Here is a 57,671-nt window from a genome sequence, read left to right on the forward strand (position 1 = left end):
CTCGTCGGATACCTCACCCCGCATAAGCAGCACGGACAAGAGAGCCACGGTCTCGACACCGCCCGGATCCGCGCCGCGCTCGCCGCCGTGCTGCCCGAGGCCATGGTGCCCGCCCATCTCGTCCTGCTCGACAGCTTCCCGCTCACCCCCAACGGAAAGCTCGACCGCAGGGCGCTGCCCGCACCGGAGGCCGCCCTCGCACAGGCCGACGACTACGTCGCCCCGCGCAACCCGGTCGAAACAGCCCTCGCCGCCATCTGGGCCGAAATCCTCGGCATCCCACGCATCGGCGTCACACAAAACTTCTTCGAAACAGGAGGTGACTCCATCTCCGCGCTCCAGGTCGTGAGCCGGGCGCGGGAGGCCGGGTGGGCGATCCGGCCACGGGATCTGTTCCAGCATCCGAGCCTCGAAGGACTGGCCCGGGTCGCCGCCGCCACCGCGGCCGAGCCGGCGCCAATCGTGACGGAAAGGGTGTTCGGTGAGCTGACCGGCTTGAGTTCAGCCGAGCTCACGACACTCGGCATCGACCCCGCCGTCATGGAAGACGTCTATCCGCTGTCCCCGATGCAGCAGGGCCTGCTGTTCCATGCGCTGGAGGACGATGCGTCGGGTCTCTACGTGAACCAGCTGAGCGTGGGCGTGTCGGGCCTGGACGGGGCTCGGCTGCGGGCGGCCTGGGAGGCGGTGAGCGCGCGCCATGCCGTGTTGCGCACGGGGTTCGTGCGGCGCGGGGTTCCGGTGGGCGTGCCGGGCGGTGCGCTGCAGGTGGTGTTCCGCCAGGCGGAGCTGCCCTTCGTCGAGGAGGACTGGCGGGGGGCCGTTCCCATCGCAGGCGGCCAGGACGAGACGGTGTATGACGAGGAGGCGCGTCTTGCCTCGTCGTGTGAGGCGGAGCGGGCGGAGGGGTTCGACCTGTCGCGGGCCCCGCTTCAGCGGGTGCGGCTGGTGCGGCTGCCGGACGATGCCGAGGGGGCCTCGCGGCATCGCCTGATCTGGACGAGCCATCACCTCCTGCTGGACGGCTGGTCGTCGGCACGGTTCCTGGCGGAGGTGCTGGAGGCGTATCGGGGCGAGGGGGGCTCGTCTTCCGCCTCTGGCACCGCCCTGTCGTCGCCCGGCCTGTACCGGGACTACGTGGCCTGGCTGGCCGGGCGCGACCAGGAGGGCGCGGAGGCGTTCTGGCGCTCCGAGCTCGGGGATCTGGAGAACCCGACCTATCTGGCCGAGGCCTTTGCCGGCGACTCGGATTCTGCCGCGGGCGCTTCCGATCAAGCCGGGGGCGAGGCCGGCCCTGACGACGGCGCGCTGATCGAGCGCACGGTGCTGGTGGAGGGCACGGCCTTCGATCGGCTGCGGGCCTTCGCACGCGCCGAGCGGGTGACGCTGAACACCCTGGTCCAGGGGGCCTGGTCCCTGCTGCTGCGCCGGCTGAGCGGCCAGGAGCGGGTCTGCTTCGGGGCGACGGTGTCGGGGCGCCCGGCGGAGCTGGCCGGCAGCGAGACGATGCTCGGCCTGTTCATCGCGACGCTGCCCGTGCTGGAGGGGACGCCTCCCGATCACACGGTGGGCGCCTGGCTGCGCGGCCTGCAGGAGCGCAATCTCGCCCTGCGCGAGCATGCCCATGTTCCGCTCTCCCGGCTGCAGCGTCTGGCGGGCCAGGCCGGACGGGCCCTGTTCGACACCCTGGTGGTGTTCGAGAACTATCCGGTCGATGCCGCGCTCAAGGGCGAGGCAGGACCGTCCTCTGCATCCTCCTCGACCGACGCTTCCTCTCCTGCGACCGCCCGGTTCGGCGACGTCCGGGTCTCCGAGCGTGCGAACTACCCGGTGATGGTGACGGCATCGGCCGGCGCCGGCCTGCGGCTTCATCTGCAGGTGGACGGGTCCCGGTTCACGCCGGGGCAGGCCGCCCTGATGGCGCAGGGCCTGCAGGACTGGCTCGTCGCGATCTGTGCGGATGGCTCCCGCTCGCTCGGGTCGGTCGCCTCGGCGGGCGACGCGGACCGGATCGCGGCGGCCGTGGCGGCGACGCGGGCAGCGGGGGCGGATGCGATCCCGGCCGCTGGCGGGTCTCTGCCGCTGGTGACGGAGGCGATCGCGGCACGCGCCGCGCGGGCTCCCGATGCGGTGGCTTTGGTGGAGGGCGACGGGTCTCTCCTGAGCTACGGCGAGCTCGAGGCACGGGCCGAGCGTCTGGCGGCGCATCTGCGCGGGCTGGGGGTCGGGGCTGGTTCCGGAGCGCCCGGTGCCGGCGAGAGCCGGGTCGGCCTGGCGCTCGGCCGACGCGCGGGCCTGCTGGTGGGGCTGCTCGCGGTCCTGAAGGCCGGCGGCGCCTACGTGCCGCTCGATCCCGCCTATCCGGCCTCACGGCTCGCCCAGATGGTCGCGGATGCCGGCCTGTCCCTGATCCTGGTCTCGGACGATCGGGAGGACGTCCCGGAGGAGGCCGCCCAGGCGCTGGCCTCGGGCGGAGCCCGCCTGCTGCGGATCGATGACGGCGGTGGCCTCGTAGCGGGCTCCAGCGCGCCCGCCTCGCTGCCGGGCCTGTCCGGCCCATCCGCATCGTCCCTGGCCTATGTGATCTACACCTCCGGCTCCACGGGACTGCCCAAGGGGGTGATGATCCCGCACGCCGCCCTGGCGAACATCCTGTCGAGCATGGCCGCCGCGCCCGGCATGGCAGAGGGCGATGCCGTCCTCGCCCTGACCTCGCTCTCCTTCGACATCGCCGTGCTGGAACTCCTGCTGCCCCTGACCGTGGGCGCCCGGATCGTCCTGGCCGACCGATCGGCCTCGCGCGATCCCGAGCTCCTCTGCGCCCTGGCCGAGAGGCAGGCCGTGAGCGTGATCCAGGCCACCCCCTCGACCTGGCGCATGCTGGCCGGGGCCGGCGTGCTGCAGCGCCTGCCCGGCGGATGCCGGCGCTGGAGCGGCGGCGAGGCGCTGGCCCCGGATCTCGCCCGCATGCTGAGCGCGGACGCCGCCGAGCTGTGGAACCTGTACGGGCCCACCGAGACCACGGTGTGGTCGGCGCTCGCCCGGATCACCCCCGAGGGCGCACCCGGGGACGGCGCCGATGCCGGCGACAATCCCGGCTGGCAGCCGGATCTCGGCGCGGCCGTGGCGCACACCACCCTGCACGTCCTGGATGCCGAGATGCGGCCGGCCGCCCCCGGCGTGACGGGCGAGCTGTATATCGGCGGCATCGGCCTCGCCCGGGGCTATTGGGGAAGGCCCGACCTGACCGCGCAGCGCTTCGTCCCCGATCCCTTCGCGGGTCCAGGCCCAGGCCCGGGCTCAGGCGGCGCCCGCCTGTACCGGACCGGGGACCTCGCCTGCCGCAGCGCCGACGGCCGCCTGTGGTACCGGGGACGTGCCGACGACCAGGTCAAGATCCGCGGCCACAGGATCGAGCCGGGCGAGGTCGAGGCCCGCCTCAGGGCGCTGCCCGGCATCGCCCAGGCCGCCGTGCTCGCACGGCCCGCGCCATCAGGCCTCCAGCTCGTCGGATACCTCACCCCGCACAAGCAGCACGGTCAGGAGGGACACGGCCAAGAAGGGCACGGCCAGGAGAGCCACGGTCTCGACACCGCCCGGATCCGCGCCGCGCTGGCCGCCGTGCTGCCCGAGGCCATGGTGCCCGCCCATCTCGTCGTGCTCGACAGCTTCCCGCTCACCCCCAACGGAAAGCTCGACCGCAGGGCGCTCCCCGCACCGGAGGCAGCCCTCGCACAGGCCGACGACTACGTCGCCCCGCGCAATCCCACCGAGACCGCCCTCGCCGCCATCTGGGCCGAAGTCCTCGGCATCCCCCAGATCGGCGTCACACAAAACTTCTTCGAAACAGGAGGCGACTCCATCTCCGCGCTCCAGGTCGTGAGCCGGGCGCGGGAGGGCGGGTGGGCGATCCGGCCACGGGATCTGTTCCGGCATCCGAGCCTCGAAGGACTGGCCCGGGTCGCCGCCGCCACCGAGGATCAGCCGGCGCCGATCGTGGCGGAAAGGGTGTTCGGCGAGCTGACCGGCCTGAACTCTTCCGAACTCACGGCACTCGGCATCGACCCCGCCGTCATGGAAGACGTCTATCCGCTGTCTCCGATGCAGCAGGGCCTGCTGTTCCATGCGCTCCAGCGGGCTGGCGACGGCGGCGACTACGTCAACCAGGTGGCGGTGACGGTCACCGGGCTCGATGCCGAGCGGATGCGTGGGGCCTGGGAGGCCTTGTCTGCGCGGCACGACATCCTGCGCACGAGCTTCCTGTGGCGGGGGATCGACGGGGCTGCACAACAGGTGGTGCACCATGCCGTGCCGCTCCCCTTCACGGAGGAGGATTGGCGCGGACAGGCCGTCGACGACGAACGGCTTGCGCAGGCTGCCTCGCGCGAGCACGCAAGCGGCTTCGATCCGGCCGAGGCGCCGCTGCAGCGCATCCGGCTGATCCGGCTCGACGCCGCCGCCGACGGACGATCCCGCTATCGGCTGATCTGGACCTATCACCACATCCTGCTCGATGGCTGGAGCACGGCGCGGCTCGTCTCCGAGCTGCTGCAGACTTATGAGGGTCGGACACCGACGTCGCCTCCGCCGCGCTACCGCGATCACATCGCCTGGCTGGCTGGGCGAGACGAGGCGGCATCCGAACGGTTCTGGCGCAAGCGGCTGGAGACGTTCGAGGCACCGACGCGCTTGGCGGATGCGTTCTCGCGCAAGGGCACGGAGGTGCGGCACAACCGCCGCTATTCCCGACTTGGCGAAGCCGAGACGGGACAGCTCAAGGACTTCGCGCGTTCACAAGGCGTCACGCTCAGCACCCTAGTCCAGGCGGCCTGGATCCTGCTGCTGCAGCGCTACACGGGTCAGGCCCGGGTGACCTTCGGTCTTGCCGTCGCGGGCCGTCCGGCCGAGGTGGCCGGAGCGCAGGAGATGATCGGCCTGTTCATCAACACTTTGCCGATCTCGGAGGATCGGCAGCCAGGGCTCACCGTCGGCAACTGGCTGAGACACCTGCAGAGCCGCAGCGTCGACATGCGCGAGCACGAGCAGACTCCGCTTGGCACGATTCAGGGCTTCGCCGGGCTGTCCGGCCAGTCGATGTTCGACTCGATCATGGTCTTCGAAAACTACCCGCTGGAGGAGAACCTGCGGGACCGCGAAGGTCGCTCGATCGCCTTCAGCGATTTCGAATCCGTGGATGTCACCAACTATCCGATGGATCTCAAGGTCACCGCGGAGCGGGTGCTCGAGATCGAATACCTCTACCTCCTCAATCACTTCAGCGATGAGGATGCGGAGCGGATCCGCGAGACGATGGAACATGTCCTGTTCCTGCTCGCGGTCCGTGGCGAGGCCGAGATCGGTTCGCTCTCGCTCGCGACGCCACGCGACATCGCTCTCAAGAACCTTGGCAACGCCAGGGCATTGCCTTGTCCGTCGACGCCCTTCGTGCATGAGGCGATCGCAGAGCAGGCTCGGCGGCGGCCAGATGCCATCGCCCTGGTGGTCGGCGAGCGGCGGCTGAGCTACGCCGAACTCGACGACCGCGCCAACGCTCTGGCGCAGCGGCTAATATCCGAAGGGATCGTGGCCGGCGCCCTCGTCGGGCTCATGGTCGAGCGGCACGAAGAGACCTTCGTGGCGATGCTCGCGGTGCTGAAGCTGGGGGCGGCCTACCTGCCGCTCGATCCGCGCCTTCCGGAGCAGCGGTTGGCCGTGATCACGGCGAGTTCGGGGGTGGGCCACGTGCTGGACCGGACCGGCAGCGTCGCGCTGCCCTCGGCGATCACCCGCGTGACCATCGCGGACACGTCGGGGACGAGCGGCCCGGCAGCCCAGGCCGAGCTTCACGGTGAAAGCCTCGCCTACGTCATCTACACGTCCGGCTCGACGGGAGAGCCGAAGGGCGTCTCCGTCGCGCATGGTGCGCTGTCGATGCATTGCCGCGCGACCGGAGTGCTTTACGAGACGAACGAGGAGACCTGCGAACTGCACGTCATCTCGCTGGCCTTCGACGGTGCGCATGAGCGCTGGCTGACGGTGCTGACCCATGGCGGCCGGCTCGTTGTCAGTGACGAGCATCTCTGGGCGCCCCAGAGAATCGCGGAGGTGCTGCGGGCGGAGGGGGCGACCCATGCCGGCATGTCTCCGGCCTATCTGCAGCAGCTCGCGGAATGGATCGAGGAGGCGGGCGATCCGCCGCCCGTCAAGCTCTACTCCTTCGGCGGCGAGGCGATGCCGAAGGCCGGGTTCGAGCGCGTGGCGCGGGTCCTGAAGCCACAAATCCTGGTCAACGGCTACGGCCCCACCGAGACGGTGGTGACGCCGCTGGTCTGGAAGGTGCCGGCCTCGGCGGCCTGCGCGCAGGCCTATGCGCCGATCGGGTTCCCCGTCGGAGACCGCACGGCTTTGATCCTGGATGCTCATCTCGACATCGTGCCGGCGGGCGTCGCGGGCGAATTGTATGTCGGCGGAGCCGGGCTCGCGCGGGGCTATCACGGCCAGCCCGGTCTCACGGCGGACCGCTTCGTGCCCGATCCGTATGGCGAGCCCGGCAGCCGGCTCTACCGCACCGGCGACCTCGTGCGCTGGGACGAGGACGGCACGGTGGAATATCTCGGACGCATCGACGACCAGGTGAAGATCCGTGGCTTCCGGATCGAACTCGGTGAGGTCGAGGCGCGGACCCGCGCGTTGCGAGCGGTGCGCAATGCGGCGGTGGTCGCGCAGGAGGCGCCCGAAGGCAGCCGCCTGATCGCCTATGTCACGCCATGGGAAGCCGGTGCCGCGCCGGAGGCTCTCGCGGACACGGTCACGGCAGAACTCAAAAAGGTCCTGCCGGACTACATGGTGCCGGCCCGGATCGTGGTGCTCGACCGCCTGCCGCTGACCTCTACCGGCAAGGTCGATCGCCGGGCGCTGCCGGTGCCGGACTGGCAATCGCGCGCATACGTTGCCCCGCGCAGCGAGGCGGAGAAGGCGCTGGCGCGGGTCTGGCAGGAGGTGCTGAAGATCGAGCGCGTCGGCGTCACCGACGACTTCTTCGAGCTGGGCGGCAACTCGCTCCTGAGCCTGCGGGTCATCAGCCGCCTGCGGCGGGAGAGCGCCATCGGCATCGAGATCAAGCTCCGCGACCTCATGAAGAATCCGACCATCCGTGGGCTCCTGCGCGATGCCCCGCGCGAGGAAGAACGCCTGGAGGAGCCGGCATGAGCGGGCCGACGGATCTCGCCGGCGAGCTGCATCCGGATATCGAAGCCCTCCTCGGCATGATCGCAGCGGGTGTCGAGAGTGGCGCACGCACGCCGTTGCCGCAGCTGACGCCGCAGGCGGCGCGGGATGATTTCGATGCCTCCTCGCCGCTCCTCGACCTCGAGGCCGATCCGCTCCCTTTCGAGCGGGCCCTCGAGCTGCCGACGCGCGACGGCGCCATGATCGCGGCCCGGCTCTACGCGCCGCGCGCGCCCTCGACAGAGGCCCCGCTGCCCGTGACGCTGGCGCTGCATAGCGGTGGCTTCGTGGTCGGAAGCCTCGACTCGCATGAATGGCTCTGGCGCAACCTCGCCGAGGGCAGCGGCGGCGCAGTCCTCGCCATCGCGTACCGGCTCGCCCCCGAGCACAGGTTTCCCACCGCGTTCGAGGATGCCTGCGACGCGCTGGCCTGGATCGGCCGCGATGGGCCGGCCCTCGGCCTCGACACCGGACGCGTCGCGCTTTGCGGCGACAGTGCCGGGGGCACGCTCGCGGCGGCGCTCGCGATCGCAGCACGGGACGAGGCGGGGTTGCCGAAGCCCGTCTTCCAGGCGCTCGCCTATCCGGGCCTCGGCTCCCGGCAGGACACCGAGTCCTTTCGCCGCTACGGGCGGGGCTACCTGCTGGAAGCCGAGACGGTGGCCTGGTTCTTCGCGCAGTACCTTCGCGGCGAGGCCGACCGCGACGACTGGCGCTTCGCCCCGCTTGCCGCGCCGGATCTCGCCGGCGTCGCACCGGCGCTGATCGTGCTTCCCGAATTCGATCCGCTCCTCGACGAGGGACGCGCCTACGCCGCGCGGCTGCAGGAGGCTGGGGTTGCCGCCGAGGTCCGGGTGTATCCGGGCATGGTCCACGAGTTCCTGCGCATGGGGAGCATCACCGAAGACGCGTTGACGGCGCAGCAGGAGATTTCGCGAGCCCTGGCCCAGGCATTCGGAAAGGCATCCACGTGAGCGACGAGCATCGTTGTTGCGCTCACTCTAGTGGCGCGCCGCCCTCATTCACCGTCTGCGATCGTTGTCGCCGGCGCCTGCGCCAATAAGGATTCCTGCCACGGGAGAACCACCCATCGATCAAATCGAGCCTTGAACTTTCCGAGATCTTATTTGGAATAATTCAATACTTTGGTTTTGGTCGAAATATCATGTGCTGCGGGCTTGAGCATTCGCCGGGCCCCTTCTAAGTCGCCATTACGAACCGCCCATCTTCTCGCGATCACGCTCGCGCCGTCGGCAGCCCGGCGGTGCGTCGCCCTGGATGGCCCGTATCGAAGGCCCGTCGGAGACCTGAATGTTCGAAGGGGACAATACGGCGAGCGGGCAGGTCGCCACGCTGTTCGCCGCTGGCCATGGTGACCCCGTGACCGTCACCCGGCAGGGAGACAGGCTCGAGGCCGTCGCCGGTGGCCAGTCGCTCGCGTCGTTCCGCTTCGAGACCGGCACTCGTCGCCTGACCCTCCTCGAATCGCGAGGGCAACTCGAGCTCGGCGAGCGCGCGCTCGCTGCGGTGATCGAGGCTTTGATCGGCTGGGAGCCAACCATCGATCGGCTGCATCTCGATCTTCGAGACGATGCGGATCTCGCAGATCGCTCATGCAGCAGCGGGCTTGCCATCCATGACGGTCCCGAACTGAGCGTGTGGCCGGCAATGGCGATGCAGCGCCGTGCCAACTGGCTGAGTGCGCCGAGCCAGGAGCCCTATCCTGCGGACCTGATCCTCACGGAGGGGCGCCGCCATCCGCGCCGGCCGCCCAAGCCCCGTGGTGTCGTCTATGCGCGGCACATCCCGTGGCTCGGCCAGACGGTCTCGTTCCGCGCGCTGACCCTCGACGACGTTCCGCTGTTTAACCGATGGATGAACGATCCGCGCGTCGCCGCCTTCTGGCAGGAGGAAGGCGATCACGAGAAGCACCGCGCCTATCTCTCCGGCCTGATCGCCGACCCGCACATGATCCCGATGATCGGCAGTTTCGACGATCGGCCCTTTGGCTATTTCGAGATCTATTGGGCCAAGGAGAACCGGATCGCCCCGTTCTACGACGTGGACGACTGGGATCGCGGCTGGCACGTCGCCGTCGGCGAAGAGGCGGTCCGCGGGCGGGCCTACATCTCGGCCTGGCTGCCCTCCCTGATGCATTATCTGTTTCTCGACGATCCGCGCACGCAGCGCATCGTCGGCGAGCCGGCGGCCCATCACACGCAGCAGCTCCGCAACCTCGACGTTTCGGGCTTCGCGCGGCTGAAGAACTTCGACTTCCCACACAAGCGCGCAAGCCTCGTCATGCTGCTGCGCGAGCGCTTTTTCGGGGACCGCCTCTGGCAGCCGGCACCCGCTCGTTCCGGATCGGCGGAGACCGCGCGATGATGCACATGAATCCCCCCGATTACGACGTGCTCGGCATCGGATTCGGCCCGTCGAACCTCGCGCTCGCCATCGCGCTCGACGAGGCCAACCGCGTCGACGGCGCGGGCTGCAACTTCCACTTCCTTGAGCGGCAGCCGCGCTTCACCTGGCACGGTGGCATGTTGCTGCCGGGCTCCGACATGCAGATCTCGTTTCTGAAGGATCTGGTCTCGCTGCGCGATCCCACCAGCCCGCTGACCTTCGTGAACTATCTCCACAAGCAGGGGCGGCTCGAAGACTTCGCCAACTGCAAGACGTTCTATCCGAGCCGCGTGGAGTTCAACGACTACCTGCGCTGGGTCGCCGACACCTTCGCCTCGTCATGCTCGTATGGCGAGAACGTCGTCGCCGTGGAGCCGGTCCACGAGGGCAGCACCGTGACCGCCCTGCGCGTCGTCTCGCGCTCGGCCTCCGGTCGCGAGAGCGTGCGCCAGACGCGCGGGCTCGTGGTGGCCGTGGGCGGCGCTCCGCACATCCCGGACCTGTTCAAGCCGCTCGCTGGCGATCCGCGGATGCTGCATTCGAGCCGCTACCTCGACCTGATCGACCAGCGCGGCCTCGACAAGGAGGGCGCGCGGGTCGCCGTGATCGGCGGTGGGCAGTCGGCGGCGGAGATCACCGTCGATCTCCAGTCGCGCTTCCCCCAGGCACGGATCGACCTGATCTTCCGCGGGCACAGCCTCAAGCCCTCGGATTCCTCGCCTTTCGTCAACGAGATCTTCCATCCGTCCTATACGGACTTCGTCTACGATCTGTCGGAAGACGACCGCGAGGCCGTGGTGCGGACCTTCCGCAATACGAACTATGCCGTTGTCGATCCCGACCTGCTCGAGGCTTTGCACAAGATCCTCTATCAGCAGAAGGTCGAGGGCAGCTCTCAGGTCAACCTGCTGCCGCGCAGCCAGATCACGACGGTGACGACCTCCGGCGAAAGCATCGCCGTTGCGACCGAGGATCGCTTTGCGGAGGCCTCGCAGCAGACGCTCTACGACGCCGTCATCCTGGCGACCGGCTACGAACGCAGTCTCCTGCAGCCCTTCCTCGAGCCGATCGTCGACCAGATCGAGCAGCTCAGCGTCGACCGGGCCTATCGCCTCAAGATGCGCGACGGCTTCCTGCCGCGCATCCATCTGCAGGGCTATTCGGAGACCTCGCACGGGTTGAGCGATACGCTGCTCTCGGTGCTTGCGATCCGGTCCCAGGAGATCGCGAGGTCGATCGCCAGCATGTCGCACGACATGTCCCGCCATCGGTACGAATGACCGCCTGGCGAACCTGAGCCGTTCGGACTGCCTTTAGCCGGCGTCGCGAGGCATGGTGCCTTCGCATTCGTCTGTCGGCTCTCCGGTGTTGTGGAGCAAAGCTTCGCGCACTCGCAACAGCGAAGCATGGGCCAGCGGCATCTGACGGTGGTCAGGTTTCCGCGCCGAAATCGCGCCGACGTCGCTCTGCCCGTGTCAGTTCGTCCGAGTTCAGGAAGCCCGTAGCGGCAGCGATCTCGGCCGCGGGCAGGGCGCTCTCGCGGCGCAGCTGGTGGGCACGGTCGAGCCTGAGGTCGAGATAGTGGCGGTGCAGGCTGCGATCCATCAGGTCTCGAAACAGGCGTTCGAGCTGCCGGGTCGAGACGTTTGCCAAACCAGCCAGAACGTCCTTCGACAGTGGCGTCTCCAGGTTGTTCTCCATGGCCGCGAGCACCCTCAGCACGCGGGGGTCGCGCACGCCGAACCGCATCCGCAGATCCATTCTCTGTGGGCTCAGGCCCTCGCGCATCTGGTTATGGAGAAACCAGTCGCTGACGCCCGCAGCCAGTCCCGGCCCGTGGTCGCGTTCGATCAGGTGCAGCATCATGTCGAGCGCCGCGATCCCGCCCGAACAGGTGACGCGCTTCTTCTCGACTTCGAAGAGAGAGCGGACGACGTCGATCCCCGGAAAGTTTTCTTCGAAGGCCGGGACGTGCTCCCAGTGCAAGGTACAGCGCCGCCCATCCAACAGGCCGGCCCGCGCGAGAAGATAGGGGCCGCCCGAGATCCCGCCGACCGTCGCGCCGCCATGCGCGAGCGCGCGTAGCCAGGCGAAGAGGGTGGGGTCGACGAAGGAGGCGGGGTTCCCTCCGGCACAGACGAAGATGCGGTCCGTGCCGCGCTTTTTGGAGCCGACCTCGACGTCGGTGAGGATCTCGATGCCGTTCGAGGCGCGCACCGTGCCGCCACCCGGCGCAGCGTGCCACCACTCATAGAGCGTGCAGCCCGACAGGGTGTTGGCGGCCCGCATCGGCTCGACGGCTGCGCTGTACGCCATCAACGGGAAGTCCGGCACGAGGACGAACCCGACGCTGATCGGAGCAGGAGGGTCGATCCGGCGAGACTTGCGACCGGGCCGTCCACGGCTGGCGTCGGTAGGGGTGCTCATCTTTGCGCGATTTGCCGGAAACCCGTCGTGAATTGCAAGGATGCTCCGATTGGAGGGCGGTATCAACATCAGGACAAGCGATCACGACCGGCGACGGGGATCTCCATGCGCTACTCGCTCTTCAGCGTCCTCGGCCAGGCGCTCCGCGGCCAGAAAGACTGGAAGCCGCAATGGCGCGATGCGGCCCCGCGCACCGAATACGATGTCGTCATCATCGGCGGTGGCGGCCACGGGCTCGCAACGGCCTACTACCTGGCCAAGGAGCACGGCATCACCAACATCGCCGTGCTGGAGAAGAACGTCATCGGTTCCGGCAATGTCGGCCGCAACACGACGATCATCCGCTCGAACTACGGGCTGCCGGGCAACATCCCGTTCTACGAGCACTCGATGAAGCTCTGGGAGGGGCTGGAGCAGGACATCAACTACAACGCGATGGTCAGCCAGCGCGGCGTGCTGAACCTGTTCCACTCCGATGGCCAGCGCGATGCCTATGCACGGCGCGGCAATGCCATGCGGCTCGCCGGCATTGATGCGGAACTGCTCGACCGCGAGCAGGTGAGGGCGATGGTGCCCTTCATCGATTTCGACAATGCCCGCTTCCCCGTGAAGGGCGGCCTCGTCCAGCGCCGCGGCGGCACCGTGCGCCACGATGCGGTGGCCTGGGGCTATGCCCGCGCCGCGGACGAGCGTGGCGTCGACATCGTCCAGAACTGCGCCGTGACCGGCATCGCCCGCGAGAATGGCCGCGTGGTCGGCGTCGAGACCTCGCGCGGCTTCATCCGCGCGAAGAAGATCGGCATCTCGGTGGCCGGCTCGTCCTCGCTGCTCGCTTCGATGGTCGACATGCGGCTGCCGATCGAGAGCCACGTGCTCCAGGCCTTCGTCAGCGAGGGGCTGAAGCCGCTCATCGACTGCGTCATGACTTTCGGCGCCGGCCATTTCTACGTCAGCCAGTCCGACAAGGGCGGCCTCGTCTTCGGCGGCGACATCGACGGCTACAATTCCTACGCCCAGCGCGGAAACCTCGCCACGATCGAGGACGTGATGGAGGGCGGCATGGCCCTCTGGCCGGGCCTCGGACGCGTCCGGCTGCTGCGCCACTGGGGCGGCATCATGGACATGTCGATGGACGGCTCGCCGATCATCGATCGCACCGATATCGGCGGCCTCTATCTCAATGCTGGCTGGTGCTACGGCGGCTTCAAGGCCACCCCCGCGGCAGGCTTCTGCTTCGCGCACACCATCGCCCGCGACGAGCCCCATCCCGTCAGCGCCGCCTACCGCCTCGACCGTTTCGCGACCGGCCATCTCATCGACGAGAAGGGCATGGGCGCGCAGCCGAACCTGCACTGAGGATTCATCCCATGCGCATCCGATGCCCCCATTGCGGCGAGCGTGACAACGGCGAGTTCAGCTATCTCGGCGATGCGACGGTCGTTCGCCCCAACGGCATGAACGCCTCGGCCGAGGCGATGCACGACTACGTCTACCTGCGCGACAATCCGGCCGGCCTGCACCGCGAGCTCTGGTACCACGGCGCCGGCTGCCGAAGCTGGCTCGTCGTGACCCGCGATACCCGCACCCACGAGATCCGCGACGTGTCTTCGGCCCGCGACGTCGCGCTGGCCCGCCATACGGGAGACGCCGCATGACCACGATGACGCTCAAGCGGTCGGACGCGGACGTCGCCGCGGAGATCCCGGATCGCAGCCAGGCCTACCGGGTCGCGAAGGGCGGCCTCGTCGACCGGCGCAAGCTCCTCGATTTCAGCTTCGACGGCACCTCGTACAAGGGCTTCCAGGGCGACACGCTCGCCTCGGCGCTGCTCGCCAACGGCGTCCATCTCGTCGGGCGCTCGTTCAAGTACCACCGCCCGCGCGGCATCCTGTCGGCAGGTTCGGAAGAACCGAATGCGATCGTCGAGCTGCGCACCGGCGCGCGCCGCGAGCCGAATACTCGCGCCACTGTCGCCGAGCTCTATGCCGGCCTCGAGGCGAACAGCCAGAACCGCTGGCCCTCGCTCGCCTTCGATGCGCTCGGCATCAACGCGCTGGCGGCACCGATCTTCGCAGCGGGCTTCTACTACAAGACCTTCATGTGGCCGGCCTCCTTCTGGGAGAAGCTCTACGAGCCCATGATCCGCCGCGCCGCCGGCCTCGGCCGCGCCGCGAACGCGCCCGATCCGGACACCTACGACCGGATGCACGCGCATTGCGACGTACTCGTCATCGGCGGTGGGCCGGCCGGTCTCTCGGCGGCGCTGACTGCGGGGCGCACCGGGGCACGAGTCATCCTCGTCGACGAAGACTTCAAGCTCGGTGGGCGTCTGCTCTCCGAGAACCAGTGGATCGGCTCGCAGGCCGGCGTCGAATGGGCGGCAGCGGCCCTGGACGAGCTGATCAGCCTGCCAGAAGTGCGCATCCTGACGCGCACGACGCTGTTCGGGGTCTACGATCACGGCTCCTACGGCGCCGTCGAGCGCGTGAGCGACCATCTCGCGGTGCCGGGTGCTCATGCACCGCGCCAGCGTCTGTGGCGGATCACCGCCAAGCGCGCGGTTCTCGCTGCCGGCGCGATCGAGCGCCCGCATGTCTTCGGCGGCAACGACCGGCCCGGTGTCATGCTGGCCGGCGCGGTGCGCGCCTACGTCAATCGCTACGGGGTCCTGCCGGGACGCAAGATCGCCGTCGTCACGTCGAGCGACGATGGCTGGCGGACGGTCACCGATGTACTCGCCGCCGGCGGTCAGATCGCGGCCGTGATCGACACACGGCGCTCGGTGCCGCAGGAAGTGCGTCGCGCGGCCGAGAGCGCGGGCGCCACCATCATCACCGACGGCTATGTCGCGGGCACCCGCGGTCATCTCCGGTTGAAGGCGATCGAGGTCGTCGACTCCTATGGCGGCGCGCAGACCATTGCCTGCGACTGCCTCGCAATGGCCAATGGCTGGAACCCGATCGTCCATCTCGACTCACACCTGTCGCGCAAGCCGGTCTGGAACGAGGACATCCACGCTTTCGTCCCGGCAGCAATGCCTCTGGGCATGGTCGCTGCGGGCGCGGCCGCGGGCAGCCTGACCCTGGCGCAATGCCTCGCGACGGGCGCGGATGTCGCCGCGGACGCCGCGAAGGAATGCGGCTTCGAGCGGAAGCTCTATCCCGTCCCGAGCACCGAGGCGGAGAGCGCGGCCCATACGCCCCTCTGGCGGTCGCCTCGCATCAAGGGCAAGGCCTTCGTCGATTTCCAGAACGACGTGGCCGCCACGGACGTCGAACTCGCTCATCGCGAGGGCTTCCGGGCCGTGGAGCACCTGAAGCGCTACACGACGCTCGGCATGGCGACTGACCAGGGCAAGACCTCGAACCTCGCCGGCCTCTCGATCATGGCCGAGTTGACCGGCCAGGCGATCCCGAGCGTCGGCACCACGGTGTTCCGGCCACCCTTCACGCCGGTGGCGCTCGGTGCGCTTGCCGGCCACCACCGCGGCAAGGAGTTCCGGGCGACCCGGCATGTGCCCTCCCATGCCTGGTGCGAGGAAAACGGCGCGGTCTTCGTCGAGACCGGCCTGTGGATGCGCCCGGCCTACTTCCCGCGCGCCGGGGAGAAGGACTGGCTCGAGAGTGTCAACCGCGAGGTGAACACGGTCCGCTCGAAGGTCGGAATCTGCGACGTGACGACCCTCGGCAAGATCGACATCCAGGGGCGCGACGCGCTCGCCTACCTCGAAAAGTTCACGGCCAATCCGTTCGGCAGCCTGCCGGTGGGCAAGGCGCGCTACGCGATCCTGCTGCGCGAGGACGGGATCATCCTCGATGACGGCACCATCGCCCGCATGGGCGAGAACCACTACGTGATGACCGCCTCCACCGCGAACGCGGCGAAGGTGATGCAGCACATGGAGTTCTGCCGTCAGTGGCTCTGGCCCGAATTCGACGTGCAGATCGCCTCGATCAGCGAGCAATGGGCGCAATATGCGGTCGCCGGCCCGAAGGCCCGCGACACGCTTCGCGGCGTCGTGGACCCCGAATTCGACATCTCCAACGAGGCTTTCCCCTTCCTCGCCAGCGCGAACATCACCGTCGGCGGCGGGATCCCGGCGCGGCTGTTCCGGATCTCCTTCTCGGGTGAGCTCGCCTACGAGATCGCCGTGCCGGCCGCCTATGGCGACGCCCTCTGGCGAGCGATCATGCAGAGCGGTACGCCACACGGCATCACGCCCTACGGGTCGGAGGCGCTGTCCGTCATGCGCATCGAGAAGGGACACGCGGCCGGCGCCGAGATCAACGGCATGACGACGGCCGCCGATATCGGCCTCGGCGGCATGCTCGCCAAGAAGAAGGACTATATCGGCCGCCTGATGAAGGACCGCCCCGGTCTGACGGAGCCGGACCGGCCGACGCTCGTCGGTGTCCGTCCCGTCGACACCTCCAAGCGCCTGAGGGCCGGCACGCACATCATCGCGCTCGACGCCACGCCGAGCCTCGAGGCCGATCAGGGCTTCCTGAGTTCCGTCGCCTACTCGCCGAGCAACGGCCACTGGATCGGCATCGGCTTCATCAGCCGCGGTCCGCAGCGGATCGGCGAGCGCGTGCGCGCCTACGATCCCGTGCGCAACGAGGATTTCGAAGTCGAGATCTGTTCGGCGGTCTTCGTCGATCCCGAGGGGAGCAGGATGCATGTCTGAGGCAAGCGCGAACGTGTGGGCTCCCCGCAGCGCCTGGGCCGGTTACGCGAAGCCCGGCCGTCACGGACGCAGCCAAGGCGAGGCTGGCGTCCGGCTGACCCTGCGCGACGGCATCGCCCTGGCGACGGTCATTGCCGCCGATGGACAGACGGATGCCCTGCGGGCGCTCGTATCCGAGCGGTACGGCTGGACGTTGCCCGAGCCCGGCAAGTCTCAGGTGTCGCGTGAGCGAGGGCTGGTCTGGTCTGCTCCGGGCCAGTGGCTGGCCGTCGCAGAGACGCGCGATGCCCTACGGGAGTTGCCGGATGTGTTCCGCGGCATTGCGGCCGTGACCGATCAGAGCGACGGCCGCGCGGTCGTGCGGGTGTCAGGGCCGAATGCCCGGACGTTGCTTGAGAAGGGAGTCGCGGTCGATCTGCACCCACGCGCGTTCCAGGCTGGGCGGACGGCAGTGACCAGCATCTCCCATATCGGTGCCCAACTCTGGCAGCTGGACGACGCGCCGACCTACGACGTGGCAGTCGCCCGCAGCTTCGCCGGGAGCTTCTGGTCCTGGCTGACCGAGGCCGCCGCCGAGTTCGGCTACGAGGTCGAGCAGGGATCGGCTCACTGATTACCGGACCCATTTCGATCCGAGCGGCCGAATCCGCGCGCTGAGGCAATTTTCGATGGCGCAGATCAGCAAGTTTCCCGCCTCCCAGGCCGCACGGAAGAAGCCGGCACGCAGGGCCGACGCCGAAGTGCCGCAGCTGGTGGCTGCCGCGAATCCGGGACTCGATCTCGCGACGGGATCGAGTGCCCCGCAGGAAAGCGCCAAATCGCTGGAGAAGGCGATCGGATCTCAGGTCCGAATGCTCCGGCGAGCTCAGGATCTGTCGGCAGCCGAGCTTGGAAGTGCGTCCGGGGTCTCCCTCGGAATGATCTCCAAGATCGAGAACGGACAGATCTCGCCTTCGCTCTCGACCATCAGCGCCATCGCCGGTGCGCTCAACGTCCCGTTCTCGTCTCTGTTTTCTTCGTTCGAAGAGAAGCGTGACTGCTCACACGTGAAGAGCGGGCAGGGGCTCATCATCGAGCGCCGCGGCACCAAGGTCGGTCACATCTATGAGCTGCTCGGAGCGGCGCTCGGCGGCGACATCGTCGTCGAGCCCTACCTCATCGATCTGACCGACGATGCGGTGCCCTATGCGAGCTTCCGCCATGCCGGGATCGAGTTCATCTACATGCTGAGTGGCGAGATCATCTATCGCCACTCGAACCACGATTATCGCTTGCTACCCGGCGACTCGCTGATGTTCGATTCGGCCGGCCTTCACGGTCCGGTCCAGATCATCCGGTCGCCTATCAAGTACATCGCCGTAATCATCTATCCGCGGCAAGCGAGCTGAGCGCTCATCAATCGTCCGACCTTCGAGACGAGCGCTGCAGACCATGCGCCCATCACGAAAAAGGCTTCGCCGAACGGTGTCGGCGAAGCCTTGAGTCCATGGGAGAAATCATGATCCAAAGCGACCCGCACCGACGCCTCGATCACTTAAGGAAACTATCATTCCTGAAGAGAAACACAAGCACGAAAGTGCATAGGTCGCGCGAAGAAGCCGCTTGAGAACCGATGCCGGTTCTGTAAGGCCGCCGCCCGACGAGATCTCAAACCCGTGGATATGAGATGATCGCCAGATAGGTCATCGGCTTCTTGAGCAGCTTGGCCGGTCCGTGCAGAGCCTCGGCATCGAACATGAGCGAGTCGCCGGGAACCAGGTGATATTCCTGGTCGGCGTGGCGGTAGAGAACCTCGCCTGCCAGCATGTAGATGAACTCGATGCCGCCATGCCGGAAACCCGTGTAGGGCTCCGCCGCATCCTCGAGGGTGATGAGGTAGGGCTCGACGATCAGTTCTCCGCGAAGACCCGCACCGAGCAACTCGTAGATGTGGCCCACCTTCGTGCCGCGTCGTTCGATCACGACGCCCTGGCCCTTCTTCACGTAGGAGCAATCACGCCGCTCCTCGAAGGCCGAGAACAGGGCCGTAATCGGGACGTTCAGCGCATTGGCTACCGAGTTGATCGAGGCGAGGGAAGGGGAGATCTGTCCGTTCTCCATCTTCGAGATCATGCCCGGCGAGATGCCGGCAGCGGCCCCGAGATCGGCGACGGACAATTCACGCTCGCGTCGAAGTGCGCGGATCTGATGGCCCAGCGCCTTCTCCAGATTCCGTTTGTCTTCGACCGGCGCGTTGGAGGCCGTGTTCAGGACGCGCTCTTGTGGGGATCGGCTCGGCACGCGACTCTTCATCTGGGGGAAACCACTGGTCTGATCCTCACACTGAGGTGCATCGCTGCGCGGCGTGTCAATGCGTGCGCCGCAACGAACAACCGGCGCGCCTTCGGATCCATCCTTGGCACTCATCGCTGATCGCCCAAGCCGTTCTCATGCGGCACGAGCTTTCAGGAGGGCAACCTCCAGCGGCATGCGCAAATAACTGCATGATAAGTGCAAATGGTGGCGCGAGGTCGCCTGGAAACGACGCGTGCCCGCGAGCTCGGCAACGACTGATACAATATTCGTCATCCGCCTATAGATCTCGCAAAACGGAAGGTTTTGCTGCAGAGCAGCATGATTTCCTCGGTTGACATCCGTTTTCCCTTAGAGAAAATATCATTCGCAAAGAGAAGGTCGCGAAGCCGCTTCAAGCAGGATGTTGCTGCATTTCGCGGGCTTGGCAATGTCTCCGGTGTAATCGGGCGACTTGGGTTGCGTTGCGCCGAGGCTCACACCTGTCGACTTCGTCGAGCAGCCGACGGAGGCCCGCATTCCTAGGACGCCCGGTCAAGCGTCGCGCCTTCGGAAATGAGCGGCATGTTGGATCACCGCATTAGCGCCTGAACGTTCTCTGCCTGGCACCGAATTTCGCACCAGGAAATTTTATTGATCCTCAGTTGACGCTTGTCGTGGAGTGTGCGAGCAATATCCGGCGCTCCCGATTTAAGAGGAACTTGCGATGTGCGGTATTGTCGGGTTGTTTCTAAAGAATCCAAAGCTTGAACCGCAGCTCGGCAAGCTTTTGTCGGACATGCTTGAGACGATGACTGATCGCGGGCCGGACAGCGCGGGTATCGCTGTCTATGGCTCGGACGCCGAGGGCGTGAAGCTCACGCTGCGTGGCCCGGATCAGGCAACCCTTGGCGAAACCATCTCGCAGCTCGAGAAAGTCTTCGACCGCTCCTTCGCCAAGACCGCGCGCGACACGCATACCGTGCTGTCCGTCCCCGCCGAGCGCGAAACGAAGATCCGCGCATGGCTCAAGGAGAATGCTCCCGGCATCGACGTGGTCAGCGCCGGCAAGCGCATGGAGATCTACAAGGAGGTCGGCCTACCGGCTTCCGTCGCCGAGCGCTTCGATCTCGCCGGCATGTCCGGCAGCCACGGCATCGGCCACACCCGCATGGCCACCGAAAGCGCCGTCGTCACCAATGGTGCGCATCCGTTCTCGACGGGCCTCGACGAGTGCCTCGTCCATAACGGCTCGCTGTCGAACCACAACGGCATGCGTCGCAAGCTGCAGCGTGAGGGCCTGACCTTCAAGACGCAGAACGATACCGAGGTCGCCGCCGGCTACCTGTCCTGGCGGATGCGCGAGGGCGCCTCGCTGAAGGAAGCGCTGGAGTCGAGCCTCACCGATCTCGACGGCTTCTTCACCTTCGTCGTCGGCACCGAAAATGGTTTCGCCGTCGTGCGCGATCCGATCGCCTGCAAGCCGGCCGTCATGGCCGAGACGGACGACTACGTCGCCTTCGGCTCCGAGTACCGCGCCCTCGTCGGCCTTCCGGGCATCGAGAGCGCGCGCGTCTTCGAGCCGGAGCCTGCCAAGGTCTATGCGTGGGAGCGCCACTGATGCCGATATTCGACCTGAACAGCAGCCCCCTGCGTGACCTGAACCAGGCCCTGCACGCGCTGCGGTCCGACACCAACGAGACTCACTGGACGGTCAATCATCCCGATGGCCGTCACGCCATCGCCGCCGGCCTCGATGCGCCCATCACCGTCGAGATCGAAGGGATCGTCGGATACTACTGCGCCGGCATGAACAAGCAGGCCAGCGTCCTCGTGAACGGGAATGCGGGTGTTGGCGTCGCCGAGAACATGATCTCCGGCTTCGTGCATGTCCGCGGCGATGCCAGCCAGTCGGCCGGCGCCACCGCCCATGGCGGTCTCCTCCTCATCGACGGCAATGCCGGTGCCCGCTGCGGCATCTCGATGAAGGGCATCGACATCGTCGTGAAGAAGTCGATCGGCCACATGTCGGCCTTCATGGCGCAGGCGGGCTCGCTTGTGGTTCTCGGCGATGCCGGCGAGGCGCTGGGCGACTCCCTGTACGAGGCCAAGCTGTTCGTGCGCGGCTCCGTCGCCAGTCTCGGCGCCGATTGCGTCGAGAAGCCGATGAAGGACGAGCATCGCGAGCTGCTCTACGCCAAGCTGAAGAATGCCGGCCTCGCCGGTGAAGTCGATCCCTCGGACTTCAAGCGCTACGGCTCGGCCCGCACCCTCTACCACTTCCACGTCGACAACGCCGGAGCCTACTGATGGCCGATCATAAGGATCCGCGCGGCACCCCGCGCACCAAGCCCCGCTTCTCCGCGACCTACACGCCCGACGTGATGTCCGAGATCCGCCGCGCCGCGGCGACGGGCATCTACGACATCCGCGGCGCCGGCGCGAAGCGTGCCCTGCCGCATTTCGACGACCTGCTCTTTCTCGGCGCCTCGATCAGCCGCTACCCTCTTGAAGGCTACCGCGAAAAATGCGGCACCGAGGTCATCCTCGGCTCGCGCTTCGCGAAGAAGCCGATCAAGCTGAAGACCCCGGTGACGATCGCGGGCATGAGCTTCGGCTCGCTCTCGGCCAACGCCAAGGAGGCTCTGGGCCGCGGCGCGACCATCGCTGGCACCTCGACCACCACGGGCGACGGCGGCATGACGCCGGAGGAGCGCGGCCACTCGAAGACGCTGGTCTACCAATACCTGCCGTCACGCTACGGCATGAACCCGGACGATCTGCGCAAGGCGGATGCGATCGAGGTGGTGATCGGCCAGGGCGCCAAGCCCGGCGGTGGCGGCATGCTCCTCGGCCAGAAGATCACCGAGCGTGTTGCCGGCATGCGCTGCCTGCCGCCGGGCGTCGACCAGCGTTCGGCCTGTCGTCACCCCGACTGGACCGGCCCCGACGATCTCGAGATCAAGATCGGCGAGCTGCGTGAGGTCACGGATTGGGAGAAGCCGATCTACGTGAAGGTCGGTGCCTCGCGGCCCTATTACGACACGGCGCTTGCCGTGAAGTCCGGTGCAGACGTCGTGGTTCTCGACGGCATGCAGGGCGGCACCGCGGCGACTCAGGACGTGTTTATCGAGCATGTCGGCATCCCGACGCTCGCCGCGATCCGTCCGGCCGTCCAGGCGCTTCAGGATCTCGGCATGCACCGGAAGGTACAGCTCATCGTCTCGGGCGGCATCCGCTCGGGTGCCGATGTCGCCAAGGCGCTTGCACTCGGCGCCGATGCCGTGGCGATCGGCACGGCCGCCCTGATCGCGCTCGGCGACAACGACCCCCGCTGGGAGGCCGAGTACCAGGCTCTCGGGACCACGGCCGGTGCCTATGACGACTGGCACGAGGGCAAGGATCCGGCCGGCATCACCACCCAGGATCCGGAGCTGTCGAAGCGCCTCGATCCGGAGCTCGCCGGGCGGCGTCTGGCCAACTTCCTCGCCGTGATGACGCTGGAAGCCCAGACCATCGCCCGCGCCGCCGGCAAGAGCCACCTGCACAACCTCGAGCCGGAGGATCTGGTGGCCCTGACCATCGAAGCCGCGGCGATGGCCCAGGTTCCGCTGGCCGGCACCAACTGGGTTCCGGGCAAGACCGGTCTCTAGACAAATCGAGGGTCGCCCTGCCAAGGGGCGACCCTTTTTGTTTTGCCGACCACAAGAATTCAGCAGCCCTTGGGAGGGTATAGCGATGGCTACCGATCTCGAAATCACCGCCAAAGAGCGCGGGATCAAATACTTCCTCGTTTCCTACACCGATCTGTTCGGCACCCAGCGCGCCAAGCTCGTGCCGGCTTCCAAAATCAAGACCTGTTGCGAGGATGGAGCGGGCTTCGCGGGCTTCGCCACCTGGCTCGACATGAGCCCGGCCGATTCCGACCTGCTCGCGGTGCCCGATCCCGATGGCCTGATCCAGCTGCCCTGGAAGCCCGAGGTGGGCTGGCTGCCCGCCGACCTCTACATGGACGGCAAGCCGGTCGAGCAGGGCCCGCGCAACATTCTGAAGCGCCTGATGAAGGAGGCCGCACGGGACGGCTACCAGATGAAGACCGGCGTCGAGCCGGAGTTCTTCCTGATCACGCCATGCGGGAGCGAACCGGCCGACATGGCCGACAAGCAGATGAAGCCCTGCTACGACCAGTCAGCCCTGATGCGCCGCTACGACGTCATCGCCGAGATCTGCGATGCCATGATCGCGCTCGGCTGGAACCCGTACCAGAACGACCATGAGGATGCGAACGGCCAGTTCGAGATGAACTGGGACTACGACGACGCGCTCGTCACCGCCGATCGTCACGCCTTCTTCAAGTACATGACCCGCTCGATCGCCGAGAAGCACGGCTTCCGCGCGACCTTCATGCCCAAGCCATTCCTGGACCTGACCGGCTCGGGCTGCCATGCGCACGTTTCGCTTTGGCGGGACGGCGAGAACGTCTTCAAGGACAAGTCGGACGAGATCGGCCTTTCGCGGATCGGCTACCACTTCATCGGCGGCCTCATCCATTCGGCCGACGCGCTCGCGGCCATCACCAACCCGACGGTGAATTCCTACAAGCGCATCAACGCCCCGCGCACGACCTCCGGTGCGACCTGGGCGCCGAACACGGTCACCTATACGGGCAATAACCGGACGCACATGGTCCGTGTGCCGGGCGGCGGCCGCTTCGAGTTCCGTCTCCCGGACGGCGCAGTGAACCCCTACCTGCTGCAGGCCGGCATCTTGGCCGCCGGGCTCGACGGGATGCGACAGGAGCGTGATCCCGGCAAGCGCCTCGACATCAACATGTACACCGACGGCCACAGCCTCGAGGGCGTGAAGCGGCTGCCGCTGAACATGCTCGATGCGATGCGCGCCCTCGAGAACAGCAGCGTCCTCAACGAGGCCTTCGGTTCCTTCGTGCCGAGCTACCTCAAGCTCAAGCAGGACGAGTGGAACGGCTATTGCGGCCACCTCACCGAGTGGGAGCGGGACAACACCCTCGATTGCTGAGAAGCCGAACCTCGTCGGGCGGCACGGCCGCCCGGCGGAAAGACCAGGTGAGGGGAGGATCGTCCATGAGCAACCGCATCGTGCTGCGCGCCGGCGAGGCCCTCGTCGCAGGCGGCGCCCCGAACACGGCAGCCGAGCCCGAGGTGATCATCGGCGAGCTCGACGGCCCGGTCGGCACCGCCCTCGCCACCCTGACCGGCGACCAGGTCGTCGGCCATTCCCGCGTCTTCGCGCTCCTGAACACTGACATCATGGTCCGCCCGGTGACGCTCTGTGTCTCCAAGGTCAGCGTCACCGAGAGCAAGTACACGTCGATCCTGATGGGCACGGTGCAGTACGCCATCGCCAACGGCGTGCTCGACGCGGTGCGCGCCGGGTATATCCCGAAGCACAAGGCCAACGATCTCGGCATCATCTGCTCGGTCTGGCTGAGCCCCGGCGTCATCGAGGCCGAGACCGTCGATCACAAGTCGATGTTCGAGATCCAGCGCAAGGGCATGTGCGAGGCGATCCGCAAGGCCATGACCAACGAGCCCTCGATCGACTGGCTCCTCGAGAACCAGGACAAGATCGTCCACAAATACTACCAGATGGGTCTCGACGGTAAGATCTAGCCTTCCGTCGCGCCTGCAGCCGCGCGGCTAGCCGCGAAAGCGGTGTTCACGCCTCGAGCAACCAACCAGGCTCCTGCGCCCAGACACTCATCACCAGACGAGAAGCGCCGCAGCAAAGCCATTGTTGCGGCGTTTTCGATTGCGGTCTTAAGACTTGGTTAAATTGTCCCCGCCGACCGCAACTGCGATCGTTGCACGATTGATACATCGTTACTCGAAAGTCCTGTTTGAGCCGACGGCGGCGAAATTTTCCGTTTGAGCTTGAATATTTCTCATTAGGATACTGCCGAGGTTGCGGCGGTTCGTGACGACTCAGCCGCGACATGACGTTGGGATGGGCCGCGCCGAGTGGCCGCAAAAAGAAGCAGGGGGCTCGGTTCGACATGGCATTCAAGACGACGCTGCGCGCCACGACGGCCGTGCTCGCCCTTCTGGCCACGGGGTCAGCCTATGCTGCCGACATGTCGTCCGCCGCGCCGGCGCCCGTCCCGGCCGCACCCGAGCATTGCAAGGCGACGATCTCGACGCCGGCTTACGGCCCGACCATCAAGGCGAACCCCAACCCGAGCTGCTTCGCATCACCCATCGGCGACATCTATGTCGGCGGCGCGGTCACGGGTGTGGCCTACAACTTTTCGCCTCCCTTCAACCCGGGCTCGGCAACGTTCCCGCTTCCCTTCAACACAGGTCGTGACGAGCAGAATCGGGTAGATTTCACCAACCTGATGGCCACCATCCAGAAGCCCGATGGTCCGTTCCAATTCTACGTTCAGGCCGGTCTGTATTCCTTCCCGCTGCTCGGCTTCCCGCTCTACTCTTCATTCGACCAGAACTCGTTGTTCTTCGGGCCGGTGCCGATCGCTTACGGCAAGTACCAGATCAACGACGAGTGGTCGGTCCAAGCCGGTCGGATGTTCGGCAATATCGGTTCCGAGGGATTGTTTACCTACCAGCGCATGAACATCTCGGGTGGCCTGCTGTTCAACCAGGAAATCTTCCTGAACCAGGGCGTGCAGGTCAACTATTCGAGCGGTCCGTGGAACGCTTCGGTTGCGGTGACCGACGGCTTCTTCTCCGGTGAGCTGAACTGGGTCACGGGTCTAGTCACCTACAAGATCGACGACAACAACACGATCGGCATCAACGGCGGCACCCACTTCAACAAGTTCAACAGCCTCATGCGGGGCTCGAAATTCCAGTACGCGACCCCGAACACGCTGCAGAACAGCAGCATCGTCAGCGTGAACTACACCTACGCGAACGGTCCTTGGACGATCACGCCCTACGCCCAGTACACCAGCGTCGAGCGTGATCTGAGCATCGGCAATCCTGGCGCCGAGACCTACGGTGGCGCGGTGCTCGCGGCGTACAGCTTCACCGATTGGTTCTCGCTCGCCGGCCGCGTCGAATACATCGGCCAGAACGGCAGCCGGATCAGCCCATTTGGCGTCAATAACCTGCTCTACGGCGCAGGCAGCTCGGCGGTCTCCTACACGGTCACGCCGACCTTCAACTTTGACCGCTTCTTCGTCCGCGGCGAGTACTCGCACGTCGATCTCTACGACATCCAGCGCAGCGACCTGGCGAACGGTCTGCTGGGTACAGGCTTCGGCCGCACCGGCGACCGAAAGAGCCAGGACCGCTTTATGGTCGAGGCCGGCTTTACGTTCTGAGCCGGACGACGCTCCGAGCAATCACGGCCCCGGCGCGAACGCAGCTCGCCCAAGCCCTAGCGCATCGAACACCTCTGCAAATCCCCCGTGGCCAGCCACGGGGGATTTTTGTTTGACTAGGCAAATCCTGACATCAGACCAATATTCGAGATCCGCCATGGGCGGTCCTGACGGATCAGCGTCCTGAACGCAGTTGGACCCCGACGAACTCCCGCAAAATTTTGCACGAAGACGCACGGCACGAGCGTTTGCGTGTTGACACACCCGCGCTGAAGGCAGAATATTTCCTCCAAAGAACACAGCATTCCTTCAAGGAATAGCTGACAGGGAAGGAAGGACGCCACGATGCATCGGGATCCCCGCATCGACGCGATGTTCAATCGCGACCGAACAGCCGCCGGCTTCGCAGTCTTCGTCGTCTGGCTCGTCTACGGCTTTACTTTCTGGATGATGCGAGACTCGTTCTCGCAGAACGGCATCCTGCCGATCATGGCGGGTCTAGGCCTCGTCGTCGTCTTCCTGAATTCCGCTGCCATCGTAGCGATGATCAAACACTACAGCGAAGACAGGGATTCGATCTACGGCACCGACGTCTACTATCTCGATCGCGCACGGGAAGCACGGCGCGCAAAGGGAGCTGTCTGATGAAGAAGCCCTACGAACCGCCCCAGCAACCCATCGGCGGCCAGATCTTCGACGCCATTCTGATGTTGGTTCTCGTCTTCATCACACTTTACCTTCCGCTTTGGCTCAAGCTGGCCGGCAGCGGCACGTCGACGAAGGACTACACGAATCCAACTTGGCAGGACCTCGGCCAGAACGCCACGATGGTCGAGCAATGGACCAAGCTGGGGTTCACCCCCGAGAAGGCCGCCCCGATTATCGGCACCAGGTTCGACTACGACTTCAACATCACCGCCCTGATCATAACCTTCGCAATTATCGTCGGATATTTTGTGTTCATGTTCGTCTACTCGAACAAGGAATACAAAGAGGTCATCGCCGAGAAGTTCTCTCGCTCGGACTCAGCGCGATAGCGCCACCGCTGCCCGCTTCGCCGGCTGGCGTCTTCCTCAGTCTCTTACGAGGAGTTCTTCCGTGGTCTTATTCATGAATTGGGGCGCCTGGGCGATCGCCTGCGCTCTCGCGGTCTGGATGTTGTTCGATCTCGTGAAGACAGATCGAAGCTTCGACGAAGAATACCTGCTGTCGTCCGCCGAAGGCGACATCGTGGACAGCGACGTTGGCGAATCGGCTGCGAGGACGGAATGAACGAGATGAAAGCTCCGGTCGTCGAGCTGTCCGAGCCAACGACGCTTCACCCATCCGTCCGCGATACGACGGGTTCGAAGAAGATCGCGCTTCTGCGCGTCCTCGGCCCTGGCCACGTTTGGGCACTCGGGGTCGGCATCGTCCTCGTCGGCGAGTTCATGGGATGGAACTTCGCCGTGGGGAAGGGCGGACCGGTCGCGGCCCTCACGGCCTGCTGGCTCGCCGGCATCCTCTATACCTGCGTCGCGATGATCGATTCCGAGATCACCTCGACCGTCGCCGCCGCCGGCGGACAATACGCGCAGGCCAAGCACATCATCGGGCCGCTCGCCGCCTTCAATGTCGGCCTCTACCTCGTGATGGCCTACACGATGCTCGAAGTCTCGAACGCCATCGTCACCGGCGATCTGATCGAGGCTTTCGCCACGAATGCAGGCCTCGAAGGCGCCATCGACAAGCGCGCGTTCATGGTGCTGACCGTGGTGGCGCTGGCCTTCCTGAACTATCGCGGCGTGCTCGCGACCCTGACGCTCAACCTCGTCATCACCGCAGCGGCCTTTGCTGCCATCGTGGTGCTGTTCGTGGCTGCGCAGCCATGGTCGCCCGGAGTGGTCCTGAAGCACGGCGATCTGCTCGGCGGCTTGCCTTACGGCTCGCTCGGCATTCTCGCGGCGATGCATTTCGGCCTGTGGTTCTATCTTGGTATCGAGGGAACGACGCAGGCCGCAGAGGAAGTGCGCTCGCCGGCCCGCGCCCTCCCGCTCGGCACGATGGCCGGGATGATGACACTACTCATCGCGGCGACCATCACCTGGTACGTCTGCACCGGCTTGATGCCCTGGGAGTATCTCGGCCAAGCCGTCACGCCGCTCTACGATGCGGCCCGCCTGACCGGAAACCGCTGGCTCGAGACGGCCCTCTTCCTCGGAACGCTGTTCGCCACCATCGCCTCGGCCAATGGCTGCATCAACGACGCCTCGCGCGCCTGGTTCGCCATGGGCCGCGACCGGTACATGCCGGTCTGGTTCGGCGCAGTGCATCCGACCTATCGGACGCCCTACCGCGCGATTGTCTTTTTCGCGCCGATCGCCATCGTCTTCGCGATCTCGACGCCGCTCGACCAGACCATCACCCTGTCGATCCTGTCAGGTCTGCTCGGCTATACTCTGATGGCTCTGTCGATCATCCTGTTCCGTCGCAAATGGCCACTCGGCTCGATCCCGCGGGGCTACGTCCACCCGCTGCATCCGCTGCCGGCGCTGATCCTGCTGACGCTGTGCACGACGACCTACGTGGCCGTATTCCTCGGCTACGGCACGCAGCTCATGGCGATGATGGCCTTCTATATCTTCGCCTCGGTCTGGTTCGTGCTCCACCGGTACAAGTATGTTCGGCGCGGCGACCAGTTCACGATGCCCTGGCCGAAGCCTCAAGGGTACTAGGAGTGACGTGTTCTACCTCGCGGCATGCGTGATCCTGGCGACGGCAGCTTTGCTCTGCCGTCGTCATTCTGCGCGCGTCGCGAGCGAACGCCGGACTATGCTCGACTCCTTCCTCCCGTTCTTTGATACGCCACCTGATCGCGGGATCGACCGCGCCGGTTTCGCCACCCTGACGGGACGTTACCGGGCCTGCCCGATCCACCTTTCTCTGCTGGCCGACTCGCTTGCCTTTCGTCGGCTGCCGCAGCTCTGGTGCCGGATCGAAGTCAGGGTACCTCTCGGAGGAACTGAGACCCTCAGCATCGTCCGCCGGTCGACCAACGTGGAGTTCTACTCCCCCGCTTCTGATCTGCCGGCCCGCCACGAGGTGCCGGCGACATGGCCGCAAGACACCCTGATACGCGGCAGCGAACTGTCACGCTCTTTGTTGGACCAGCTGGCCATCCAGGCCGGCACGCTATTCGCCGATCCTCGGCTCAAGGAAATTCTCGTCACACCCCGAGGCTTGCGGATCTCGATCCAGGCCTGCGAGGGCGACCGTGGCGCCTACCTGCTCATGCGAGGAAACCGCTTCGCCTACGAGCAGATCGCTCCGCGGAGCCTCCTCGAAACGCTCGATGCCGCAGTCGATCTATCGGCGGCTCTCCAGCACCAGGAACCATGCGATGCGCGTCTTTCGGTCGACCCCTGATCCGCTCCTCGTCCTCGCAACGGCGATCTTCCTGCCCGGCATGGGACATGTCCTGACGGGGCGAGCCAACCGCGGCTTGGGCTTCGCGCTATTCACGGTCCTCGGCGCCTGGCTGACCACTCACTTCGCCGCGCCGGATGCCAGCATGATCGGCCGGCATGCCGCGGGGCTCTTCGTGTGGGCGCTTTCGGTTCCGGACGCCTATCGCGGCGCGAAGCTGCGCGCGGCTCAAGCGGTCTGACGCATCAAACCCATTCGACGATCCAGTACCCGGCTCTCGACGTCCATTCTCGCCGGTTGGGTACCGCCGGGTCAGACGAGGCTGGCCGGAAGCGCCTCGACCGGAGTCTCCTGCCGCTCCTTGCGCGCGATGGCATGGGCCGCAGAATTCCGGCGCTTCGAGCCGACCAAGGTGACGAGGAAGCGCGCGACCGGCCGCTCGAACAGCCGGTAGCAGAGCCACGAGGCCAGAATCGCCAGGAATGTGATGACGAGGTTGGCCACGAGCGATGTCCCGATGACCCGATGGCCGAGGGTGACCGCGAACCCATGCAGCAGGTAGAGCGAGTAGGAGGCATCGCCTCCGGCCTCGACCGGCTTCATGACCGGCCAGGCTCCAGCCCGCTCGATGGCCAGGGCCCCGCAGACCACCAGCGCAGCTGGCAGCCCCCAAGTGAGCAGGCGGAAGGACGAGTCGAATGCCGAGAACCATCCGACGAGGGCGAAGCCGGCCAGTCCGAGCGCCATCATGGCAGAGCCCTTGCCGAGACCGGCCGGCCTGGCGAACGTCGCGAAGGCGAATCCCGCGAGAAATTCGAGCAGGATCGGATCGGTCCAGATCTGCAGCGGCGCGGCATGAGGGCGGAAGGCCAAGCCGCAGGCCACCAGGACGAACAGAGCCACGGCGGTGAACGCGATCGGCGCGCGCAGCACGAGGCCGAAAGCGAAGACGAAATAGAACAGCATCTCGTAGTTCAGAGTCCATCCCTGGACCAGCAACGGCCAGATCGTGGTCTCTCCGCTGAAGAACGGGATGAACAGCAGCGATTTCAGAAGCCGCACGCCATCGAAGGTGAAGTGCGAGAACAGGCCGCCCAGCGCGAGCACACACATGGCGAGCGTCGCCGCCCAATACAGCGGCACGATCCGCGCCAGCCGCTTCACGATGAAGGTTTTCGGGCTCTCGGAGACCCCGACCGTCCCCATGATGAAACCGGAGATGACGAAGAACACGTCGACCCCGGCTGCGCCGATCGTGAAATGGCCATCGCTGAGGTGAAAGATCACGACAGCAATGGCCGCCAGAAACCGCAGACTCTGGATTGATCGATAGTGCGCCATGGTTCCGAGGATAGCTCGACACGGCGGAGCAGGGAGCGCCAAATCGGGATTCTTCGGCCCCTAGGCAGATCGATCTGCAAGTAACCTTAACAACCCGAAGGCAGGATGCCGGAGCAGCTCTGCCGACGGCCGAGGCGCCGGCCATCAGACGGGAGCCAGAAACAGCCTCGCAGCGGCAATTGCCCCGTCGACGCGGATCGTGCCGGCCACGGCAGCCGCCCGGGCCTGCGTTTCGGGTGACAGGACCTTTGCGAGCGCGACCGAAAGACCATCGAAGCTCGGTATGGACGCTCCGTCGCTCTCGCCGATGCCAAGCTGTGCGACCCGGCTGCCCCAATACGGCTGGTCCGCCACCTGGGGCACGATCACCTGAGGAGCGCCGGCCCGAGCGGCCGTCGTCGTCGTCCCTGCACCGCCATGGTGCACGACGGCCGCGACCCGACGGAAAAGCGCCTGCTGATTGACCTCGCCGACCACGAAACCGTCGTCCCGATCGTCGATCAGGTCCAGCTCGGCCCAACCACGGGCGAGAACCACGCGCCGGCCCTGCGCACGGCACGCCTCGACGGCCAAGCGAGAGGCCGCCTTCAATGCCTGCATGGGCATGCTGCCGAAACCGACATAGACCGGGGCCGCCCCGGCCTCCAGGAACGCAACGAGTTCAGCGGGGAGGGGCCGCTCATCCGGTAGGATCCAAGCGCCGGTCTGCACGACGTCGCAAAGATCCGTCGGCTGCCACGGGCCGAGGATCGGGTCCGCCGCCAGCCACGGGCGACGGGTGATGACCGGGTCACGAACATTCTCGAGCGGCTCAAGGCCGATCCGCCTGCGGAGCGCATTGATGCCCTCTCCGAACAGAGCAGTCCGGGTCTGGATGTCGTGCTGCCACAGCACTCGGTTGTCGCTCGCACCGGGCGGATGGGGATGGGTCGGATACTCGTGAGGTGGGTGGTGCTCGGACGGCAGGAACCGCGGGCAACAGGTGACGCAGGCGAAGCGGAGACCGCGCTGCGCGGCCACGGCCTGCGCGGCGGCGACGGACGGGAACAGCCCTGTCGCCAGGATCGCGTCGCAGCCCTCGGCCGCCGCGGCCATGACGTCGAACTGCGTGACCACGATCTCCTTGGCGGTCTCGATGATCTCCTCGGCGCGCCGGGCCGGATCGGTCGCCGGCTGCTTCTTCAACTTCGTGACCCATTCACGCAGCGGCGCAAAACCTGGCATCGGCGCCCCGCCGGCCCGCGCCAGCACGTCCCTGAATTCGTCATCCGGTGGCGCGCAGACGCGAACCTCGGCGCCGAGTTTCCGCAGCGCGGCCGCAAGCCCCGCGATCGGCTCGACATCCCCGCGGGACCCATAGGTCGACAACAACACCCGCATTCGGCGACTCCCCCGTCATCTGTGGGGAGCCTTCATGCGACAGGTCTGGGGGCTCGCCGCAAGCCCCCGGTGCGCCATATGTACTGACTAGGCAGGACGCGGTCGACGGCTCAGTCAGGGGCACGACGGCACTGGACGTCCTAAGCCGACCCATCCCCCCTCATTGCGAGCATAGCGAAGCACTCCAGAGCAAACACCCGCCAGCGTTGGAGAATTGGCCCCGGATTGTTTTGACTTCGCCTTGCAATGACGGCGAGCAGCCTTGCTACGCCGGACCAGCCAGCCCTACCTCGCCGAGGTTGTCGCTGAAGGTCGGCGAGTAGCCCATGCCGTCGTATTTCGACGAGCTAACCGCGTTCACCGCGCCATCACGGTTGAGTGAGTGCCAGTAGTCGAGCGAGGCGACGAGGCGAACTCAGGCACCCTCGAAACGCAGGAAGGTCACGGCCGTCTCGCCGTAGTCTCGCCGCTCCAACTGCGAGAGGCCGGGAAGTGGCCCGAGCTGGACCGAGGCAGATTCCTCGACCAGCACCAGGGCTTCCGGCTCCAGCCAGCCGCCTTCCACGGCGGCAGCCAGCGCCTTCGGGGCGAGGCCGCGGCCGTAGGGAGGGTCGCAGAAGATCAGCGAGAAGCGGCCGATCGCCTGGGCGAGACCGAGTTTGGTGGCGTCCCGGCGATAGAGCCGGGTGACGCCCTCGAGACCGAGCGCTTCGATATTCTCGCGGATCAGGCCGCGCGCCTCCGCGCCCTCGTCGACGAGAAGCGCGTAGGCCGCGCCACGCGACAAGGCCTCGAAGCTGAAGGCACCCGTTCCAGCGAAGAGATCCAAAACGCGAGCATCTTCAACCGGATCGCCGTAGGCGTGAAGAAGGACGTTGAACAACGCCTCGCGCAGCCGGTCCGAGGTCGGCCGGATGGCATCACTGCGCGGTCCGCGCAGGGTCCGCCCGCTGAGGGTTCCGCCTACGATCCTCACCGGGCGCCTCGGGCGTGCTCACGGTGCCCCTCGGCGGGGCGGCACCGGCTCATTTTCCAGCGCGCGGCGGCCGACCGCCGCCACCGCCACGAGAGCCGCCGGGCTTACCACCGAACCCGCCCGGCCGACCGCCGGGCTTGCCGCCCTTGAAGCCGCCACCGGGACGGCCACCAGCCTTGAAGCCACCGCCGCCCGGGCGATCACCGCCTCCGGCCTTGAAGCCGCGGCCGCCTGCGGGCTTGTCTGCGCGGGCACCACCGCCGGGGGGGCGCTCGGCTCGGCCGGCACCGGGTCGACCCGTGCCGTCCCGCGGCCCAGACCTGTGTGCACGCTGATCATGTTCACGATAGGCACGCGGGTCATCGCCACGACCTGCGGCATCGTCTTGTCGGCTGCGACCCGTGGAGCGTGGCCGCAAACCGTCGCGGAATCCGCCCGGACGCTCGCCGGACTGCGGCCGATCCCGCGGCGGACCGCGGCGCTCGCCGCGATCCTCGAAGCGGTCGCCGCGCGGCGCCGAGTCGCCATCCCGACGGGGCGGGCGCGCGTCGGAACGGGGGCCGCGGCGGTCGTCGGAGCCCTGGGGGCGCTCTTCCGCCGTGCGGAAGCGGACGCGGCGATGCGGCTCGGGGGCGGGTTGCTCCGGGCTCGGCTGCAGGCGCTCGACCAGGACGCGGCGGTCGCCCGACTTGATGGCGCCGACGCGCTCGCGGCCGCGCTCGGCCGCCGCCTCGCGGGAGATCCGCGGATCGCTGCCCCGGCGCGGGATCTTGGTGCCGTGGGGACGCTCGGCGCCGTCGTCGGCGCGCCAGATCGACTGGCGTGGGCCGGCGCTCATGCCGCCGGTGGGGACGCGGGCCGGTGCGGCCGGGCGGGAGGGACTGCGGCTCGGGCGGCCGTCACCGCCGCGCGGGGCAGGCCGCGAGGAGGCGGAGGCCGGCTTGCGGGGCTTGGCGGACGGATCGCGCTGGGAGTCCGCAGCGGGCTTCTTCGGCTTACCGAAGGGCGCGATCGGCTCCCGGGTCGGGCTCTCGAAATCGACGCCGGCCTGCTCGGCGAGCGTCTTGCCGAGCTGCTCCTTCAGGACCTTGGTGCGAATCTCCTCGACCAGTCCGACCTCGAGGTCGCCGAGCTGGAAGGGGCCGAAGGAGAGCCGGATCAGCCGGTTCACCGAAAGGCCGAGATGCTCGAGGATGCGCTTGACCTCGCGGTTCTTGCCCTCGCGCAGGCCCAGCGTCAGCCAGACGTTGTCGCTCTGCGCCCGGTCGAGGCTCGCCTCCACGGGCCCGTATTCCATGCCGTCGATGGTGACGCCCTTGCGGAGCTTGTCGAGCTCCGGCTGGGTGATCTCGCCGAAGGCGCGCACGCGGTACTTGCGCAGCCAGCCGGTATCGGGATGGGCGATGACCTTGGCGAGGCCGCCATCGTTGGTGAGGAGCAGCAGCCCTTCGGTGTTGATGTCGAGCCGGCCGACGGCGACGACGCGCGGCAGATCCTCCGGCAGCCCGTCGAACACCGTCTGGCGCCCTTCCGGGTCACGTGCGGTGGTGACGACGCCCCGCGGCTTGTGCAGGACCCAGAGCCGCGTGCGCTCGCGGGCCGGCAGCGGCTCGCCGTCGACGGTGATCCGATCCTTGTCGGTCACGTTGATCGCGGGCGAGGTCAGGACCTTGCCGTTCAGGTTGACCCGGCCGGCCTCGATCATCGCCTCGGCGTCGCGGCGCGACGCGAGGCCGGCGCGGGCGATCGCCTTGGCGATCCGCTCGCCCTCGAAGGTTTCGGGAATGGCATCCTCGCCGCGCGGAGCTTCGGCCCCACGGGTCTCGTCGTCTGAAGTGTCGCTCATGGCGGCTGCCATAACAGAGCGCGCGCCGCGTTACGAGACGCCAACGGCCCGGTCGGCGACACCACGGCGATGAGCCTGCTGCATGGGGCGCGTCACCAGGGCGACCCGAACGCGAAAAAGGCGGCCGAAGCCGCCTTTTCCGTCGTCTCGCAATGTCGCTCCGTCAGAGCCGCGGGGCGCGTCCCCGCACGGCTCCCATGACGGCGGAGATCAGGAACAGCGCGATCGCCACGAAGCAGATGATCTTGGCCGCTTCCATCGCAGTACCGGCGACACCGCCGAAACCGAGAACCGCCGCGATCAGTGCGATGACGAGAAATGTGACTGCCCAACCGAGCATTGTCGTCTCCTGCAAGCTTCCGGGGATTAAATTGCCAAGCTGCGTAAAACGTTCCGCAGCATCGTCGATTTTCCCTTAGACGCTGCGCTTAACCGCGTCTGCACCGCTTTTGACGGCATCCTTGGCGTGACCGGCAGCCTTCTGGGCATCACCCTTCAGCTCCTGCGCCTTGCCTTCGGCCTGAAGCTTCTTGTTGTCAGTAGCCTCGCCGATCTTCTGCTTGATATTACCTGCAGCCTCGTTTCCGAGACCTTTGATCTTGTCAGTTGTGCTGCTCATTGCAAACTCTCTCATTCATCGACAGCCAAGCCGTCTTCGTGAGAGCAACGGCGCCCGGCGCCGCAATGTTCCGTGCTTTAACATATTTGCTGCGATAGCCGGCTCGGAAGGCGGCCGGGAACCAGCACAAACGCATCGTCAGGTCACGCCGCCGATTTCGCCCTCGCCATGAACAGCATCTCGTTGATCTCGCTCAGCGGGCGCGGCGGGCTGAACAGATAGCCCTGGATCTCCTGGGCACCCTCGGCACGGACGGTCGCGAGCTGATCTTCCGTCTCGACGCCCTCGACCAGGGTCGTGATGCCGAGGCTCGTGCCGAGGCCGACGATGGCGCGGATGATCGCACCGGCATCCGAGCGGCCGACGGAGTCGCGCACGAAGGAACGGTCGATCTTGATCTTGTCGAAGGGAAAGCGGCGCAGATAGCTGATCGACGAATAGCCGGTGCCGAAATCGTCCATCGAGATGCGCACACCGAGGCGGCGCAGGGTGTGAAGCGTCTCGAGATTGGCTTCCGTGTCGTCGAGCAGCACGCTCTCGGTGATCTCGAGCTCGAGCCGCGTGGCCTTGAGGCCGCTCACGGCCAGAGCCATCAGGACCGTCTGCGCGAAGGTGCGATTGCGGAGCTGGATCGCCGAGACGTTGACGGCGACGCTGATGTCGTCGGGCAGGGTGGCGGCGTCGCGGCAGGCCTGGTTGAGCACCCAATCGCCAAGCGGCACGATGAGTCCCGTCTCCTCAGCGAGCGGGATGAAGACGGCGGGGCTGATCAGGCCGCGCTCGGGATGGCGCCAGCGTACCAGAGCCTCGACGCCCTTGATCCGATTGCGGTCGAGATCGACGAGCGGCTGATAATGCACCTCGAAGCGGCCGAAGGTGAGCGCCTCGCGCAGTTCCCGCTCCAGCAGGGTGCGCTCGCGGGCGGTCTCGTCCATCTGCGGCTCGAACAGACAATGAGCGCCGCGGCCAGCGGCCTTGGCCTCGTACAGCGCCATGTCGGCATTCTTGAGCAGCCGCTCGATGTCGTGGCCCTCGCCATCGGCGAAGGCGATGCCGATGCTCATGCCGATCTCGATGGTGAGTCCGTTCAGCTCGTAGGGCTCGCTGACCACCGCGATCAGACGCTCGGCCAGGCCGACCGCGCCGGCCCGATCGTCGACACGGTGCAGCACCGCGAACTCGTCGCCGCCGAGCCGGGCGACCACGTCGCGGCTGCGGACATGGCTGCGCAGACGATCGGCGACGGCGCGAAGAAGGCAGTCGCCCAGGGCGTGGCCGTAGCTGTCGTTGACGGGTTTGAACCGGTCGAGATCGAGGCAGAGCACTGCGAGCGTCCGGCCGTCGCCGGTCTGGCCCATCATCTCGATGCCGATCTCGCGCACGGAGGAGCGGTTCGGCAGGTCGGTGAGGGCGTCGTGGCGCGCCATGTGGATGATGCGGGCCTCGTTGCGGCGCCGCTCCGTCACGTCCTCGAACGTCGCGACCCAGCCGCCACCGGCCATCGTGCGATGCGTCGCAGAGACGACGCGGCCGTCGGCCAGCTCGCGCAGGACGGACCTGGCATTCTCGCCGGTGAGCGAGGTGCGGGTGCCCTCGCTGACCGAATCCACGGTGGCGCCGGACTTGTAGCGCTTCAGCGAGACGAGAAGCTCGATGATCTCGCGCTGGGTCATGCCGATGCTGATGGCACCGTCGTCGAGGCCGAAGATCTCGAGGTAGCGGCGGTTCCAGACCACGAGGCGGGCCTGCGCATCGAACATGCACAGGCCCTGCGTCATGTTCTCCAAAGCCGCGTCGAAGCGTCGGTTCTGCTCGATGAGTTGCGCGTTCGCGCTCTGGATCTGGGTGTGCGCGGCGGCGAGCGCGCGGCGGGTGCGGTGTTGATCGCTGACATCGCTCCCCACGCCGCGATAACCGAGGAAGCTGCCGTCGGGCGCAAAGAGCGGGCGACCGCTGATCTCATACCAGCGCGGCGTCCCGTCGGGGTGCCGAAACGCATAGACTCGATTGCGAAACGGCCGCCTCGCGGTCATCGCATCCGAAACCGCTCGCAAGCTGTAGACTTGATCGTCCAAGCCCTCGTCGTCGACGGCGAAGGCGTCACGGGTCCGGCCGATCATGGCGGAAGCAGGCAGACCCAGGAAGCGCTCGGCCTCGGCCGAAATATGCGTGAAGCGTCCGTCCTGGTCGGTCTCCCAGAGCCAGTCGGATGAGATCTGCGCGACTTCGTCGAGAGCGTGCAAAGGCATGGAACATCCGCGAATGACAACGCAATCTGCGATAGAACAGTTAAGAAAAAATCTTGCACAAGTAGTGAGCAGATTGCACTTCAAATCATCGATCCGCCTTCATCCGAGCCAACAGACGATCATCTCCGAAGCAAAGGCGGTCACTCGAACGAAGCTCGACAGGTCAAAGTCGGAACGACATTTTGCAGGAATGCCGGAGGCGATCACAACATGACCGAAGATGTCGCGACAAATCTGTTTCCCAATTTCGAAGCGTTGTGGATCGACACGCCGTCCGGCCGCTGGTTCGCCCGGGCAGGCGGCCCCGTGGATGCGCCACCGCTGCTTCTGCTGCACGGCTTCCCGCAGACGCACGCCATGTGGAACCCGATCGCCGGAAAGCTCGCCGAGCATCGCCGGGTGATCTGCCTCGATCTGCGGGGATATGGCTGGACGGACGCGCCGAGGGGCGAGCCGGACCACTCGACTTACGCCAAGCGCACCATCGGCAAGGACATCATCGCGCTGATGGAGCAGATTGGCCACGTCCATTTCGCCATCGCAGGCCATGACCGCGGCGCCCGCGTCGCCTACCGCCTCGCCCTCGACCATCCCCAACGCGTCGAGCGGCTCGCCCTGCTCGACATCGTGCCGACCGCCATCCAGTGGCAGCGGATCGAGGCGAAGCCCGGCAGCAACCCGCACTGGTCTTTCCTCGCCAAGCCCGCGCCGGAGCCGGAGCGCACGATCGGCCAGGATCCGGACGGCTATTTCGAAGGCCTGCTGACGCAGTGGAATGCGGCGCATGACCTCTCGGTCTTCGCTCCGGCCGCGCTGGAGCTCTACCGGCAGAGCTGGAACGTGCCCGAGCGCATCCACGCCATGTGCGAGGATTACCGCGCAGGCGGCCCCGACGGTCCGGACCGGGCGGCCGACAAAGCCGACCTCGCGGCCAACAAGACGCTGGCCATGCCGGTGCTCGTCTTCGCGAGCCAGCATTATCTCGACAAGAACAAGCCGGAGCCCGCGCTCACCGTCTGGCAGCAGACCTTCGCGCCGAAGGCCACCGGCCTGTCGCTCGATTGCGGGCACTTCGTCGTCGAGGAGAAGCCGGCGGAGGTGCTGGCGGCGCTGCGGGAGTTTCTGCTCCGCTGACGGCTCAATCCCGTCGAGCCTGGAAAAAATCCTTGAGCAGCGCCGCCGCCTCCGCCTCGCGAAGCCCCCCATAGACATCCGGAGCGTGGTGGCAGGTCGGCTGATTGAAGACGCGCGGCCCGCGTTCGACGCCACCGCCCTTCGGGTCGGAGGCGCCGTAATAGAGCCGGCGGATGCGGGCGAAGGAGATCGCGCCCGCGCACATCGGGCAGGGTTCGAGGGTCACGTAGAGGTCGCAGCCCGTCAGCCGTTCGTCGCCGAGGGCGGCGCAGGCCGCGCGGATCGCCAGGATCTCGGCATGGGCCGTGGGATCATGCAGCGCGCGCGGCCGGTTGCCGGCGACCGCCAGCACGACGCCATCGCGGACCACGGCCGCGCCGACCGGCACCTCGCCGAGCGCAGCGGCCTCGCGGGCGGCGTCGAAGGCGAGGTCGAGCGGGTCCGCGCTCACCGTCGCCTCAGATGCCGTGGCCTTCGACCTCGCGGGTCACCGCGCGACGGCCGATATCGCTGCGGCAGAACCCCTCGGGCCAATCGATCCGGGCGATGGCGGCATAGGCGCGGGCCTGGGCCTCGAGCACGCTGCTGCCGGTGGCGGTGACGGCGAGCACGCGCCCGCCATCGGCGACGAGCCGGTCGCCCTCACGGCGGGTGCCAGCATGGAAGACGATGACGTCGTCCGCCCCGGCCTCGGCAACGCCGCGGATCTGCGAGCCGCGCACGACGGTCCCGGGATAGCCGGCAGCCGCCATCACCACGGTGAGCGCAGCGAGACCGTCGTCGAACCCGATCGAAACGGCGGAGAGATCGCCGTCACAGGCTGCGATCAGCGCGGGCACGAGGTCGCCGGTGAGGCGCGGCATCAGCACCTGCGCCTCCGGATCGCCGAAGCGGGTATTGTACTCGATGAGCCGCGGGCCATCCGCCGTCAGCATCAGCCCGGCATAGAGGATGCCGGTGAAGGGCGTGCCGCGCTCGGCCATGCCGCGCAGCGTCGGGGCGATGATGCGCTCCATCACCTCCGCCTCGAGCGCCGGCGTGACGATCGTCGCGGGCGAATAGGCGCCCATGCCGCCGGTATTCGGCCCACGGTCGCCGTCGAAGGCGCGCTTGTGGTCCTGGGCGGTCCCGATCGGAACGGCGCGGGTGCCGTCGCACAGCGCGAAGAAGCTCGCCTCCTCGCCGAACATGCATTCTTCGATGACGAGGGCGGCACCCGGCGCGTCGAGGACGTTGCGCACGGCAGCCTCCGCCTCGCGCAGGCTCTCGGCGACGACGACGCCCTTGCCGGCCGCCAGGCCATCCGCCTTCACGACGATCGGTGCGCCATGCTCGCGCAGATAGGCCAGCGCCGGCTCGACCTCGGTGAAGCGGGCAAAGCCGGCGGTCGGGATGCCGTATTCGGCGCAGAGCTCCTTGGTGAAGCCCTTGGATCCCTCGAGCTGCGCGGCGGCGCGGGTCGGCCCGAAGGCGCGGATGCCGGCGGCCTGGAGATCGTCGACGAGCCCGGCGACGAGGGGCACTTCCGGCCCGACCACGACGAGGCCGATCGTCTCGCTGCGGCAGAACTCCACGACCGCCGCATGGTCGGTGACCTTGAGGTCGGGCAGGTTGGTGCCGTGCGCGGCGGTGCCGGGATTGCCGGGCGCCGTGAACAGGCGGTCGCAGAGCGGGGATTTCGAGATCGCCCAGGCGAGCGCGTGCTCGCGCCCGCCGGAGCCGATGAGCAGGATGTTCATGCCCCTCCCATCGTCGAAAACGGCGGGCGGGGCAAAGCCTGATTGCGCCGGGACGGGCCTCCGTCCACGGCAGAGCCGGGTCTCGGGTCAGGCCTTCGGCTTGTTGACGAGGGCCGGCTCGGCACTGTTGCGCTCCGGAAAGAGCTGCTGGAACGCGCGCAGCTTCGGGGCATCGTTGACGACGATGTATCCGGCATCCGGGTTCAGGGCCATGTAGTCCTGGTGGTAGTCCTCGGCCGCGTAGAAGGTCGCGCCGGGCTCGATCTTGGTGGCGATCGGCCGCGAGAACGCCTTGGCCGCATCGAGTTGGGCGATGTAGGCCTTGGCGACCTTGGCCTGGTCGGCATCGGCCGGGAAGATCGCGGAGCGGTACTGCGTGCCGCTATCCGGCCCCTGGCGGTTCACCTCAGTCGGGTCGAGCGCCACGGAGAAGAAGATCTGCAGGAGCTGGTCGTAGCGGACCTGCGACGGATCGTAGGTGATCTTCACCGACTCGGCATGGCCGGAGCGGCCGCGCCCGACCGTATTATAGTTGGCGGTCTCGCGGCTGCCGCCGGCATATCCGGAGACGGCCTGCTTCACGCCCTTCACGTGCTGGAAGACGCCCTGGATACCCCAGAAGCAGCCGCCGGCCAGCGTCGCGGTCTGCAGCTTTCCGGGGGCCTCGCTGGACTTCATCGCGGCATCGGGCAGGCGCTGGCCGGCCTCTTCCGCATAGGCCATGCCATGCGGCAGCGAGACCGTGGCGAGCAGGCCGCCCGTCGCGCCGATGGCGAGGGTCCAGCCGAGGGCGGCGGATCGCAGGAACTTGGAGACGATCATCGGGATCTCCTGGGAAATGAGGGACGAGACGGCTCAGGCCGCCTGGAAGGTCATCGCCACGCCGTTCATGCAGTAGCGCAGGCCGGTCGGGCGCGGGCCGTCGTCGAAGACGTGGCCGAGATGGCCGCCGCAGCGGCTGCAATGCACCTCGGTGCGGGTCATGCCGTAGGCGCGGTCGCTGCTCTCGCCGACGGCGCCGGCCAGCGGCTGGTAGAAGCTCGGCCAGCCCGTGCCGCTGTCGAACTTGGTCTGCGAGGCAAACAGCTTCTGGTCGCAGCCGGCGCAGGAGAAGGTGCCGGCGCGCTTCTCGTGGTCGAGCGGGCTGGTGCCTGCGCGCTCGGTGCCCTGCTTGCGCAGAACGTTATAGGCGGCCGGATCGAGCTGCTTGCGCCATTCCTCGTCGCTCTTCTCGACGGCGAAGGCGAGGGCGGGTTTCGAGGCGCTCAGCCCGGCGAACAGGCTGGCGAGCGAGGCTCCGGCGAAAAGAGTCTGGCGGCGGTTCATGGGCGCTGCTCCCGAATGGAGGACGTATCGTCTCCCCATTCGTACGGACGGCGCGCAGGTTACGTTTCGGCATCGGCCTGCGACGCGCCGCCTCGGGGATCTCTTGCAGCATAGAAGGTGGCAATCTTGGCAAGAAGCGCGGGCCCGAGGGGCACCAGGTCGCAGCCCCGGCCGTCAGTGCGAGGGCGATCCTATTCGCCCTGAGCGGCGGGATAGGCGGCCCTGGTCACCAGCCGATGATGGATCATCCCGGCCGCGACGATCACCACGGCACCGAGCAGGACCGGCATCAGCAGGAATGGCCAGGATGCACCGGCCAGGATCACGACGATCGGGTCGGCACCGGCCGGCGGATGCGTGGTGCGACTCAGGAGCATCGCGGCAATCGCGATGCCGACCCCGATCCCGAAGGCCAGGGGCGTTGGCCCGAGCAGGGTGAGGCTCGCAAGGCCGATGGCCGACGAGATCAGATGGCCGCCGATGACGTTGCGCGGCTGGGCGAGCGGGCTCTGAGGCAGGCCGAAGACCAGGACGCAACTCGCCCCGAAGGGTGCGATGAGCAACGACACGTCGAACCGGATCGTCGCCTCGGAGAGCAGGTAGATGACGAGAAAACCGCCGAGTCCCGCGAGCACGGCGGGCAGCGCGCCGAGTACGATCTTCCTGAATTCGAAGGGACCGGCTTCGGCCTCGCGGGCTGTCCGCGCGGACATCTGGCTGTTCATGGGCTGTCGATCTCATCTCCAGTCGCGAACGACTGATTTCGGACAGCGGAACGGGCAGCGGCGCTCGGCCGCCGCCCGTCGGATGCATGGGGAGATCGAGGCGCCGGTCGCCTTACTTCTTCACGCTGTAGGAGTGAGCGCCCACGCCGGCGAGCTTGCCGCCCTCGACGATGAGGTACTCGTTCCGGATCGGCCGCTTCTCGAAGTAGCACTCCAGGATCTCGCGGGTGCCGGCCGCGTAGCGGGCCTGGGCCGAGAGCGACGTGCCTGAGATGTGCGGGGTCATGCCGTGATGCGGCATCTTCCGCCACGGATGGTCCTCCGGGGCCGGCTGCGGGAACCAGACGTCGCCGGCATAGCCCGCGAGCTGGCCGCTCTCGAGAGCGCGGACGATGGCGTCGCGGTCGGCAAGCTTTCCGCGGGCTGTGTTCACGAGGTAGGCGCCCCGCTTGAACAGCTTGAGCGTCTCGTCATTGATCATGTGCTCCGTCTCGGGGTGGAGCGGGCAGTTCAGCGTGACGACGTCACAGACGCCGTACATCTCCTCGCGGCTCGCATGCCAGGTCAGGCCGAGCTCTCGCTCGACAGATTCCGGCAGCCGGTGACGGTCGGTGTAGTGCAGGTGCATGTCGAAGGGCTTGAGGCGCTTGAGCACCGCGAGGCCGATGCGGCCGGCGGCCACCGTGCCGACATGCATGCCCTCGATGTCGTAGGAACGCGCGACGCAATCGGCGATGTTCCAGCCACCCTTCATCACCCACTGGTAGGAGGGGATGTAGTTGCGCACGAGGCCGAGGATCATCATCACCACGTGCTCGGCGACACTGATCGAGTTGCAGAAGGTCACCTCGGCAACGGTGATGTCGTGCTTGATCGCCGCATCGAGATCGGTGTGGTCGGAGCCAATGCCGGCGGTGACGATGATCTTGAGATTCTTGGCTTTCTCGATCCGCTCGGCGGTCATGTAGGCCGGCCAGAACGGCTGCGAGATCACGATCTCGGCGTCGTGCAGGTGCTGGTCGAGTACGGAATCGGAGCCTTCCTTGGACGAGGTCACGACCAGCTCGTGGCCGAGGCTTTCCAGGTACTTGCGCAGGCCGAGTTCGCCGGAGACGCTGCCGAGCAGGGTGCCGGGCTGGAAGTCGATCGCCTTCGGGGTCGGCAGCGTCTGGCCGTCGGAATAGCGCTCGATCTTCGGCAGATCGTCGCGAGCATAGGTCTTCGGGTACCCGTCAACCGGGTTGTCGTAGAGGACGAGGACGATCTTGGCCATGTGGAATCCCTTTGTGCGACAACAAAGGGGACGTCGCCCAGCCGAACGAACGGAATGAATCCGATTGGAAATATTCCAATGATACTGAGCGTTTCCCCACTCGAGACCCCACTACTGATCGTCTTGACTGCGATCCGACGGTCCGAGCGGATGTAGACTGAGAAATCCTTTGACGGTCATCAAACGAAAAACTTGCATCGTCTGATCGACCGCATCGATCAGACGGCTCCCACCAGCCCGTCCGTCGGGGTCAGTCAGAGGCAGGACGATCCGAACAGTTCGGCGGCCGAACCCGTGTGACCATCCGCTCCGAAATCGGCGCGCAGCACCACGCGCAGCAGCGCGGAGGCCATCGGCGGCAGCGGCTCCCGGTCCGAGAGGACGAGCCCGACCGCCTGCCGGTGCGCCGGCTCGACCAGATCGCGCATGGCGAGGTCATCAGTTCCGCCAAACAATTGCCTGAAGCCGTGGGGCACGATCGCCGCGAAGCCTCCGGCGCGCAGATGGGCGCAGATCCCGAGGAAGGAGTTGCTGACCACCGCCGGGCGCAGCTTGAGCGCCAGGCTCTCCGCGAGATTGTCGAGGATGCGCCGGTTCTGCATGTCGGGGCTGAGCAGGCAGAGCGTCTGGGTGACCGCCTCGGCCCAGGTCACGGTCTCGCGGGCGGCGAGCGGATGGTCGGCGCGCATCGCCAGGATGTAGCGCTCGTGATAGAGCGGCACGCGGCGGACGCGCTCCAGCGGCTCGTTCTCCAGATAGGTCAGGCCGGCTTCGAGCTCGAAATCGTCGAGCCCCTTCTGGATGTCGCGCGAGGACAGCGAGCGGATCTCGATCAGCGCCTCCGGATGCGCCTTGCGGAACAGCGTCGACAGTGCGCCCACGGCGCCCATCGCGGCCGGGACGACGCCGAGTCGCAGCGTGCCGCTGAGGCCCGCACGCAGGCCGGAAAGATCGTCGCGCAGGCCGTCATAATCGGCGAGGATCTGCCGGGCCCAGGCGAGCAGATGCTCACCCTCGACGGTCAGCCCGACGAAACGCTGGTTGCGCACTACCAGGGGGACCTGGAGGTCCTCCTCCAGCTTGCGGAGCGCCGCCGAGAGCGTCGATTGCGTGACGTTGCAGGCATCGGCGGCCCGCGCAAAGTGCTGCTCCCGCGCCAGCGTCACGAAGAAGGAGAGGTGCCGCACGAGCATGGGATCGCCGAGAGAAGCCGCGGACGAGCCCGCTATTCCTTCTCAGATATAGCGCCGAAGCAGGGCTTTCAGTCCACCAGCGCGGAATAGGTCAGCACCCGCAATTCACGCCGGACGGGCAGGGCGGAGGAGGGGATGAGCTGCGCGAACAGCACCACGGCGAGATCCTCGGCCGGGTCGATCCAGAACGAGGTGCTGGCGAGCCCGCCCCAGGCCACCTCGCCCGGTGTGCCGATGATCTGCGCGCGGGCCGGATCGAGCATCACGGAAAAACCGAGTCCGAAGCCGATGCCCGTGTAGGAGGATTCCGAGAAGCGCGGCTGGCCCATCGCCGCCATGTCGCCGTTCAGGTGGTTGGTGGTCATCAGCTCGACCGTCTTTCGGCCGAGCAGCCGCACGCCGTCGAGTTCGCCCTTGTTCAGGATGAAGCGGCAGAAGCGCAGATAGTCGGCCGCCGTGCCGACGAGGCCGCCGCCCCCCGAGGCCACCGGCGGGGGCTTGAGGAAGCGGCTGCCCTCGGCATCGTCGTAGATCTTGAGCCTGCCCGTTCGGTCGAAGACGTAGTTGGCCGCGAAGCGCTCGCGCTTGTCGTCGGGCACGAAGAAGTCGGTGTCGTTCATGCCGAGCGGCTTCAGCACGCGCTCACGCAGATAATCCGAAAACTCCATGCCGGAGAGCACGGCGACCAGGTGGCCGAGCACGTCCGTGGAGACGGAGTAGTTCCACTCGGCACCCGGCTCGGCAAGCAAGGGCTGGCGCGCCACGCGCTCGACGAGGTCGGCCAGCGAATGGTCCGAGGTCTGGAAGTCGATGCCGGCGACCCGGTAGAGCGCGTCGACCAAAGTGGCCTCCATGAAGCCATAGGTCAGGCCGGAGGTGTGGGTGAGCAGGTCGCGGATCGTGATCTGGCGCTGGGCCGGCACGGTGTCGAGCTTCACCCGGTTTCCACCGACCGCGACGCGCATCTCGGCGAATTCCGGCAGGTATCGGCTCAGCGGGTCGTCGAGCTGAAACCGGCCCTCCTCGTAAAGCATCATCACCGCCACAGAGGTCAGCGGCTTGGTCATCGAGTAGATGCGGGCGATGGTGTCGGGGCCGAACGGGCGGTCGCGGGCGATGTCGGCCTTGCCGTGCGCGCGGAAGAAGGCCGTCTGGCCGCGGCGCAGCAGGCTCACCGAGAGGCCAGCGAGCTTCCCCTCATCGACGTAGCATCGCATCCAGGCGTCGACACGCTCCAGGCGCTGCGGGCACAGGCCGAGATCGCGGAGATCGGCGTCGGTCATGCGTTCTCGGTCCTCAACGGCATTATCCCCAACGCGCCGTCATTCCGTGGCTCGCAGAATGCGAGAACCCGGAATCCAGAGCCGCCGACGGAGCCAGGATAAGCGCCTGCGCTTCTGGATTCCGGGTTTCGCTCCGCAGCCCCGGAATGATGGAGAGCGGTGAGGCGGTCACAATAGCTCGCGTACATGCTTCCCGTGGCGGTCGAAGTAGAACGGGATCGGCCGGAATGGCTTGAAGTCGAGCCGGGCAGCTTCTTCGAGATCGTCGAGCACGGCGCGGGTGATGCGCGGCAGGTCGAGCCCTCGCGCATCGTCGATAGCGACCCACGCGATCTCGGTCAGCTCCGCATCGGGACCGACGATACCGGCGCGCTCGGCTGCCACCGCCTTACGGTCGGCGACGAAGAAGCGGGTGTCGTAGCGGCGCGGGCGCTTCGGGGGCGTGATGGCGCGGGCGAGCAGGTGCAGGGCCTCGAGATCCGGCATCACGCCTTCCTCGGCGAACACGCCCCAGGGGCCGTCCGGCGTCGATTCCGGTGGCCCGTATTCGCGGGTACCGACAACGAGGCCCGTCTCCTCGTAGGTCTCGCGGATCGCGGCGAGCGCCAGGCTGCGGCCAAGCATCGCCGACCGGCCGGCGACACGCGCGGCGAGCGCATCCTCGCTGCGCTGGGGCAGGGCGCCGGCCACCGTCATGCGCCGGTCGACCGCCTCGACCCGGCCGCCGGGGAACACGTACTTGCCGGCGAGAAAGACCAAGCCGCCATGCCGCTTGCCCATCAGCACGCGGGGCTTCTTTCTCGAACGGTCGACGAGGATGAGCGTCGCGGCATCGCGCGGCCTGAGTGCCGGCGCCGCGCGGCTCGGCCGCTCAGACGCGTCCGGCATCGGCGGAGGGGGCAGGGTGGCCTGATCCAACGCGGGTCTCCTCGGCTCCGGGCCTCGGGGGTGGCGACGTGCCGAAGCCGTGCATCCGCGTCGCGTATTGCAGCCCGATCACGGCGCCCTTGACGGGTTGCAGGAGCGCCGCCGCCAGCCCGAGCGTCAGCCCGGGCCACAGCGTCACCGAGACCCAAAGCGGCACGTCGTAGCCCATCTCGAAGGTGAGGATCAGGTAGCCGACGATGTGCCCGACCAGGAAGATCACGATGTAGGGCGGGAAGTCGTCGGCCCGATGCCCGTCGAGCTGCATCCCGCAGGCCTCGCAATGTGGCCGCACCTTGAGGAAGCGGCCGAACATCTTGCCCTCGCCGCAATGCGGACAGCGGCAGACGAAGCCGAGCAGCATGGCCGGGATCAGCCGCGTGCGTGCGACGACGGGGGCTCCGGCCGGCTCCGCGGGGTTCGGATCGATAGCGTGGGTCGTCTCGATCGGCATGGCGCCGTCCTACACCACACGTCTCAGCCGCGCGAGCCGCGGTGGCGCCGGTCGGTGTTGCGGCCGGCAGTAGCCGGCTTCCCGCGCTTGGAGGTCGATTTCGGCGGCCCATAGCTCGTCGTCTTCGACTTGGCCTTGTGGAATTTCGGCCGACCGCCGGGTCCCTTCCGGCCGGAGCCGGAGCGGCCCTCGGATAGGATCTCGAAGCGGAGCGCCCCTGCCACGGCCGCGGCCTCGACGAGTTTCACCTCGACATTGTCGCCGAGGCGGAAGGTCTCGCCGGTGCGGTCGCCGACGAGCGCATGCCGGGTCTCGTCGTGACGATAGAAATCCGCCCCGATGGTGGCGGCCGGCACGAAGCCGTCGGCTCCGGTGTCGTCGAGCTTCACGAACAGGCCTGCGCGGGTCACGCCGGAGATTCGTCCCGTGAACGTCGCGCCGACGCGATCGGCCAGGTGGTGCGCGATCAGCCGGTCGATGGTCTCGCGCTCGGCCGCCATGGCGCGGCGCTCGGCGCCGGAGATCTGCTCGCCGATGGCCTCGAGCATGCCGACGGTCGTGTCGGAGGGCAGGCCGTCCGAGCCGAGCTTCCCGGCCGAAATCAGGGCGCGGTGCACGATCAGGTCGGCATAGCGCCGGATCGGCGAGGTGAAATGCGCGTAGCGGCGCAGGTTCAGCCCGAAATGCCCGAGATTCTGGCTCGAATAGACGGCTTGCGCCTGCGAGCGCAGGATCACCTCGTTGATGAAGATCGAATGCTCGGTCTCGGCCACCGAGAGCAGGATGCGGTTGAACAGGGCGGGCTTGAGCACGCCGTCCTTCGGCAGCTTGATGCCGATCGAGGCGAGCACCTCGCCGAGCGCCCGCATCTTTTCGAGCGCTGGCTCGTCATGCACGCGGTAGATCAGCGGGGACTTCGCCGCCTCCAGCGTTTCTGCGGCGGCGACGTTGGCCTGGATCATGAACTCTTCGATCAGCCGGTGCGCCTCCAGCCGCTCCGGCACGATGACCCGGTCGACCGCGCCGTCGGGCTTCAGCAGCACCTTCCTCTCGGGCAGGTCGAGGGCGAGAGGGCCCCTGGCGTCGCGGGCGGCCTTCATCGCCTCGTAGGCCGCGTAAAGTGGGCGCAGGACGGGCTCCAGCAAGGGCGCGGTCTTGTCGTCCGGCCGCCCCTCGATGGCGGCCTGGGCCTGCGCGTAGGCGAGCTTGGCGCGTGAGCGCATCATCACGCGATGGAAGCTGTGCCGTCGCTTCACGCCGCCGGCATCGATCACCATGCGCACGGCTAGTGCCGGGCGATCCTCGTCCTCGCGGAGCGAGCAGAGATCGTTCGAGATCCGCTCGGGCAGCATCGGCACGACCCGGTCCGGGAAGTAGACCGAGTTGCCGCGTAAGAGCGCCTCGCGGTCCAGCGCCGAGCCCGGCCGGACATAGGCGGCCACATCCGCGATGGCGACGGTGACGATGAAGCCACCCTCGTTCTTCGGATCCGGATCGGGCTCCGCCATCACGGCGTCGTCGTGGTCCTTGGCGTCCGGCGGGTCGATGGTCAGCAGCGGCTGATCGCGCCAATCCTCGCGGCCCTTGAGACCGACCTCCTTCACCGCATCGGCCTCTGCCTGCGTCTCCTTGGCGAAGACGTGCGGGATGTTGTGGAGATGCAGCGCGATCAGGCTCACCGCCTTCTCGGAGCCGAGCGAGCCGAGACGGTCACGCACGCGGCCCCGCGGCAGGCCGAAGCGGGTCTCGCGCTCGACGGAGACGCTGACAAGATCGCCGTCGCGTGCCTCGCCCTCCTCGCCGGGCGGGATCTCGATCTCGCGGCCCTGGGAGCGCTTCTCCACCGGGATCAGGCGGCCACCCTCGCGTCCGGCACGGTAGACGCCGATCACCTCGGCCTTGTTCTTGCCGATCACCTTGATGACACGGCCGGTGTAGCGCGTCGCCGATCCGGCCTCCGGCTCGACCCGGATCAGCGCCCGGTCGCCGAGACCCGGGGCAGGGCGGTTCGACTTGCGGCCGGCCCGCGGCATCTGGAGGGTGATGCGCGGCGTCTCGCCCTCGCCGTCCCACTGCGCCGGCCGGGCGACGAGTTCACCGTCGCGATCCCGCGAAAAGATGTCGGCCAACACGACGGGCGGCAGCCGGCCGGCCTTCGCGAAGCCGCCACGGCCGCGCTCGATCGCGCCGTCTTCCTCGATCTCCTTGAGAAGGGCCTTCAGGCCGATGCGATCGGCGCCCTTGATGTCGAAGGCCTTGGCGATCTCGCGCTTGCCGATCTTCTCGGTCGAGTCCGCGATGAAGGCGAGGATGGTTTCGCGCGAGGGCAGGGCGCCGGCAGCCGGTGCGGGTTTGGTGCGTCTGGTCAAGAAGGAAGGCTCGCTGCGCCGGGCTCACGGCGCCGGCGCTCGATCGGACGGGGCCGGACGAACCGGCGGTTGTCCCGAACATGGCCCCGGCAAGCCCCCGGGGCAACGCCCGTCTCCGAGGGGGCAGGGGATCAATAGGGCGTGCCGTCGGCGCGCTTGGCCTTCAGCGCCTCGGCGTACCAGGTGAGTTCGTCCAGGAACTTGCCCGCGGCCTTGCCGAGCCACTCCTCGGACGGCTGACCGTCCTCGCTCAAGGCCTTGTGGATGCGTGGGATCGGCAGAAGCGAGGGGATGCTCGGCGTGCCGAGTTCCGCCAGCATGGCCCGCAACTGCATCGCGGCGCGCACGCCGCCGAACTGGCCGGCCGAGTAGCAGACGATTCCCGAAGGCCGCCAGAAATACTCCTCGAGGAAGTGATCGAGCGTGTTCGACAGGGCCGGCGGGATCGAGTGATTGTACTCGCCCGACACCACCACGAAGGCGTCGGCGCGGCGAAGCAACGTCGCGAGGTCTTCGAGAACCTTCGGCGCCTGCCCCTTGGGATGTTCCTTGTACATCTTGTCGAGCAGCGGGAGGTTGAGCTCCGCGGGATCGACGAGCGGCGCGTCGTGACCGCGCGCCGTGAGCTGGCTGATCAGGAATCGGGCGGCACGAATGCCTTGGCGGTCCGAACGGACGGAACCGAGGATGACGGGGACGACGAGGGACATGCTGCCTCCGGAGCGATCGGCAGGCTCGATATAGGGCGCCGCCTTCGGGAATGACGGGCCAGGAGCCCCCGTACATCCCGCCTCGTTACGCGACGCTGCGCTGCTGATCCCCCTGACTCTGCGGTACGGTCTCGGCTCCGACGCCGGACAGCGCCTCGATCTCCTCATGCGGCAGCGGTTTCTGGAACAGGTAGCCCTGCATGAACCGGCAGCCGGCCGAGCGCAGCAGAAGCATCTGATCAGCAGTTTCGACACCCTCGACGACGCAGGAGAAGCCGAGATTGCGCGCCAGATCGATGATGGCGCGGATGATGTTGAGCGAGGCTTGGTCCTCGCAGATGCCGGTCACGAAGCTGCGGTCGATCTTCAGCCTGGTGATCGGCAGCTTGTGCACGTAGCTCAGGCTCGAATAGCCGGTACCGAAATCGTCGAGGGCGATGTGGACCCCGAGCGCCTTCAGCTCGGTGAGCGCATCACGTGCGTCGACGAGGTCGCGCATCAGGCCGGTCTCGGTCAGTTCGAACATGATCCGATCCGGCGCGACGCCGCTCTCCCGAACGATGTTCTTGATATCCGCCCGGCAGGCGCTCGATGCGATGTCGTGCGCCGAGAGATTGAACGACAGGCTCATCTCCACGGGCCACGCGGCCATGTCGGCGAGCGCTTTTCGCAGCAGCGCCCGCGTCACGTCGCGGATCAGGCCGCTTCGCTCAGCGACGACGATGAAGTCGCCCGGCGATACCTGTCCGATGGTCGGGCTGGTCCAGCGGGCGAGCGCCTCGTAGGCGTCGACGCGCTGCTCCACGACATCCATGATCGGCTGGTAGACGAGGCTGAATTCGGTTTCGAGATCCGCGCTGCGCAGGGCCTGCTCGATCACGGCGTGGCTGCGCAGCTGCGCCTCGTGCTCCAGGGCAAAGCAGATCGCCGTGCCCCGGCTGACTTCCTTTGCGTGGTAGAGCGCATGGTCGGCACGCTCGACCAGCATCTCCGAGGAGGAAGCGGCATCGGGAAAGCGAGCGAACCCGACCGACGCGCCGATCTGTGCAGTCACCTCACGGAGCGCGTAAGGCCGGCGCAGCGACGCGCAGATCTCCCGTCCGATCGCGTCGGGGTCCTGTGTTCCCTCGACGATGATCCCGAACTCGTCGCCGCCGAGCCGCGCGGCCCAGCCCTTCCCTGTGAGGATCGCCGCGAGACGCGTGCCGACCTCGATCAGAACCTCGTCGCCAGCGGCATGGCCGAAGCTGTCGTTGACCGGCTTGAAGCCGTCGAGATCGACCAGGCCGACCGCGAAGGTCGTGCCGGCAGTGCCCGCCTCGGCGATCGTCTGGTCGAGCCTGGCGAAGAAGGAGCGGCGGTTCGGCAGGCCGGTGAGCGGGTCGGTATGTGCGAGATCGTGGTTCTCGGCGATCAGCGCGGTCAGCCGGCAGAAATCGCCGTAACCCATTTTCTGCAGGAAGATCATCGCGCTGATGACGCCGGCGAAGTTCAGCGCCGTCACGACGAGCAGCACCTCTCCAGTGCTGATGAAGTAGAGCGTCAGGGGCAGAGCGGCGATGCCGACCGTCGTCGCAGCCGAGCTGAGATGCAGCAGGCAGGTCAGGCAGACGATCATGGTGATGGTCAGGAAGAACAGCACCTGCATCTGGCTGGCGACGTCGCCGTAGCGGGTCAGCAGCACGGCCCAGAGCGAGAACCCCGCGCCGAGCGCCGAGCCGAACAGGTGCGTTCCCCGCAAGCGCCTGAACGCTGCCTCGCCCTCGAGAGGCCGATGCAGGGTCCTCACCCAGACGAAGATTCGCGCCGCAGCGAGCCCGAGCATGGCGACGAGCGGCGGAATCGTGAGGCCATGGGGTGCAATGCCGTAATGCGTGTAGGCCACCGCGACGGCGTTCACGGACAAGGTGATCAGAAGCAGCGGGACTTGGCGCGAGAGGGCGCGAACCTGAGCGGCCGCCAAGGCCGCATCGGAATGCGGAACCGCGAATAACCGCGACAGGAAGGTCAATCGGATCATGAGCGCCGAGCCGGTCGCGAGAAATCGCCGGTCGGGCCATCACAATCAGCCAAGTCCTAACGTTTCGGTACTGGCGAATGAACGCAGTTCACATCAACGGCAGCCGGCATCGCAAATAAGAAAGGGGCCGGATCGCTCCGGCCCCCCTCTTCGTCCTGACGTCGTCGATCGCTCAGAGCGAGTAGTATTGAACGAACTCGATCGGGTGCGGGGTCATCTCGTAGCGCAGCACCTCGGTCATCTTCAGCTCGATGAACGAGTCGATCTGGTCGTCCGAGAACACGCCGCCCTGCTTGAGGAAGGCACGGTCCTTGTCGAGGCTCTGCAGGGCCTCGCGGAGCGAGCCGCACACCGTCGGGATCTTCTTCAGCTCCTTCGGCGGCAGGTCGTAGAGATCCTTGTCCATGGCCGGACCCGGATCGATCTTGTTCATGATGCCGTCGAGGCCGGCCATCAGCAGCGCCGAGAAGGCGAGGTAGGGATTCGCCATCGGATCGGGGAAGCGGACCTCGACGCGCTTGGCCTTCGGGTTCGTCGTCCACGGGATACGGCAGGAGGCCGAGCGGTTGCGCGCCGAGTAGGCGAGCAGCACGGGAGCCTCGTAGCCCGGCACCAGGCGCTTGTAGGAGTTGGTCGACGGGTTAGTGAAGGCGTTGAGCGCCTTGGCGTGCTTGATGATGCCGCCGATGTACCAGAGGCACTCCTGCGAGAGGTCGGCGTACTTGTTGCCCGCGAAGAGCGGCTTGCCGCCCTTCCAGATCGACTGGTGCACGTGCATGCCCGAGCCGTTGTCGCCGTAGACGGGCTTCGGCATGAAGGTCGCCGACTTGCCGTAGCTCTGCGCCACGTTGTGGATGCAGTACTTGTAGACCTGCATGTGGTCGGCGAGCAGCGTCAGCGTGTCGAACTTCATGCCGAGCTCGTGCTGAGCCGAGGCCACCTCGTGGTGGTGCTTCTCGACCTTCACGCCCATGGACTGCATGGCGGCCAGCATCTCGCCGCGCATGTCCTGCGCCGAATCCTGCGGGGGAACCGGGAAGTAGCCGCCCTTGGTCTGGATGCGGTGGCCGAGGTTGCCGCCCTCGTAATCGGTGAAGCCGTTCGACGGCAGTTCGGTCGAATCGAGCTCGAAGCCGGTGCGGTAGGGATCGGCGCCGAACTTGACGTCGTCGAACACGAAGAACTCGGCCTCGGGGCCGACGAAGATCGTGTCGCCGATGCCGGTCGACTTCAGGTAAGCCTCGGCGAGCTTGGCGGTCGAGCGCGGATCACGCGAGTAGGGCGCGCCGGTCGACGGCTCGAGCACGTCGCAGACGATCGACATCGTCGAGGCGGAGAAGAACGGATCCATGGTGGCGGTGACCGGATCCGGCATCAGCAGCATGTCCGACTCGTTGATCGCCTTCCAGCCGGCGATTGAGGAGCCGTCGAACATCGTGCCTTCGGAGAACAGCTCCTCGTCGACGAGCGAGACGTCGAAAGTGACGTGCTGCCACTTGCCCCGCGGATCGGTGAAGCGAAGGTCGACGTATCTGACGTCGTTGTCCTTTATCGCCTTCAGGACTTCGGCTGCGTTCTTCATCGTCGGCGTTCTCCTCGGGAAGGGAGCGTAGGCAAGGGAGCGTGATCGCCTCGTTCGACGGAGTGTCCGGGATCGCGGCGGATGGCCGATCTCACCGGGCCTGCTCATGGCGACGAGGCAGACGATCGATAGATCGTCGGGCGTGTGCCCGACGGCCCCAGGTGTCGTGCGCCCTCCCGTCGCGCACGTTGGCCGGGCGCACTGATATCCCCCGATCGCATCCGTTGCCAGACGGCCATGCAGGGGAATTTGCCGCTTTTTCAGGCAATTCCCGGGGCAATCCGTTCTCAGGGCGCGGGCAATGGCTATACGGCCGCGCTTTCTTCGGGCATCGGATGCCCGTTCGCGCGCCAACCAGGGCAGCCTGGAGGCGCTCGCGGCTGGCACACGAAATGCAAGCGCTCGGGCGGCCGTAGACAGTCCGGCACCGCCGGGCGTCCTCAGACCGAGCAAAATCGGCGAACGAGAGATCAGGGATGACGAAATACAAGCTCGAGTACATATGGCTCGACGGCTATGAGCCGGTGCCGAACCTGCGCGGCAAAACGCAGATCAAGGCTTTCGACAGCTTCCCGACGCTCGAGCAGCTCCCGATCTGGGGCTTCGACGGCTCATCGACCAAGCAGGCTGAAGGCGGCAGCTCCGACTGCATGCTGAAGCCGATCCGTCATTTCCCCGACCCGGCCCGCAAGGACGGCGTTCTGGTGCTCTGCGAAGTCATGATGCCGGATGGCGTCACCCCGCACGTGAGCAACAAGCGCGCGACCATCCTCGACGACGAGGGTGCATGGTTCGGCTTCGAGCAGGAATACTTCTTCTACAAGGACGGTCGTCCGCTCGGCTTCCCGGCCCAGGGCTACCCGCCGCCGCAGGGTCCGTATTACTGCGGCGCCGGCTTCTCGGCCGTCGGTTCGGTCGCGCGCAAGATCGTCGACGAGCATCTCGACCTCTGCCTCGAGGCCGGCATCAACCACGAGGGCATCAACGCCGAGGTCGCCAAGGGCCAGTGGGAATTCCAGATCTTCGGCAAGGGCTCCAAGCGGGCGGCCGACGAGATGTGGATGGCCCGCTACCTCCTGCAGCGCCTCTGCGAGAAGTACGAGATCGACGTCGAGTATCACTGCAAGCCGCTCGGCGATACCGACTGGAATGGCTCGGGCATGCACGCCAACTTCTCGACCGAGTACATGCGCACCACGGGTGGCAAGCCGTATTTCGAGAAGCTGATGGCGGCTTTCGACAAGAACCTGATGGACCACATCGCCGTCTACGGCCCGGACAACGACAAGCGTCTGACCGGCAAGCACGAGACCGCGCCGTGGAACAAGTTCTCCTACGGCGTGGCCGACCGCGGCGCTTCGATCCGCGTGCCACACTCCTTCGTGAAGAACGACTACAAGGGCTACCTGGAAGACCGCCGCCCCAACAGCCAAGGCGACCCCTACCAGATCGCCTCGCAGATCCTGAAGACCATTGCTGAGGCGGAAGCCGGCACCGGGTCTTCGCTCAGCGAGGCCGAAGCCGCAGCCTGATCCCAGCGGGATCTCCCGAAATCCAGCGGCGCGGACCCCAGGGTCCGCGCCGTTTTCGTTGGTCATTCCCCGAAGATCGACCAGCCCATGCGCTTGGTCAGCCGCTCCAGGGCGATCCTGCCGAGATGCGAGTTGCCGGCAGCATCGAGGCCCGGCGACCAGACCGCGATCGAGGCGGTGCCCGGAGCGATGGCGAGGATGCCCCCGCCGACGCCACTCTTGCCCGGCAGGCCGACGCGATAGGCGAAGTCGCCCGAGCCGTCGTAATGGCCGCAGGTGAGCATGATCGCGTTGATGCGGCGCGCGCGCTCGGGAGAGATCACCAGCAGTCCCGTCGAGGGGTTGCGTCCGCTATGGGCGAGGTAGCGGCCGGCCATGGCGAGCTGCCGGCACGACATGGCGATGGCGCAGTGGTGGAAATAGACGCCGAGCGTGTAGTCGACCGGGTTGTCCAACACCCCGTAGGACTTCATGAAATTGGCGAGCGCGACGTTGCGGAAGCCCGTGCGCTTCTCCGACGCCGCCACCGCCTCGTCGATGGTGATCGACGAATCCTCGGCCAGGAATTGCAGAAAGCGCAGGATCTCGCCGAGTGCCTCGCGCGGCTCGTGGCCGGAGAGGATCGCATCCGTGACCGCGATGGCGCCCGCATTGATGAAGGGGTTGCGGGGGACGCCCTTCTCCAGTTCCAGCTGGACGATCGAGTTGAACGGGTTGCCCGAGGGCTCGCGGCCGACGCGCTTCCACAGCCGGTCGCCGATCTTGCCCAGCGCCAGCGTCAGCGTGAACACCTTGGTGATGCTCTGCACCGAGAACGGCGTATCGCTGTCGCCGGCAGCCGCGAACTGACCATCCGCGCCGATCACGGCGATGCCGAAGGCCTGCCGATCGGCACGGGCGAGCTCGGGAATGTAGGTGGCGACCTCGCCGCGATCCGGCCGCAGCCGCATCTCCTCTGCGATCTCGCTCACGACGTCGTTGAGATGGGGCAGGGGACGGCTCGCAGTCGGGTCGGAGGGGGCGAGAAAGGGGCGCTCAGGCGCGCCCGAAGCTCGCAGCCGGCAAGGCGCCGTCGTCGTGCAGCATGCGTGCCGCCGCCTCGAAACCGGCCCAGGCCGCGAAGGCGAGACGGCTGCCGGTGCTGACCCGGCGCACGCCGAGCGCGGCGAGATCGGCGATGCGCATCTCCGGCGAGAGCAGGAGGACGTTCACGGGCTTCGGCGCGACGGCCTGGACGATCTCGCGGATC

48 protein-coding genes (1 of these 48 running past the window's edge) are annotated in these 57,671 nt (G+C 67.0%); 23 read left to right on the forward strand and 25 right to left on the reverse strand.

The window, feature by feature from the left end; genetic code table 11:
- Positions 1-102 precede the first annotated feature (102 nt).
- From HCU64_RS17865 to HCU64_RS17880, 4 genes are all read left to right on the forward strand, one after another.
- On the forward strand, positions 103-7,209 hold the full coding sequence (locus HCU64_RS17865) for a non-ribosomal peptide synthetase (RefSeq protein ID WP_233385519.1): 7,107 nt from the start codon (positions 103-105) through the stop codon (positions 7,207-7,209).
- Positions 7,206-8,201: an alpha/beta hydrolase gene (locus tag HCU64_RS17870; protein ID WP_233385520.1), complete on the forward strand. Its 996-nt coding sequence runs from the start codon at positions 7,206-7,208 to the stop codon at positions 8,199-8,201. Before HCU64_RS17865 ends, HCU64_RS17870 begins: the two co-directional genes overlap by 4 nt.
- 337 nt (positions 8,202-8,538) lie before the next feature.
- Positions 8,539-9,612: a GNAT family N-acetyltransferase gene (locus HCU64_RS17875; RefSeq protein ID WP_233385521.1), complete on the forward strand. Its 1,074-nt coding sequence runs from the start codon at positions 8,539-8,541 to the stop codon at positions 9,610-9,612.
- Positions 9,613-9,617: 5 nt separating this feature from the next.
- A complete protein-coding gene (locus HCU64_RS17880) occupies positions 9,618-10,913 on the forward strand; it encodes a lysine N(6)-hydroxylase/L-ornithine N(5)-oxygenase family protein (protein ID WP_233385522.1) in 1,296 nt (431 codons plus the stop codon).
- A gap of 151 nt (positions 10,914-11,064) precedes the next feature.
- Here HCU64_RS17880 and HCU64_RS17885 read toward each other — a convergent pair whose 3' ends face one another.
- A complete protein-coding gene (locus HCU64_RS17885; protein ID WP_233385523.1) occupies positions 11,065-12,060 on the reverse strand; it encodes a GlxA family transcriptional regulator in 996 nt (331 codons plus the stop codon).
- A 105-nt stretch (positions 12,061-12,165) separates the two neighbouring features.
- Here HCU64_RS17885 and HCU64_RS17890 point away from each other — a divergent pair, with 105 nt between their 5' ends.
- From HCU64_RS17890 to HCU64_RS17910, 5 genes are read left to right on the forward strand one after another with little or no spacing between them, the layout of a single operon-like run.
- A complete protein-coding gene (locus HCU64_RS17890; protein WP_233385524.1) occupies positions 12,166-13,416 on the forward strand; it encodes a sarcosine oxidase subunit beta family protein in 1,251 nt (416 codons plus the stop codon).
- A gap of 11 nt (positions 13,417-13,427) precedes the next feature.
- Positions 13,428-13,715: a sarcosine oxidase subunit delta gene (locus HCU64_RS17895; RefSeq protein WP_233385525.1), complete on the forward strand. Its 288-nt coding sequence runs from the start codon at positions 13,428-13,430 to the stop codon at positions 13,713-13,715.
- Complete coding sequence (locus HCU64_RS17900; protein ID WP_233385526.1) at positions 13,712-16,747, forward strand: sarcosine oxidase subunit alpha family protein; 3,036 nt, start codon at positions 13,712-13,714, stop codon at positions 16,745-16,747. The genes HCU64_RS17895 and HCU64_RS17900 overlap by 4 nt, the downstream gene beginning before the upstream one ends.
- The gene (locus tag HCU64_RS17905; RefSeq protein ID WP_233385527.1) at positions 16,740-17,360 is read left to right on the forward strand and encodes a sarcosine oxidase subunit gamma; all 621 of its coding nucleotides are present in this window, start codon (positions 16,740-16,742) and stop codon (positions 17,358-17,360) included. The genes HCU64_RS17900 and HCU64_RS17905 overlap by 8 nt, the downstream gene beginning before the upstream one ends.
- A 55-nt stretch (positions 17,361-17,415) precedes the next feature.
- Complete coding sequence (locus HCU64_RS17910; RefSeq protein ID WP_233385528.1) at positions 17,416-18,135, forward strand: helix-turn-helix domain-containing protein; 720 nt, start codon at positions 17,416-17,418, stop codon at positions 18,133-18,135.
- A gap of 259 nt (positions 18,136-18,394) precedes the next feature.
- Here HCU64_RS17910 and HCU64_RS17915 read toward each other — a convergent pair whose 3' ends face one another.
- Positions 18,395-19,039 carry a helix-turn-helix domain-containing protein gene (locus tag HCU64_RS17915; protein WP_233385530.1) on the reverse strand — a complete coding sequence of 215 codons (645 nt, stop codon included), beginning with the start codon at positions 19,037-19,039 and terminating at the stop codon, positions 18,395-18,397.
- 706 nt (positions 19,040-19,745) lie between these two features.
- On the opposite strand from HCU64_RS17915, the gene HCU64_RS17920 reads away from it, so the two are divergent.
- From HCU64_RS17920 to HCU64_RS17975, 12 genes are all read left to right on the forward strand, one after another.
- Positions 19,746-20,639: a class II glutamine amidotransferase gene (locus tag HCU64_RS17920; protein ID WP_233385532.1), complete on the forward strand. Its 894-nt coding sequence runs from the start codon at positions 19,746-19,748 to the stop codon at positions 20,637-20,639.
- Positions 20,639-21,328, forward strand: coding sequence for a protein glxC (locus tag HCU64_RS17925; RefSeq protein ID WP_233385534.1), 690 nt, complete (start codon positions 20,639-20,641; stop codon positions 21,326-21,328). Before HCU64_RS17920 ends, HCU64_RS17925 begins: the two co-directional genes overlap by 1 nt.
- The gene (locus HCU64_RS17930; RefSeq protein WP_233385536.1) at positions 21,328-22,671 is read left to right on the forward strand and encodes an FMN-binding glutamate synthase family protein; all 1,344 of its coding nucleotides are present in this window, start codon (positions 21,328-21,330) and stop codon (positions 22,669-22,671) included. The genes HCU64_RS17925 and HCU64_RS17930 overlap by 1 nt, the downstream gene beginning before the upstream one ends.
- Positions 22,672-22,756: 85 nt before the next feature.
- On the forward strand, positions 22,757-24,055 hold the full coding sequence (gene glnT / locus HCU64_RS17935) for a type III glutamate--ammonia ligase (RefSeq protein WP_233385537.1): 1,299 nt from the start codon (positions 22,757-22,759) through the stop codon (positions 24,053-24,055).
- Positions 24,056-24,120: 65 nt separating this feature from the next.
- Positions 24,121-24,669 (forward strand): formaldehyde-activating enzyme, encoded by a 549-nt coding sequence (locus HCU64_RS17940; RefSeq protein WP_233385538.1) that lies wholly within the window; start codon positions 24,121-24,123, stop codon positions 24,667-24,669.
- A 383-nt stretch (positions 24,670-25,052) separates the two neighbouring features.
- On the forward strand, positions 25,053-26,342 hold the full coding sequence (locus HCU64_RS17945; protein WP_233385539.1) for an outer membrane beta-barrel protein: 1,290 nt from the start codon (positions 25,053-25,055) through the stop codon (positions 26,340-26,342).
- Between the two features lie 345 nt (positions 26,343-26,687).
- On the forward strand, positions 26,688-26,987 hold the full coding sequence (locus HCU64_RS17950; RefSeq protein ID WP_233385540.1) for a hypothetical protein: 300 nt from the start codon (positions 26,688-26,690) through the stop codon (positions 26,985-26,987).
- A complete protein-coding gene (locus HCU64_RS17955) occupies positions 26,987-27,379 on the forward strand; it encodes a hypothetical protein (protein WP_233385541.1) in 393 nt (130 codons plus the stop codon). Before HCU64_RS17950 ends, HCU64_RS17955 begins: the two co-directional genes overlap by 1 nt.
- A gap of 61 nt (positions 27,380-27,440) precedes the next feature.
- The gene (locus HCU64_RS17960; protein ID WP_233385542.1) at positions 27,441-27,614 is read left to right on the forward strand and encodes a hypothetical protein; all 174 of its coding nucleotides are present in this window, start codon (positions 27,441-27,443) and stop codon (positions 27,612-27,614) included.
- Positions 27,611-29,056 carry an APC family permease gene (locus HCU64_RS17965; RefSeq protein ID WP_233385543.1) on the forward strand — a complete coding sequence of 482 codons (1,446 nt, stop codon included), beginning with the start codon at positions 27,611-27,613 and terminating at the stop codon, positions 29,054-29,056. Before HCU64_RS17960 ends, HCU64_RS17965 begins: the two co-directional genes overlap by 4 nt.
- A 7-nt stretch (positions 29,057-29,063) precedes the next feature.
- A complete protein-coding gene (locus HCU64_RS17970) occupies positions 29,064-29,747 on the forward strand; it encodes a hypothetical protein (protein WP_233385544.1) in 684 nt (227 codons plus the stop codon).
- Positions 29,722-29,988 carry a hypothetical protein gene (locus HCU64_RS17975; protein WP_233385545.1) on the forward strand — a complete coding sequence of 89 codons (267 nt, stop codon included), beginning with the start codon at positions 29,722-29,724 and terminating at the stop codon, positions 29,986-29,988. Before HCU64_RS17970 ends, HCU64_RS17975 begins: the two co-directional genes overlap by 26 nt.
- A 71-nt stretch (positions 29,989-30,059) precedes the next feature.
- Here the strand turns inward: HCU64_RS17975 and HCU64_RS17980 are convergent, their stop codons facing one another.
- The 7 genes from HCU64_RS17980 to HCU64_RS18010 form a co-directional block, all read right to left on the reverse strand.
- The gene (locus HCU64_RS17980; protein WP_267922481.1) at positions 30,060-31,088 is read right to left on the reverse strand and encodes an acyltransferase family protein; all 1,029 of its coding nucleotides are present in this window, start codon (positions 31,086-31,088) and stop codon (positions 30,060-30,062) included.
- Positions 31,089-31,232: 144 nt separating this feature from the next.
- Complete coding sequence (locus HCU64_RS17985) at positions 31,233-32,468, reverse strand: glycosyltransferase (protein ID WP_233385547.1); 1,236 nt, start codon at positions 32,466-32,468, stop codon at positions 31,233-31,235.
- A 415-nt stretch (positions 32,469-32,883) separates the two neighbouring features.
- Positions 32,884-33,444 (reverse strand): 16S rRNA (guanine(966)-N(2))-methyltransferase RsmD, encoded by a 561-nt coding sequence (rsmD, locus tag HCU64_RS17990; protein ID WP_233385548.1) that lies wholly within the window; start codon positions 33,442-33,444, stop codon positions 32,884-32,886.
- 49 nt (positions 33,445-33,493) lie between these two features.
- A complete protein-coding gene (locus HCU64_RS17995) occupies positions 33,494-35,290 on the reverse strand; it encodes a pseudouridine synthase (protein ID WP_233385550.1) in 1,797 nt (598 codons plus the stop codon).
- A 163-nt stretch (positions 35,291-35,453) separates the two neighbouring features.
- Complete coding sequence (locus tag HCU64_RS18000; protein ID WP_233385551.1) at positions 35,454-35,630, reverse strand: DUF1328 domain-containing protein; 177 nt, start codon at positions 35,628-35,630, stop codon at positions 35,454-35,456.
- A gap of 75 nt (positions 35,631-35,705) precedes the next feature.
- Positions 35,706-35,909: a CsbD family protein gene (locus HCU64_RS18005; RefSeq protein WP_233385552.1), complete on the reverse strand. Its 204-nt coding sequence runs from the start codon at positions 35,907-35,909 to the stop codon at positions 35,706-35,708.
- Positions 35,910-36,052: 143 nt separating this feature from the next.
- Positions 36,053-38,158 carry a sensor domain-containing protein gene (locus HCU64_RS18010; protein WP_233385553.1) on the reverse strand — a complete coding sequence of 702 codons (2,106 nt, stop codon included), beginning with the start codon at positions 38,156-38,158 and terminating at the stop codon, positions 36,053-36,055.
- 210 nt (positions 38,159-38,368) lie between these two features.
- On the opposite strand from HCU64_RS18010, the gene HCU64_RS18015 reads away from it, so the two are divergent.
- Entirely contained in the window at positions 38,369-39,292 is a 924-nt protein-coding gene (locus HCU64_RS18015) for an alpha/beta fold hydrolase (protein ID WP_233385554.1), read from the forward strand.
- Between the two features lie 4 nt (positions 39,293-39,296).
- On the opposite strand, the gene HCU64_RS18020 is transcribed toward HCU64_RS18015, so the two are convergent.
- The 14 genes from HCU64_RS18020 to glnA form a co-directional block, all read right to left on the reverse strand.
- Positions 39,297-39,743 carry a nucleoside deaminase gene (locus HCU64_RS18020; protein WP_233385555.1) on the reverse strand — a complete coding sequence of 149 codons (447 nt, stop codon included), beginning with the start codon at positions 39,741-39,743 and terminating at the stop codon, positions 39,297-39,299.
- Between the two features lie 7 nt (positions 39,744-39,750).
- Complete coding sequence (purD, locus tag HCU64_RS18025) at positions 39,751-41,031, reverse strand: phosphoribosylamine--glycine ligase (RefSeq protein ID WP_233385556.1); 1,281 nt, start codon at positions 41,029-41,031, stop codon at positions 39,751-39,753.
- An 87-nt stretch (positions 41,032-41,118) separates the two neighbouring features.
- The gene (gene msrA / locus HCU64_RS18030) at positions 41,119-41,853 is read right to left on the reverse strand and encodes a peptide-methionine (S)-S-oxide reductase MsrA (RefSeq protein WP_233385557.1); all 735 of its coding nucleotides are present in this window, start codon (positions 41,851-41,853) and stop codon (positions 41,119-41,121) included.
- A 33-nt stretch (positions 41,854-41,886) separates the two neighbouring features.
- Positions 41,887-42,357 (reverse strand): peptide-methionine (R)-S-oxide reductase MsrB, encoded by a 471-nt coding sequence (msrB, locus tag HCU64_RS18035; RefSeq protein ID WP_233385558.1) that lies wholly within the window; start codon positions 42,355-42,357, stop codon positions 41,887-41,889.
- A gap of 191 nt (positions 42,358-42,548) precedes the next feature.
- Complete coding sequence (locus tag HCU64_RS18040) at positions 42,549-43,070, reverse strand: HPP family protein (protein WP_233385559.1); 522 nt, start codon at positions 43,068-43,070, stop codon at positions 42,549-42,551.
- Between the two features lie 124 nt (positions 43,071-43,194).
- Positions 43,195-44,355 carry an NAD-dependent formate dehydrogenase gene (locus HCU64_RS18045; protein ID WP_233385560.1) on the reverse strand — a complete coding sequence of 387 codons (1,161 nt, stop codon included), beginning with the start codon at positions 44,353-44,355 and terminating at the stop codon, positions 43,195-43,197.
- A gap of 254 nt (positions 44,356-44,609) precedes the next feature.
- On the reverse strand, positions 44,610-45,548 hold the full coding sequence (locus HCU64_RS18050; protein WP_233385561.1) for a LysR family transcriptional regulator: 939 nt from the start codon (positions 45,546-45,548) through the stop codon (positions 44,610-44,612).
- 68 nt (positions 45,549-45,616) lie between these two features.
- A complete protein-coding gene (locus HCU64_RS18055; RefSeq protein ID WP_233385562.1) occupies positions 45,617-46,831 on the reverse strand; it encodes a serine hydrolase domain-containing protein in 1,215 nt (404 codons plus the stop codon).
- A gap of 168 nt (positions 46,832-46,999) precedes the next feature.
- Positions 47,000-47,719, reverse strand: coding sequence for an NUDIX hydrolase (locus tag HCU64_RS18060; protein WP_233385708.1), 720 nt, complete (start codon positions 47,717-47,719; stop codon positions 47,000-47,002).
- Positions 47,703-48,185: a DUF983 domain-containing protein gene (locus HCU64_RS18065; protein WP_233385709.1), complete on the reverse strand. Its 483-nt coding sequence runs from the start codon at positions 48,183-48,185 to the stop codon at positions 47,703-47,705. Before HCU64_RS18065 ends, HCU64_RS18060 begins: the two co-directional genes overlap by 17 nt.
- A 47-nt stretch (positions 48,186-48,232) precedes the next feature.
- Positions 48,233-50,578 carry a ribonuclease R gene (gene rnr / locus HCU64_RS18070; protein WP_233385563.1) on the reverse strand — a complete coding sequence of 782 codons (2,346 nt, stop codon included), beginning with the start codon at positions 50,576-50,578 and terminating at the stop codon, positions 48,233-48,235.
- A gap of 131 nt (positions 50,579-50,709) precedes the next feature.
- Positions 50,710-51,288 carry an NADPH-dependent FMN reductase gene (locus HCU64_RS18075; protein ID WP_233385564.1) on the reverse strand — a complete coding sequence of 193 codons (579 nt, stop codon included), beginning with the start codon at positions 51,286-51,288 and terminating at the stop codon, positions 50,710-50,712.
- Positions 51,289-51,373: 85 nt separating this feature from the next.
- Complete coding sequence (locus HCU64_RS18080; protein WP_233385565.1) at positions 51,374-53,308, reverse strand: putative bifunctional diguanylate cyclase/phosphodiesterase; 1,935 nt, start codon at positions 53,306-53,308, stop codon at positions 51,374-51,376.
- A gap of 172 nt (positions 53,309-53,480) precedes the next feature.
- Positions 53,481-54,890: a type I glutamate--ammonia ligase gene (glnA, locus tag HCU64_RS18085; protein ID WP_233385566.1), complete on the reverse strand. Its 1,410-nt coding sequence runs from the start codon at positions 54,888-54,890 to the stop codon at positions 53,481-53,483.
- A 476-nt stretch (positions 54,891-55,366) separates the two neighbouring features.
- On the opposite strand from glnA, the gene HCU64_RS18090 reads away from it, so the two are divergent.
- Positions 55,367-56,422, forward strand: coding sequence for a glutamine synthetase beta-grasp domain-containing protein (locus tag HCU64_RS18090; RefSeq protein WP_233385568.1), 1,056 nt, complete (start codon positions 55,367-55,369; stop codon positions 56,420-56,422).
- 62 nt (positions 56,423-56,484) lie between these two features.
- Here HCU64_RS18090 and HCU64_RS18095 read toward each other — a convergent pair whose 3' ends face one another.
- Positions 56,485-57,414 (reverse strand): glutaminase, encoded by a 930-nt coding sequence (locus tag HCU64_RS18095; protein WP_267922493.1) that lies wholly within the window; start codon positions 57,412-57,414, stop codon positions 56,485-56,487.
- A 43-nt stretch (positions 57,415-57,457) separates the two neighbouring features.
- Positions 57,458-57,671, reverse strand: partial view of an isocitrate lyase/PEP mutase family protein gene (locus HCU64_RS18100; RefSeq protein WP_233385569.1) — the 3' end only. Its footprint extends 566 nt past the window's final position; the window shows 214 of its 780 coding nt (coding positions 567-780); its start codon lies beyond the right edge, outside the window; it ends in the stop codon at positions 57,458-57,460.

The organism is Methylobacterium sp. C25 (assembly GCF_021352225.1).
In the GTDB taxonomy this organism is placed as follows: Bacteria; Pseudomonadota; Alphaproteobacteria; order Rhizobiales; family Beijerinckiaceae; genus Methylobacterium.

Bases quoted from the DNA above. Each gene is read 5' to 3' on its own strand.
- HCU64_RS17885 (WP_233385523.1), bottom strand. From the start codon at position 12,060: ATGAGCACCCCTACCGACGCCAGCCGTGGACGGCCCGGTCGCAAGTCT.
- HCU64_RS17865 (WP_233385519.1), top strand. From the start codon at position 103: ATGGTGCCCGCCCATCTCGTCCTGCTCGACAGCTTCCCGCTCACCCCC.
- HCU64_RS18000 (WP_233385551.1), bottom strand. From the start codon at position 35,630: ATGCTCGGTTGGGCAGTCACATTTCTCGTCATCGCACTGATCGCGGCG.
- HCU64_RS17995 (WP_233385550.1), bottom strand. From the start codon at position 35,290: ATGAGCGACACTTCAGACGACGAGACCCGTGGGGCCGAAGCTCCGCGC.
- HCU64_RS18010 (WP_233385553.1), bottom strand. From the start codon at position 38,158: ATGCCTTTGCACGCTCTCGACGAAGTCGCGCAGATCTCATCCGACTGG.
- HCU64_RS17985 (WP_233385547.1), bottom strand. From the start codon at position 32,468: ATGCGGGTGTTGTTGTCGACCTATGGGTCCCGCGGGGATGTCGAGCCG.
- HCU64_RS18040 (WP_233385559.1), bottom strand. From the start codon at position 43,070: ATGTCCGCGCGGACAGCCCGCGAGGCCGAAGCCGGTCCCTTCGAATTC.
- HCU64_RS17945 (WP_233385539.1), top strand. From the start codon at position 25,053: ATGGCATTCAAGACGACGCTGCGCGCCACGACGGCCGTGCTCGCCCTT.
- HCU64_RS17905 (WP_233385527.1), top strand. From the start codon at position 16,740: ATGTCTGAGGCAAGCGCGAACGTGTGGGCTCCCCGCAGCGCCTGGGCC.
- HCU64_RS18075 (WP_233385564.1), bottom strand. From the start codon at position 51,288: ATGTCCCTCGTCGTCCCCGTCATCCTCGGTTCCGTCCGTTCGGACCGC.
- HCU64_RS18055 (WP_233385562.1), bottom strand. From the start codon at position 46,831: ATGACCGACGCCGATCTCCGCGATCTCGGCCTGTGCCCGCAGCGCCTG.
- HCU64_RS17875 (WP_233385521.1), top strand. From the start codon at position 8,539: ATGTTCGAAGGGGACAATACGGCGAGCGGGCAGGTCGCCACGCTGTTC.
- HCU64_RS17965 (WP_233385543.1), top strand. From the start codon at position 27,611: ATGAACGAGATGAAAGCTCCGGTCGTCGAGCTGTCCGAGCCAACGACG.
- HCU64_RS18050 (WP_233385561.1), bottom strand. From the start codon at position 45,548: ATGCTCGTGCGGCACCTCTCCTTCTTCGTGACGCTGGCGCGGGAGCAG.
- HCU64_RS17950 (WP_233385540.1), top strand. From the start codon at position 26,688: ATGCATCGGGATCCCCGCATCGACGCGATGTTCAATCGCGACCGAACA.
- glnT (WP_233385537.1), top strand. From the start codon at position 22,757: ATGGCTACCGATCTCGAAATCACCGCCAAAGAGCGCGGGATCAAATAC.
- HCU64_RS17925 (WP_233385534.1), top strand. From the start codon at position 20,639: ATGCCGATATTCGACCTGAACAGCAGCCCCCTGCGTGACCTGAACCAG.
- HCU64_RS17910 (WP_233385528.1), top strand. From the start codon at position 17,416: ATGGCGCAGATCAGCAAGTTTCCCGCCTCCCAGGCCGCACGGAAGAAG.
- HCU64_RS17955 (WP_233385541.1), top strand. From the start codon at position 26,987: ATGAAGAAGCCCTACGAACCGCCCCAGCAACCCATCGGCGGCCAGATC.
- HCU64_RS17870 (WP_233385520.1), top strand. From the start codon at position 7,206: ATGAGCGGGCCGACGGATCTCGCCGGCGAGCTGCATCCGGATATCGAA.
- HCU64_RS17980 (WP_267922481.1), bottom strand. From the start codon at position 31,088: ATGGCGCACTATCGATCAATCCAGAGTCTGCGGTTTCTGGCGGCCATT.
- HCU64_RS17880 (WP_233385522.1), top strand. From the start codon at position 9,618: ATGAATCCCCCCGATTACGACGTGCTCGGCATCGGATTCGGCCCGTCG.
- HCU64_RS18060 (WP_233385708.1), bottom strand. From the start codon at position 47,719: ATGCCGGACGCGTCTGAGCGGCCGAGCCGCGCGGCGCCGGCACTCAGG.
- HCU64_RS17930 (WP_233385536.1), top strand. From the start codon at position 21,328: ATGGCCGATCATAAGGATCCGCGCGGCACCCCGCGCACCAAGCCCCGC.
- HCU64_RS17890 (WP_233385524.1), top strand. From the start codon at position 12,166: ATGCGCTACTCGCTCTTCAGCGTCCTCGGCCAGGCGCTCCGCGGCCAG.
- msrA (WP_233385557.1), bottom strand. From the start codon at position 41,853: ATGATCGTCTCCAAGTTCCTGCGATCCGCCGCCCTCGGCTGGACCCTC.
- HCU64_RS17975 (WP_233385545.1), top strand. From the start codon at position 29,722: ATGCGCGTCTTTCGGTCGACCCCTGATCCGCTCCTCGTCCTCGCAACG.
- HCU64_RS17940 (WP_233385538.1), top strand. From the start codon at position 24,121: ATGAGCAACCGCATCGTGCTGCGCGCCGGCGAGGCCCTCGTCGCAGGC.
- HCU64_RS17895 (WP_233385525.1), top strand. From the start codon at position 13,428: ATGCGCATCCGATGCCCCCATTGCGGCGAGCGTGACAACGGCGAGTTC.
- HCU64_RS18005 (WP_233385552.1), bottom strand. From the start codon at position 35,909: ATGAGCAGCACAACTGACAAGATCAAAGGTCTCGGAAACGAGGCTGCA.
- glnA (WP_233385566.1), bottom strand. From the start codon at position 54,890: ATGAAGAACGCAGCCGAAGTCCTGAAGGCGATAAAGGACAACGACGTC.
- purD (WP_233385556.1), bottom strand. From the start codon at position 41,031: ATGAACATCCTGCTCATCGGCTCCGGCGGGCGCGAGCACGCGCTCGCC.
- HCU64_RS17920 (WP_233385532.1), top strand. From the start codon at position 19,746: ATGTGCGGTATTGTCGGGTTGTTTCTAAAGAATCCAAAGCTTGAACCG.
- HCU64_RS18015 (WP_233385554.1), top strand. From the start codon at position 38,369: ATGACCGAAGATGTCGCGACAAATCTGTTTCCCAATTTCGAAGCGTTG.
- HCU64_RS18045 (WP_233385560.1), bottom strand. From the start codon at position 44,355: ATGGCCAAGATCGTCCTCGTCCTCTACGACAACCCGGTTGACGGGTAC.
- HCU64_RS18090 (WP_233385568.1), top strand. From the start codon at position 55,367: ATGACGAAATACAAGCTCGAGTACATATGGCTCGACGGCTATGAGCCG.
- HCU64_RS18080 (WP_233385565.1), bottom strand. From the start codon at position 53,308: ATGATCCGATTGACCTTCCTGTCGCGGTTATTCGCGGTTCCGCATTCC.
- msrB (WP_233385558.1), bottom strand. From the start codon at position 42,357: ATGAACCGCCGCCAGACTCTTTTCGCCGGAGCCTCGCTCGCCAGCCTG.
- HCU64_RS17900 (WP_233385526.1), top strand. From the start codon at position 13,712: ATGACCACGATGACGCTCAAGCGGTCGGACGCGGACGTCGCCGCGGAG.
- HCU64_RS17915 (WP_233385530.1), bottom strand. From the start codon at position 19,039: ATGAAGAGTCGCGTGCCGAGCCGATCCCCACAAGAGCGCGTCCTGAAC.